Here is a 56,766-nt window from a genome sequence, read left to right on the forward strand (position 1 = left end):
CACAACCCATCCGCTCTTTGCCACGCGCGGGGTGCCGGGCACGCATGACACGGCCATCGCCATGGCGATCTTCGACGATGTACTGGCGCGGCGCGAGGTGTTTCGCCCCCGCTTCGACAAGGCGGCGGATGATCGCGCGCCCGATCTCGTGGGTCCGGAGCGAGGAATCGAGGTGTTACTGTTCGAAGGGTGGTGCGTCGGCGCGGTGCCGCAGGCGGAAGCGGAGCTTGCGCAGCCGATCAACGCACTGGAAGCGCAGGAAGACGCCGACGGAGTCTGGCGGCGGGAGGTCAACCACCGACTCGCCGCTGATTATGCTGCGCTGTTCGCGCGGCTCGACATGCTCGTGATGCTTCAGGTCCCCGGCTTTGAGGTGGTGCGGGCGAACCGCCTGCTGCAGGAACGCAAGCTGGCCGCGCGGGCGCCGGACGGCACGGCTGTGATGGATGCTGCCGCGATCGACCGCTTCATCGCCCATTACGAGCGACTTACCCGCCATATGCTGGAAGAAATGCCCGGCCGGGCGGACATTGTCATCCGCATCGACAACGACCAGCGCCCGCTCGATCCGTCAGCTGGATCGGCAGCCATGCCGACAGGAAATTAGTTCGGTTTGCAATCGTTTTGAAATGAACGAATTGCGGCGCGGATAATCCTCCGCTAGGCAGGGGAATGACAGGCGCGATTCAGCGTCGGAAGAACTGTCGTTTCCACTTGGGGGAGAAGTTTCTGATGCGAACCCTGTTCGCCCTTGCAGCCGGCGCCAGCCTGCTTTCATCCAGCCTCGCGGCCCAGCAAGCCCAAGAGCCCGGACCGGCCGACTGGCCGCGCTGGGCGCGCGATCTGGGGGGCACGCGCTATTCCCCGCTACCCGATATCAATACGGGCAATGTCAACAAGCTGCAGCAGGCGTGGTCCTTCCGCCTGCGCCCCACCGGCGGCGCGAGCCTGCTGGGCGGCACCGTCCCGATCGTGATCGACGGGATCATGTATGTGCCCATCGGCAATGCCGTCGTCTCGCTCGATGCATCCACCGGCAAGGAGATGTGGCGGCACGAGGTGAAGGGCGCGCTCATTCGCCGCGGCGTCAGCTACTGGCCGGGCGAGGGCAAGCTGAAGCCGCGCATCTTCTATTCCACCGGCGGCGGCCTGACCGCGCTGAATGCGCGCACGGGCCAGCTGGACACGCAGTTCGGCAAGGGCGGCTCGATCGAGTTCGAGGGCACCCCCTACCCCTATCCGCCGTCCATCTACCGCAATGTGATGGTCATCGGCGCAGCCACGGCGGAGATGCCCTATGGCGATTCCGGCAATTCCCGTGCCTTCGATGCGCGCACGGGCAAGAAGCTGTGGGAGTTCAACACCATCCCCCGCCCCGGTGAAGTGGGCCACGAGACCTGGCTGGACGAAGGATGGAAGGGCCGATCGGGCACCAACATGTGGGTGTGGTACACCACCGCCGACCCGAAGACCGACACGATCTACATGACCATCGGCAGCCCCAGCCCCAATTACTATGGCGGGGATCGGCCAGGGAACAATCTGTTCGGCAACTCCATCGTCGCCGTGGATGCCCAGACCGGCAAGTACAAATGGCATTTCCAGACCATTCATCACGATCTGTATGATTGGGATCTGCCCGCCCCGCCGGTGCTGTTCGACGTGACGGTGGACGGAAAGACGATTCCGGCGCTGGCGGAAACGGGCAAGCCGGGCCTCATGTACATCCTCAACCGCGAAACCGGGGAGCCGATCCACGGCGTGCGCGAACAGTTGGTTGGCCGCGGGGATGTGCCGGGCGAATGGTATCCCAAGACGCAGCCGATCCCAGTGAAGCCGGAACCGCTGTCGCGCATGTACTGGACGCCGGCGGATGTGGTGACGGAGGCGGACACCACGCCCGAGCATGTCGCCGCCTGCCACAAGCTGCTCGATTCCTACGGCGGCACCTTCTTCAACTCCGGGCCCTTTACGCCGTTTTTCCTGCATCAGGAGGGCGACCTCCCCCGTGCCTCGATCAACCTGCCGCACAATGGCGGCTCCAACTGGGGCGGCAGCGCGGCCGATCCCACCAAGGGCATCGTCTTCGTCAACACCAGTGAGAGCGGCAGCATCGGCTGGATCGAAAAGCGCGACCCCAAGGGCGACTATGGCCGCGGCACCGCGGATTCGACGCAGGTCTATGATCGCGGCAGCCTGCAGGGACCGGGCGCCTATTCCGGCTTCCAGGCTTCCTTCGAAACCGCGGACGGGCAGAAGGTAAGCCTGCCCTGCATCCGCCCGCCCTGGGGCCGCTTGATTGCGGTCGACGGCAACAGCGGCGAAATCCTGTGGGCCAGCAAGCTGGGCATCACCGAGGCCCTGCCCGAAGGCAAGCAGGATACCGGCGCCAACAACACCTTCGGCGGCCCGATCGTAACGGCAGGCGGGCTGGTGTTTATCGGCGCGACGAGCGACCGCTATTTCCGCGCCTTTGACGAGAAGACGGGCAAGCTGCTGTGGAGCAAGCAGCTGGACTATGCCGCGCTAACCGTGCCCGTGTCCTATCGCGGCAAGGATGGCAGGCAATATATCGCGGTGGTGGCGGCGGGGTCGAACTTCGCAGGCCCCGGCGCGCGCGGGCCGGACGGGAAACCGCTGAACCAGGAATCGCTGGTGGCCTTCGCCCTGCCCGAATGACAAACCCGCCAAGGGACAATGGGAGAGAATGCATGAAACGGATTTCCATGATCCTCGCGCTGGGGTTCGGTTCGCTGGCGAGCTGTGCCGCGGCGCAGGATGGGGCAACTGCCGGCCGGACGACCACCACGCCCGAAGGGGCAGTGATGCAGCTGGATGACGATCTGGCCTACAAGCCGGGCGAACTGACCGACGAACAGCTGCACAGCTCCACGCGGAGCCTATTCGCCGCGAAGGGCATGAATGTGTTTCGCCGCTTCCCGCGCGATGAAACATCGGACATGGTCAATTTCTACACGAAGGCGCTGGCCCTGCGCTCGCTCAGTCCGATCCAGCTGACCCAAAGCCAGCAGATGCTGCTGACCGGGGTGGGCAGCATGCAGATCAAGCTTGCCGCGGGCCAGCAAGGCAGCCGCAAGTATGACCTGTCAGGCGGTGTGAAAGGCGGCACCGGCATCCGCTTCTTCGCCCTGTCCTACCCCAGCGAAGAGCTGGTTGTGGGGCGCTTCCGCGAAGCCGGCCTCCCCGCCCCCAGCTTCACCGACCGTCCGGATGGCAGCCGTGGCGCGCTGGTGACCGACCCCGGCGGCTTCCCCATCGAGCTGGTGATCCGCAAGGGCGCCAAGGACGGGTCGAACGACGGCGTGGGCGTGGGCATCGGCGTATCCGATCTGGCGAAAAGCCGCGCCTTCTATCGCGAGTTCGTGGGGCTCGACGAACTCCCGCCGGTGAAGGATCCGGTGCTCGGCCTCACCCTCTATCCCTACCGTCATGGGGAAACGACGCTCTATCTCTACGAGCCGACCGGCAAGGCCGTGGATAACGGCAGCGCCGGCATTCAATATGTCATCACCGATGCTGCCATGGCCGATGCCAAGGGCAAGGCGCGGAGGGTGGCGGTTGAAACGCCGCTCAACCGCCTGCGTGGCTTCGATCTCACGACCGTGTGGCTCAACGATCCTGACGGCGTGACCAATTATTACGCGCAGGTCGGCCCCGGCAGCCGCACCGCGCGGGAGCAGGCGACGGGTTCATCCGGCAAGTGAACATCACGCGCCAGGACATTGATAGCGGAACAAAAAAGGGGGCCTCGCGGCCCCCTTTGCACGTAGATGCAGCCTCTGACTACTTCTTCGCGTGGACGATGTACTGCGCCAGCAGGTGGATTTCCTCATCCGTCAGCTGCCCGCCGAAGCCTGGCATAGCGCCCTGACCATCGGTGATGCGGCCCACCGCAAAATCAACCGTCAGATTGCTGTCGCCGTCGAAGGAGGGGCCGATATGCCCCACCCCGCCGGCATCGGCCAGCGAATGGCAGGCGCCGCATGACCAGTCGGAAAAGAGCTGGCGGCCCTGCTCCATCTGTTCGGTGGAAAGGGCGGCCGTGGGATCTTCCGCGGTGGCGAACGCGCTGGTCGCGGGAATGGCAATCATCGCCAAGGCCAGGGCTGCGATGCCCGCCTTGCCCCGAACAGCATTCTTCACCGTGTTATGATCCATTCTGCCTTCCCTTCAATCTTATCTCGCGGCCCGCAAATGCCGGCTTCTGGTCAAGGATGACCCTATGAGAGTCAAGCTTTACCACAGATTTACCGGATAGAAATTTCAGGACATTGTCAATTTCCGACGTAGCCGTCCCTCGCCGTCCATTGCCCCGCCATTGGAGGGATGACGGCAGCGCCGCGTTGTAATAAGCAAGCTCAAAAGGACGGGGAGGAAAGACAACGATGCGACGCATGATGCTGCTGGTTGCCGGCGCAACAGTGCTGGCCGGATGCAATGCCGAAAAAGAGGAGAAGGCAAGCGCCCCCTACCTCAAGGCACATTCGGTGCAGCAACTCATGGCCTATTCCATCCAGCCAGTGGCGGAAAGCTATTGGGGTACGGTCCAATATATCTCCGATGAAACCGGCACTCACGACATCGTGCCGGAAACCGACGAGGATTGGGCCCGCGCGCGCAACAGCGCCGCGACCTTGACCGAGCTGGGCAACTTGCTGATGACACCGCTCTATTCCGAGGGTCGCGGCGAGGACTGGATGCAGTTTTCGCGTTCTCTGGCAGAGGCCGGCCAGCGCGCCGAAAAGGCTGCCGCAGACAAGGACGTGGACGCCGTTTTCGAAGTCGGCGGCACGGTCTACAGCGTCTGCAGCGCCTGCCATCAAGCCTATCCGCCCGCCAATGGCGAAGCGGTGAGCATGGTTTCGAAACCCGAAGAGTCCCCCGGTGCCGAATAGCCCCGCGGGCCGGCGGACGGCGCTGGCCGCGGCGGCGCTCATGCTCCTGCTGCTGCCCATGGCGCAGGTGCTCGCCCACGATCTGTCGGACGCCAACCGGGCCTATGTGCAGTCGATCCGCGGGGCAGCCCCAGTGCCGTTTCTCTATCTCGGCGCCAAGCACATGGTCACCGGGATCGATCACATCCTCTTCCTCGTGGGCGTGGTCTTCTATCTTCAGCGCATGCGGGACGTGGTGATCTACGTCTCCATGTTCACTCTGGGCCATTCACTGACGCTGCTCGGCGGCGTGCTGCTCGGCGTCGGGCTCAACGCGTCGCTTGTGGATGCGGTGATCGGCCTCTCGGTGGTCTACAAGGCCATAGAGAACCTTGGCGGATTTGCGCGGGCGGGCGTTGCCATCGACACGAGACTGGCGGTGTTCGTGTTCGGCCTGTTCCACGGCATGGGCCTTGCCACCAAGCTGATGGACCTGTCCCTGTCGCAGGACGGCCTGCTCGCCAACCTCCTCTCCTTCAACCTGGGGGTGGAACTGGGCCAGATCATCGTTCTCGCCGCCGTCCTCCTTCTTCTCACCCTATGGCGCGGAACGCGCGGCTTCGCGGCCGGCGCTCGGGTGGCCAACTGGCTTCTGCTGGCCGCCGGTATCGCCCTCACCCTCTATCACCTGTCCGGATACTTCTCAGCATGACGCAGAAACCCGCATCCTCCCGAAGGACGATCTGGATCGCCTCGGCCACCGCAGCCCTATTGGCCGGGGCCGTAGTCGTGGCATTCGTGCTGCCGGCCGAATTCGGCGTGGATCCCACAGGCATCGGCAAGGCCACCGGGCTCATCAAGCTGGCCGAAGAGGGCCAATCGGCCGAATTGCAGCGCGGGATGCAACGGCAGGGCGTGCTCCTTGCGGCGGACATCTCTCCGGCGCCAGCGGGATTGCTTCCCGCCTATGCAGGAATTCTGGCAGAAAAGGGCATTGCTGCACCGCCTGCCGGCAAGGTGAAGGCAGACCGATTCCGGTTCGAACTGCTGCCCTTCGAAGGCATCGAAGTGAAATACGAACTGGCGCAGGGCCAGCCTCTGGTCTTCGCCTGGCAAGCCGGGGCACCGCTGCAATATGACATGCACGCCCACCCTTACGAGGGCGGGGAAGAATTGACCGAGAGCTACGCGATCACTTCAGGGCCGACGCAGAGCGGCGTGTATGTGGCGCCATTCACCGGGATTCATGGCTGGTACTGGCAAAACCGCACGCTGGACAATGTCACGCTCACGCTTGATGCGGCAGGGCCGATTTCCGCCTCCTACACGTTCGATCAAACAGGGCAGCACGAACGGCAACTTGCCGCGCCCTCCGCGGATTCCGGCCAGAACCAGACCGCATCCCCCGCAACCCAATGAAGGGCCGCTGCGCGCCCGCAGGATCTCAGCAAATTGTATCAGAGCCGGATTTTGTCAAACTCGGGCACTTTCCACCCTTGTTGAACCGCCGCCATCTCGGCTAGGCAGGGCGCGCCGGCCAGAACGGGATCGGCCGGCCAAGCAAAGCTGGGAGTTGGGTGTGGGTACATCGCCGCGCGCGTTTTCATTTCGCATGAACAATCTGTTGCGCCTTGCGCGCCCCCTGATCCCGGCGGGTGCGCTGCTGCTCGCCGCGGGCTGCGCCAGCGCGCCGGCCGGCGTCGCCTCCACCGCCGCCGCGCCGCAGGGCAATTTCGATTTCACTGGGTGGGATGGTTACCTCGGCGGCTCCGACTCGTCGCAATATTCCTCGCTCGCGCAGATCGACAAACAGAATGTCGCCAATCTGCAGCTCGCCTGGAGCTACAAGACAGGTGAAGGCCAGCCCCCCCGCCTGAACCCCGTCATCGGCGGCGGGCGGATGTACGTCATCACCGGGGACAACAACATTGCCGCGCTTAACCCGGCCACCGGGCAGGAAATCTGGCGTACCCATATGGAAGGCCGCATCGGGGCACGCGGCATCAACTACTGGCAGAGCGAAGATGGCCGCGAAGCACGGCTGTTCGTGCTCAACAACGGCATGTTGCGCGCGATCGACGCGCATGACGGGCACCTGATCGATAGCTTCGGTACGGGCGGCATGGTGGACCTGCGCGACGGGCTGCCGGAAGGCTCCGAAAAGCCGAGCATGCTGCACACCGACAATCCGGGGCGGATCTACAAGGACACGCTGATCATGGCGCTCCCCGCCGGGGCCTATGACTATGCGTCCTCCCCCGCAGACATTCAGGCGTATGACGTGCGGACCGGCGCGCTGAAGTGGGTGTTCCACACGGTGCCGCAGAAGGGCGAATTCGGTTACGACACCTGGCCCGCCAAGGATCACGAGAAGTTCGGCGGCGTCCACAATTGGTCGGAATTCACCGTCGATCCGGAATTGGGCATCGCCTATGTGCCCACCGGCACCGCCCGCTATGATTTCTACGGCGGCAATCGCGAAGGCAACAATCTGTTCGCCAACTCGCTGATCGCGATCGACGCGAACACGGGCAAGCGCATCTGGCACTATCAGATCGTGCATCACGACCTGTGGGATTTCGACCTGCCCGTCGCCCCCAAGCTGATGACCATCCACAAGGACGGGAAAGATATTCCTGTGGTCATCCAGGCGACGAAGCATGGCTTCGTCTTCGTGTTCAACCGGCTGACCGGGGAGCCGATCTGGCCGATCGAGGAACGCCCCGTGCCGGCCAGCGACGTGCCGGGCGAAAAGGCTTCACCCACCCAGCCCCTCCCCACCTGGCCGCAGCCGTTCGCGCGGCAGAGCTTCACGGAGAAGGATATCAATCCCTATCTGCCGGAAGCCGATCAGGAGAAGCTGCGCGAAGGGCTGAAGACCTGGCGCAACGAAGGCCTCTTCACGCCCCCCAGCCTGCGCGGCACGATCTCCATGCCCGGCCACAACGGCGGCACCAATTGGGGCGGCACCGCGGTGGACCCGGTGAACAAGCGCTTCTTCGTCGTCAGCCGGGAATTGCCGCTGCTCATCAAGCTCAATCTGGACAAGCGCGAGAGTGCGCTGGCGGCGATGCCCAATGGCGGCGGCGACGTGTTGCCGTATAAGTCGCCGGTGAACTTCCTGTTGCAGAGCAATGGGATGGTGGCGATCAAGCCGCCGTTCTCCTTCCTCACCGCCTATGACATGAACACGGGCAAGATGCTCTACCACATCCCCAATGGCGAAGTTCTGCCGCTGGAGGACAAGGGTGTTACCGGCGTGGGCGCACAGGCGCCCCGCGGCGGCCCCGTGGCGACAGCGGGCGGCGTGCTGTTCGTCGGCACCGCAACCGATCGCACCTTCCGCGCGCGCGATGCTGCAACCGGCCAGGTGCTGTGGGAATACAAGCTTCCCGCCGCGACAGAGGGGGTGCCCACCGTGTATGAAGTGGACGGGCGGGAATATGTGACGATCCCCGTCGGCGGCGTCGGCCATTTCGCTGGCGGACTGGGGCTGCCCGAAGCGGGGGAAAGCCAGTACATGACCTTCGCCCTGCCCGCGCGGGGCCAATGACGCGGCGGCAGGGCGGCGGCGGAAAAAACGATGAGACACCGGCCACTACGCGCTAGAAGGCGTGCGGCCACAAAGAGTGCAACAGTCAGGCGCGCGGTGGGCGCGCGGCATTTAGGAGGGGCAAAATGAAACGCCTGAACACTATTCGTACGATGATGGCGGGCACCATGCTCGCGGCGATGAGCCTTGCCGCGCCGGGCGTTGCCCCGGCTGCAGCCCAGACGGCGGCACCCGCCGACCTTACCAAGCTGCCGCCCATCCCCAAGGACTACCAGCCGAAGAAGACGGCCTGGGGCGATCCCGATCTGCGTGGCACCTGGCCGATCGACAACATTGCCAGCCTGCCGATGCAGCGCCCGGCGCAGTTCGGCGATCGCTTCTTCCTCAATGATGAAGAATTCGCCCAGCGGCAGGAACAAGCCAACCGGTCCGACCAGGCTTACGCCGCGGAAGACAAGAACAACACGATCGGTATGGGCCACTGGGTGGAATCGGATGCCTCCGGTCGCCGCACCTCGCTGCTGGTCGATCCTGCCAATGGCCAGCTGCCGGCCTTCACCGAGAAGGCAAAGCAGCTGATGGCGGCAGGCCGTTCGAGCTGGACGCCCAACACCAAGTTCAACTGGGTGACCGATTTCGACAGCTGGGATCGTTGCATCTCGCGCGGGTTCCCGGCCTCGATGTTCCCGTTCCGCTACAATAACGGCATCCGCGTGTTCCAGTCGCCCGGCTATGTGGTGATTGCGCTGGAGATGCTCGGCAGCCGCGTGATCCCGATCGTGGACAAGAATAGCCCGGCGTGGCCGCAGCAGGTGGAGCAGTGGCTCGGCCACAGCGTCGGCCATTGGGAAGGCAATACGCTGGTGATCGAAACCACCAACATCAAATCCGGCGATGGGGCTACCACCGATGCATTCGCCCGCAATGGCTCGCCGCTCAACATGGCGACGCTGGGCGTGCCGCCGTTCAATGTCATCCCCACCAGCAAGCAGGCCAAGGTGACGGAACGGCTGACGATGACCGGTCCCGATTCCATCGTCTACGAAGCGACCTATTCGGATCCGGAAGTGTTCACTGCACCGTGGACCGCACGGCTCGACTGGACGCGGAACGATGAATACCAGTTCTTCGAATATGCCTGCCACGAAGGCAATGTGCAGGTGCGCAATTACATCAACGCATCGCGCGCCGGCACCTTGCAGGAACTCACCGAATCGCAGGTGGAATCCGAAAGCGGCCAGTAACGCATGATCGCCGGGGCCGCGTGCGCGGCCCCGGCATTCGCCACGGCCGCATGCAGACGCGCCGGGCAAACCGGAAGTCGGAGAGATGATGCATAAAGCCCTACCCCTTCGCCGTGCGCTTGCCCTGGCGCTGCTCGCCACCTCCGCCTGCGCCACTGCGCAGTCCGGCAATGGCGCCGCAAATGCCTCGGCCACTCCGCTCGCGGGGCCTGTTGAAACGCAGCAGGGCCTTGTTCAGGGCGCGCCGGGCAAGCTCGCTGGCGTGACCGTGTTCAAGGGCATTCCTTTTGCTGCTCCGCCGGTCGGCGATCTGCGCTGGGCGCAGCCCGCGCCTCCCGCAGCCTGGAACGGTGTGCGCGATGGCACGAAGTGGGGCAATGCCTGCGTGCAGCCCCCGGCCCCTTCGCGCTTCCCGCCCAATTCTGCCACGGATATGCCGGACTCCCCGCCGATGAGCGAGGATTGCCTGTATCTCAACATCTGGACGCCGGCGAAATCGGCGGGCGAGAAGCTGCCGGTGATGGTGTGGCTCTATGGCGGGGCCTATAACGAAGGCGGCGGCAATGCGCCCTTCAGCGAAGGCGACAATCTGGCGAAGAAGGGCGTTGTCCTCGTCACCTTCAACTATCGCGTGGGGCCTTTTGGTTTCTTCTCGCATCCTGAGCTGACGGCGCAGAGCCCGCACAAGGCTTCGGGCAATCAGGCGCTGGGCGATGCCATCGCGGCGTTCAAATGGCTCAAGCAGAATGTGGCCGCGTTCGGCGGCGATCCGGACAATATCACCATCTTCGGGGAGAGCGCCGGGGCAGCGATGGATGCCGGCCTCGTGGGCGCTCCGCCGGCGCGCGGCACGTTCGAGCGGGCGATTTCCGAAAGCGGCGCCTGGATGGGCCTGGGCATCGCGCTGATGCCGACGCGCGAAGCCTCGGAACAGCGGACGCTCGAAGCTGCCGAGAAGATCGGCAAGTCTTCACTTGCCGAGTTGCGCGCCCTGCCGGCCGAGGAGGTGGCGAAGAACTTCCGTGGCCAGGGCATGATCGTGGACGGCTATATCATCCCGCAGGATCTTTCGATCACCTTCGCGGAGGGCAAGCAGAATCCGGTAGACGTGCTGGTCGGTTCCAATGCCGACGAAGGTTCGTTCACCCGCGGCTTCGGCCCGCCCACCACGCTGGAAAGCTGGAACAAGGGCGCGGACATGCGCTGGGGTGGTCTGACCGCGCTGGGCGAAGCCGCCTATCCGGCGAGCACCGACGAGGAAGCATCGGCGCAGGCGAGCAAGCCCTTCTCCGACACCATGGCCTGGCACATGCGGCTGTTCGCCGAAAGCCAGGCGAAGATCGGCCAGAAGGCGTGGCTCTACTGGTTCACGCATGAGCCACCCTATGATGAAGGGCGCGCGGATCTCGGTGCCGGGCACACGGCGGAAATCCCCTACGTGTTCGACAATCTGGCCGCCCCGCGCACCTACCCGGCGGGCAGTTCGGTGGAGAAGATGGCCGGCAATCCGCGTGAGGAGGCCTTTGCCGATCAGGTCTCCCAATATTGGGTGAATTTCGCCCGCACCGGCAATCCCAATGGCGAGGGCCTGCCGCAATGGCCTTCCGTAACGGCGCTGGAGCCGGATCAGGCCATGCTGCTGGACGCCGATGACTCCGGCAAGGGCATGTGGCTGAATCGGGCGAAATCAGCGCTATACGATGCGATGTATGAGGAGCGGGTGGCGAAGCCGCTGGGTATTCAAAGCGGGGAATAAGCCGCGCCAATGGGGGGATGAGGATGCGGAGAGTTCGGAGTCGACAGGTGCCGCTATTTGCGTCCGCCGCCTGCGCGCTGGCGCTGGGCTGTGCCGCACTGGCGACGGCCCGAGGGCAGCAGCCGGTGCAAGCCTCCGGCAAGGCTTTCGCTGCGCAGGTGGAAGCCGGTCGCACAGCCTATGCAACGCATTGTGCAGCCTGCCACGGCGCCGACATGGCCGGCGGCCAGTTCGCCTCCTCGCTCACGGGCGCAGCCTTCCTCGCCAAATGGGGCGGCGCGCCCGCACAGGATCTCTACACCTACATCCGCAACTCCATGCCGCCCGGTGGCGCAGGCACGCTGCCGGATGAGACCTATGCCGCACTGGCAGCGCTGATCCTTTCGCAGAACGGCGGCCATGCCGAGCGTGCGCTCGCCCCCGGCGATGCCGCCAGCCTTGCAGCGGCCACCCTGCCCAAGCCGAGCCTGGCCGCTGATGCGGTGGACGAAGTCGGCATCGGCGGGATTTCCACCCGCTATCCGATGCCGCACCGGCCCGAGCCGGCGGACCGCTTCGCCAGTTTCACTCCCGTCACCGAAGCCATGCTCGACGATCCGGCGCCGGAGAACTGGATGAGCTGGCGCCGCGGCCACAACGGCCAGGGCTATTCGCCGCTGGGCCAGATCAACACGGGGAATGTCGGCCAGTTGCGCCTTGCCTGGGCGCAGCCGCTGCCGACGGGCGAGACGACCAACGAACCGCTGGTGCGCGACGGCGTGCTCTACATCTACGGCTATGGCGATCAGGTGTTCGCCTTCGATGCCGCCACGGGCAGGATGCTGTGGCGCTATCAGCGCACGGTGCCGGAAGGCACGGTGCTGTCCTCCAAGAAGACGCTGGCGCTCTATGGGGACAAGCTGTTCGCTGCCACGTCGGACCTGCATCTGGCGGCGCTGGATGCACGCACCGGGCGACCGGTGTGGGATGTGCCGATCACCGGGCGCCCGGGCTTTCGCAATCCCGGCGGGCCGCTGGCTGCCGACGGCGTAATCATGCAGGGCCTCACCACGCAGGAACCCGGCGGCGGGCTGATCGCGGCCTTCGATGCCGAAACCGGCAAGCATTTGTGGACCTTCGACACGGTGGCCAAGCCCGGCACCCCCGGCGGCGACAGCTGGAACGGGCTGCCGGCAGACCAGCGGCGCGGCGGCTCGGTATGGACCTCCGGCACCTATGACGCGGCCTCTGGCCTTGCCCTTTGGGGCGTCGCGCAGACCTATGACACGGGGCCGGTGCGCGATCGCAAGCCGGGCCTCAACAACGATGGCCTGTTCACAAATTCCACCCTCGCCTTCGAGCCGCGCAGCGGCAAGCTCGTGTGGTATTTCCAGCATGTGAAGAACGACCAGTACGATCTCGACTGGGTGTTCGACCGCGTGATCGGCACGGTCGAGAAGGATGGGCACCAGCGCCGCGTGGTGATCACCGGCGGCAAGGAAGGCCTGTTCGACATGCTGGAGGTGGAGACGGGCAAATATGTCGACACCGTCGACATGGGCTTGCAGAACTTCATCACCGCCATCGATCCCGTAACGGGGGACAAGACGGTGGATCCCGCGCTGGTGCCGGGGCGGGACAAGGGGTCCGTGTTCGTCTGCCCGCATTCCGGCGGCGGGCGCAACTGGAGCCCGACCTCCTTCAACCCGCACACCCACAGCCTGTTCGTGAACGCGCGTGACGTGTGCATGGAAATGGTCCCCTCCGAGAAGGGCTTCCTCACCAGCGGGGTCAACATCCTCTATTCGCCTCCCAAGGACGGGGACGGCAATTACGGCGTGCTGCAGAGCCTGGACATGGACACGGGCGAGAAGCGCTGGGAAGTGCGCCGCCGCGCCCCGTTCGACATGGGCATATTGACCACGGCGGGCGGGCTGCTGTTCACCGGCGGAGTCGATCGCCAGGTGCTGGCTTACGATCAGGCGGACGGGCGCGAGGTGTGGCGCAGCGCCCTGCCCGGCGTGCCCAATGGCTCCCCCATCACCTATTCGGTGGATGGCCGGCAGTATGTGGCCATGGTCACGGGCGAAGGCAACCCGCTGTCCTTCGGCCTGCCGGAAGCGTTCACGCCGGAATTGCCGCAGCCAGCGGTGAACAATGCCGCGCTCTATGTCTTCGCCCTGCCCGAAGGCGAGTGACGCAAGCGCACCGGCCGCCGAGCGCGACCCGAATGAAAAAGGCCGCCCCGAGGGGCGGCCTTCCTGTTTTCGGGCCATGCCGCGAAGGCGTGGTTAGTAGAAGATGCCGAGCGTGAAGCCGATCGCGCGGCCGAAGAACACCACCAGCACCCAGAAGATGAGCGACAGCAGACCGGCCACCTTGACCATGGCAGGCACCGGCCCGGTGCCATGCACATCCCAATCCTTCAGCGTGCGCTGAGTGATGAAGTGGAAATACATCATGTTGAGGCCGGCCAGTGCCAGCATCACCATCTTCCACAGGAAATAGGGATTGATCACATAGCTGCTGGCCTTGCTGACGAAGAGCAGCGAGCCACTGATCGCGGCCAGCACGAAGGCTGCCCAGGTCCACTTCAGCGTGTCCTGTGTCATCTGCGTGATCGAGCTTCTGATCGACGCGAGGCCGAGCAGGCGCAGGTCCATCACGGCGATCGTGCCGACAACGGTGACGAGGGCGATCACATGGATCGTCTCGATCGTGGGGAAAGCCCAGGTGCTTTCCGCGATGAAGGTACCGACCCCCGAATATTCGAGGGACTGCCAGATATTTTCAGGTTCAGGATACATCGAAAGCCCCCAGAAATCAGACCGGTGCGTAGGCGATCCAGCGACCGCACAGCATGATGACGCACCACAGGATCACGACCAGCACCGCGCCGACGCGGGCGGCAGACGAAACGCCGCCAGCGGCCTCCGCATGCTTCACCACGCCGTTGTGGAACCAGAGGCTGACGAGGATTGCCACGACCACCAGGACCATCTTGATCCAGAAGATCGGGTTGATGAGCTCGCGAACGGGCTCGCCGATGATCATGAACACGCCCGAAACGATCAGGAAGGCCAGCGACCACCAGATCCACGGTACGAAGCGCCGTGCTGTATCCAGCATGGTCAGATGCGTGCCCGACGCCTTAAAGATGCGCAGGTTGATCATCAGGATGGAGCCGAACGCCATGGCGATCGACAGGATGTGGATCACCTGGAACACCGGGATGGCCCAGAAATGGGTCACGATCCAAAGGTTCAGCGGTGTGTCGGAAATCCACAAGGCGAGTTCGACCAGCTGCGTCGTACGCAGCCACTCGGTAAAATTATATAGCAGGTCACCCATCGGCGTTACATTCCCCCATCTCTAGCCAGCGTCGCCACCGGCGGGATTCGGCCGGCAGCCCATGCTGCCTCCCACACCCCGCACACCCGGTGACGCGTGATCTCCCGGGCATTATGGCGCCTATAGTCCCTCTTGCCGAGTAATTTACCGTAACCACTGCGTTACAGCCGGTTACAACACCTCACCCGACGCCTTCCCTTCATTGCATGCTCCGCTAGCGCGACAGAGGGCGATCGCCAAGCCCCAAGTTGACTTAGTCCCGCGGCGGACCTTCGCCCGGAACTGCGCCCGCAGCCTGCGGCGCGCGGCCGGACTGTCGCAAAATTGTATCTCGGGCGGCGGATTCTGCGACAATAATTGCCGCCAGGGAGCATTGTCAAAACAAGCTCTGGACCCTAGGACATAATCAACTAGAGAGCGCGGGCGAGGCCGGGGATCGGCCTGCGCGCGGCGTTTGAGAACTGAGCGGAGGGGGTAGCGGATGCGCTTCGGAAGAGGCTTGGGGCTGATGGCCACGGCCGCACTGATGGCTGGTGGCGCCGCCATCGCCCAAGGGGCGGAACCAGATGGCGACTGGCAGACGATCAACCGCGATGCGGCTTCCACGCGTTATTCCCCGCTTACCGATATCAACCGCGCCAATGTCGCCGGGCTGAAGGAAGCCTGGCGCTATCCGATTCGCGGCTTCAACACGGCGACCCCGCTGGTGGCGGACAGCGTGATGTATTTCCCGGCCGGCGGCCGCGTCGTCGCGCTGGATGCAGTGAGCGGCAAGGAAAAGTGGTCCTTCGATGTGCCGAAGGCCGAATCCGGCCCGCCGCGCAACGCGTCCACCCGGGGCGTGAGCTATTGGCCCGGTGATCGTGATACGCCGCCGCGCATCCTGTTCATGGCCGGCAATTTGCTGATCGCGCTGGACGCGGCCAGCGGCACGCCGGTGGCGGGCTTCGGTCAGGGCGGCATGGTGGATGTGGGCGTGCCCTATGGCGGCACCCCCTCTATCGGCGGCGACGTGGCGGTGATCGGTGCAGCCACGCTGGAAAATCCGCAGGGTGTTGCCGGCAACCCGCGCGCCTTCGACATTCGCACCGGCCGCAAGCTGTGGGAATTCCAGACCGTCCCCAAGAAGGGCGAACGCTTCAACGAGACCTGGGGCAATGGCTGGAAGAACCGGTCCGGCGCCAACATGTGGGCTACCTCCGCCCCGATCGACGTCGAACGCGGCATCGTAGTCCTGCCCATCAGCGGCCCCGCAGCCAATTACTGGGGTGGCGATCGGCCGGGCGACAATCTCTTTGCCAATTCGCTGGTGGCCGTCGATCTCAAGACCGGCGAATACAAGTGGCACTTCCAGACGGTGCATCACGATCTGTGGGATACGGATATCCCCAGCGCCGGCCCGCTGATCGACGCGAAGGTGGATGGGCGCCGTCAACCTGTGATCGCCCATGTCGGCAAGGCGGCACGCTTCTTCGTGCTCAACCGCGAGACGGGCAAGCCCGCCCTGCCGGTAGAGGAACGGCCGGTTCTCGCGGGCGACGTGCCGGGTGAATATTACAGCCCCACCCAGCCCTTCCCGGTGAAGACGCCGCCGCTGGCGCGCGTGAAGCTGACCTATGACGATCTCGTCACCGCAGAGGACACCAGCCCCGCCCATGCTGCCGCCTGCGTGGCAATGTGGCGCAAGGCCGGGGGCTACCTCAACTTCGGGCCGTTCACGCCCTTCTACCTGCATCGCGACGGCGCTCCGCCGCGGTCCACCATCCAGCTTCCGGGCGGCACCGGCGGAGTGAACTGGGGCGGCATGGCGGCCGATCCGCACAGCGGCATCGTGTATGCCAATGTGCAGTCCACCTCTCTGGTTGGCTGGGTGGAGATGAAGGACAGCACCGAGAGCTACAGCTTCGATGCGAACGATACGAACCAGCTCTACGACCGCGCGAGCGTGGACGGGAAAGGCCCGTTCTTCACCTTCAGTGCACCGCTTTCCGGCGAGTATGACGAGAAGGGCCGCGCCGTTGGGCCCAGCCTGCCGTGCTACAAGCCGCCGTGGGCGCAACTGACGGCGGTGGATGCCAATACCGGCGAAGTGAAATGGGCCGTTCCGCTGGGCATGTATGAAGAACTGCCCGAGGGGCGCCAGGTGCTGGGCAATGCCGGCAATGCCGGCCCGACGGTGACGGCGGGCGGGCTGGTGTTCGTCGGCGCCACGAACGACAAACGCTTCCGCGCCTTCGATGCCGAGACCGGCCGCGAATTGTGGGAGACGGCGCTGGGCGGGAATGCCAATGCCAATCCCATGACCTATCGGGGGAGCGATGGGAAACAGTATGTCGCCATCAATGCAGGTGGCACGATCATGACCTATTCGTTATCAAGCTAACGAATACCAACGAGAGAGGTTTAGGTGGGGATGAAAAGACTTTCCATTCTGGCGGTTACCGCGGCCGCCTTCGCAATGTCCGGCGTCGCGACGCCGGTGATGGCGCAGGATTCGGCCAAGGCCCCGGCGAAGATCGAAGGCCATCCGAACATCAACGGCATCTGGCAGTCGATGGGCGAGGCCAACTGGAACCTGGAGCCGCATTCCGCTGCGCCCAACCCGGTGGCAGAGCGGCAGCTGGGCACCATCGGCGCGATCCCGCCGGGTCTCGGCGTGGTGGTGGGGGGCAAGATCCCCTACAAGCCCGAAGCGCTGGAGCGGCTGAAGGAAAACCGTGAAAACCTGATCACGCATGATCCGGAAGCGGCCTGCTACCTGCCGGGCATCCCGCGCGCCACATACATGCCCTACCCCTTCCAGATCATCCAGGGCGGGAATGACGACATCCTGATGGTCTATGAATATGCCAACGCCAATCGCGTGGTCCACATGGGGCCGGTCGGCATTCCGCCGATCGACACCTGGATGGGCACTTCCTACGGCCAGTGGGAAGGCGATACGCTGGTCGTCACCACGCTGGCGCTCGGCCCGGGTGACGTGAAGCTGCCGGGCGGCGAGCTCAAGCCGGGCGTGACCTGGCTGGACCGGTCGGGCAACTATCTCACGAACACGGCGTCGGTGGTGGAACGCTTCACCCCGCGCGGCCCGGATCACATGGATTACGAGGCGACGATCGACGATCCGTCGATCTACACCAAGCCCTGGACGATCAAGATGCCGCTGTATCGCCGTGTGGAGCAGGATGCCCAGCTACTGGAATTCCGTTGCGTCCCGTTCAGCGAGCGCCTGCTATATGGTGACTTGCTCGAAGGGGAAGGCAGTCCAGCGGCCGGCGCTAACAAGAAAAATTGAGCAGAATACAAGAAATCGAGGAGTAGTTTAGCCATGCACATCAAGAAGTGGGCGGTCGCCACGATTGGCGCCGTTCTCGCCGTGGGGACAGCGAGCACTGCTGTTGCCCACCACTCTTTCGCTACCGAGTTCGACCGCAACGCGCCGATCCGCCTGGAAGGCACCGTGGTGAAGTTCGAATGGGTGAACCCCCATTCGTGGATCCACATCAAGACCAAGGACGGCAAGGTGTGGCGCGTGGAAGGCGGCGCTCCCAGCGCGCTGCTGCGCCGCGGCTGGAACCGCAACTCGCTGCCCGCGGGCACCGAGATCATCGTGGACGCGTTCCGCGCCCGTGATGGGGACACCCGCGCGTCGGCCGCGGAAATCCGCTTCCCGAACGGCCGCGAGTTGTCGCTCGGCAACCCGACGACGGAAGCCGTCGCCGCCGCCGCGAAGCGCGCCAAGGGCGACTGACACCGCGCAGCGGGCTCCCGTCCGCAGCGCCAGAAGGGCCCGCGATCTCCGGATCGCGGGCCTTTTGCTTTGGGAAAGCGCGCGCCGGTTCTTTGCCTTCAACTGGTCTTGCATCAGGATTATACCTGCGTGTGATCGCAATCTCCCGCGAGCGTGCGATCTTCGGGCGATCGGGCCGCCATGCCGGCGGACGGCGCTGGCGCGGCATGGCCGCGGCACATGCAGAAGGAGACTGCGAATGCCCACTCTCACTCTCAAGGACGGCGTCGAATATTTCTACAAGGACTGGGGGCCGAAGGACGCCCAGCCCATCATGTTCCACCATGGCTGGCCGCTCTCGTCCGACGACTGGGACAATCAGATGATGGTCTTCCTGCAGGAAGGCTTCCGCGTGCTGGCGCCGGACCGGCGCGGCAACGGCCGCTCCACCGAAACGCCGGACGGCAACGACATGGATCACTTCGCCGATGACGTGGCGCAGCTGACGGACCATCTCGATCTCCGGGACGCGATCCATGTCGGCCACTCCACCGGCGGCGGTGAAGTGACGCGCTATGTCGCCCGCGCAAAGCCCGGCCGGGTGGCCAAGGCCGTGCTGATCGGCGCTGTGCCGCCGCTGATGCTGAAGACGCCGGACAATCCCGAAGGCACGCCGCTGGAGGTGTTCGACAGCTTCCGCGCGGCGCAGGTGGCCAACCGCGCGCAGTTCTTCCTCGATGTACCCAGCGGGCCCTTCTACGGCTTCAATCGCCCGGGTGCGAAGGTCGTTGAAGGGAGCATCCGCAACTGGTGGCGGCAGGGCATGATGGGCGGCATGAAGGCCCATTACGACTGCATCAAGGCCTTCTCCGAAACCGACCTGACCGAGGATCTGAAGGCGATCGAGGTGCCTGTCCTCGTGCTGCATGGGGAAGACGATCAGGTCGTTCCCATCGCCGCTTCCGCGCACAAGGCGATCAAGCTGCTGAAGCACGGCACGCTGATCACCTATCCGGGCTTCCCGCACGGGATGCACACGGTCGAGGCGGATACGATCAACCGCGATATTCTGGCCTTCATCCGCGGCTGAGCTGCCGGAGGGCCGCGTCCCTAGGGGCGCGGCCCTCCGCCCGGCACCTCGGGCCGGGCAGAGAGGCGGCGGGCGATGACGGCGCAGGCGATCAACTGGATCTGGTGGAACAGCATCAGCGGCAGCAGGATCGCGCCAACTTCCGCCGGGGCGAACAGCACGCCGGCGATCGGTACGCCTGAGGCGAGGCTCTTCTTGGAGCCGGCGAACAGCAGCACCACCCGGTCCGCATAGGCGAACCCCAGCAGCCGGCCCGCCCCCCAGGTCGCGGCCAGCACGATTGCCAGCAGCACGGTGCAGCACAGCAGCACCAGCGCGAGATCGGCCCAGGAAACCTGGCGCCACAGCCCCTCCACCACGGCCGCGCCGAAGGCAGAATAGACCACCAGCAGGATCGAGCCGCGATCCACCTTCGACAGGAGCCATTTGTGCCGATGGACGAAGCCGCCGATCCACGGCCGCAGCAGATGACCCACAACGAACGGCAGCAGCAGCTGCAGCACGATCTTGGTGACGGCGTCGAAGCTCATGTCCACATGCCGCCCGCCCATCAGCAGGACTGCGAGCAGCGGCGTGAGGACGATCCCCAGAAGGTTCGAGAACGAGGCGCTGCACACCGCCGCTGCCACATTGCCCCGGGCGATCGAGGTGAAGGCGATCGAGCTCTGCACCGTGGAGGGCAGCAGCGTGAGAAACAGCAGCCCCGAAGCAAGCGGCAGCGGCAGGCCGGGCACCGAGCTGAGGCCGAGGCCGAGCAGTGGAAACAGCACGAAGGTCGCGGACAGTACGGCCACATGCAGCCGCCAGTTGGACAGGCCCTGCAGGATCGCCTCGCGCGAGAGCTTGGCGCCGTGGAGGAAGAACAGCAGCACGATGCCCGCATCCGCCGCCGCGCCGACCACCGGCACGAAGCCACCGCGCGCCGGCAGCAGCGAGGCCAGCGCCACCGTCAGCAGCAGGGCCGCGATGAAGGGATCGAACAGGGCGGTCAGGCGGCGGATCATCGGCGGTCCCTTGCGGCAAGCACTCGCGCGGAACGCCGGGAGCCCGTCGATGGTTCGGACAGATATCGAACACGCGCCTTCACGGCGCCCAAAAGGAAGAGGAGTTCACTCATGCAGATAGCCCACAACGCCCTGATCGTCGTCGCAGACGGGCGCAAGATGCTGATGTTGCGAAATCGGGGCAATCCGCAGGAAATCAGCCTGGAAGTGGTGCGCAAGGAAATCCACGAAAGCCCGAAGGATTCCGAACAGAAGACCGATGCCGCCGGGGCATCCTCCTCCACCCAGTCGGGCCGCAGCGCTCCGCCGATCGCTCGTCTCGGCTCGAACCACGCACGGGGCGAAGGCGCGCAGTTCGCCCCCTCGCGCGGGAGCATGGAGGAGACGGACTATCATCAGATGGAGGAAGACCGCTTCGCCGCCGAAGTCGCCGACATGCTCAAGGACCGAGCACTATCCAATGACTTCGACGATCTGGTGATCGTCGCCCCCGCGCGCACGCTGGGCGAACTGCGCAAGCATTATCACAAGGAAGTGGAAGCGCGGCTGACCGGGGAGATCGACAAGGATTTCACCGGCCATCCCGTGCCCGAGATCGAGCAGGCGCTGGCGCGCGCCGAATGATGCGCCGCAAGAACCACGAAAGGCACAGACCATCATGAAGAAGGCAATCACTTTGGCGGCGCTCAGCGCCGCCCTCGCCCTTCCCCTCGCCGCCTGCGGCGGGGAGGCTGAGTCCAACACGGACACGACCATGTCAGGTGAAGGCGATCTCAGTTCGGCCGCCGGCGCCGGCACCACCACGCGGGCCATGGATGGCGCGCGGGCGGGCGCAGACGCCCTGCCTGCTGATGGCGCCCAGCCCGGCGGGCCTGAAGATGCGCTCACCGGCAAGGACAGCGGCACCGCCACACCCACTCCGGAAGCAGGCCAGTAAAGCCGCCGGGCCGGACTGCCCGGATCAGATCTCCGGCAGTTCGGCCAGCACCTTGTCGGGCGTGAAGGGAAAGCTGCGCAACCGCACGCCACAGGCGTGGTAGATCGCATTGCCGATGGCCCCCGCCGCACCACAGATGCCCAGCTCACCCACACCCTTGGCCTGCAGCGGGCTGGCGGCGGGATCGCGTTCCTCCACCAGCAGCACGTCGAGATGCGGCACATCCAGGTTCACCGGCAGGTGATATTCGGCAAGGTCAGGGTTGACCACATGCCCGTCCCGCCGGTCGAACACCTGATCTTCCGTCAGCGCGCTGCCGATGCCCCAGACCATGCCGCCCATGCATTGCGAGGTGGCGGTCTTCTCGTTCAGCACACGACCGAGGCTGAACGCGCCGGAGAAGCGGCGCACCCGGCATTCGCCGGTATAGGCATTCACCCCCACCTCCACGAAGAAGGCGCCATACATGGCGGCGGCGAAATTGTCCGCCACGTCGCCGGGTTTGAAGTGGCCCGTCTGCTCGATCTCCTCCCCTTCCAGCAGGTCCGGCAGAGACGCGCGCCTGTTGCCGGTCATGGCGAAGCCATCCCGCAGCGTCAGATCCTCCTCGCGGCAGCCCATCCGGCGGGCGATTTCCTCGCGCAGCGCTTCGCAAGCGATGAACACGGCGGAACCGGTGGAGGCCGCACCCCAGCTGCCGCCCGATCCGGAGCCCGGCGGCAGCGTGGTATCGCCCAGTCGGACCAGCACGTCCGCCGGATCGAGCCCCAGCATCTCGCCGGCGATCTGGCCCAGCACGGTGTAGGTGCCGGTGCCGATATCGGTCATGTCGCTGGCAACGATGGCCGTGCCATCAGGGGAAATCGTCACCCGCGCCTGCGCTTCGTTGAGGTTATGCACCCGCGCCGCGCCAGCCATGCCGGTGCCGATCCACCATTCGCCTTCGCGCCGCTGGCACGGACGGCGATCCGCGCCGTCCCAGTCGAACCGTTCTGCCCCGAGCTTCAGGCATTCGGCATATTTGCGCGAACTGTAAGGAATGTCTTCGGTCGGGTGGCGGTCCGGGATGTTGCGCAGGCGCAGTTCCACCGGGTCCATCCCGATGTCGTTGGCCAGCTCGTCCATCGCCGCTTCCAGCGCCTGCATGCCCACCGCCTCGCCCGGCGCGCGCACGGAGCCGGCGGTCAACAGATTGAGGCGCGCCACGTCGATCCGCAGATCGCGGTTTTCGCCGGGGTAGAGGAATTCGCTGGCCTGCGTCACCGGCTCGGCAAAGCTCTCGCCCGGCAGGTTGGACACGCGCGCCGCGTGGCCGAAGCCGGTGAGCCGCCCGTCAGTGTGCGCTGCGAGCCGCAAGCGCTGATGCGTTTCGGAGCGGCGCATCACGCATTGGAACACCTGCTGGCGCAGCATCACCACCCGCACCGGCCGGCCCAGTTCCATCGCGGCCACTGCCGCCGCCACACCTTCCGCGCTGATGCCCAGCTTGGAGCCGAAGCCGCCGCCAACGTAACGGGAAACCAGGCGCACCTGATCCGGCTCCAGCCCCACGGCATCGGCCAGTTCCTTCACATTGTAGCGCAGCATCTGCAGGCTGGAGTGCAGCGTCAGCTTCTGCCCATCCCATTGTGCGATGCTGGCATGGGGCTCCATCGCCGCGCTGTTGTGGCTTTCGGTGGTGTAGGTGACATCCACCGCATGGGCGGCCTCGCTCATTGCGCGATCAAGGTTGCCCTGCACGGTGGGCTCGCCCTTGGGCTCGGTGGGAAGGCCCTCGGCGTGCTGATCCACGGCGGCATCGTCATCCACGCGATAGTCCACCCGCAGACGCTTGGCGGCATCGCGCGCCTGCTCGAAGGTTTCCGCCACCACCACCGCGATCGGCTGCCCCCAATACTGCACCTTGCGCACCTGTTGCACGGGCGCCTCGCCCGCCCCACCCTGCGCAGAACGCGCGACCATGCGCTCGTCGGAGATGACGGCAAGGACGCCGGGCATGGAGAGCGCCGAGCTTTCGTCGATCGCGGTGACTTCACCCTTGCTGATCGTGGCGGTGACGAGAACGCCCTCCACGCAGCCCTCCATGCGGTATTCGGCGGCATAGGGGGCCACGCCGCACACCTTGGCGGGGCCATCGGGGCGATTCAGCGGCTTGCCGATCACCGCCTGCGCCATCGCATCCAGCCGGTTGCGCTCGTCGGGCTGATCCATCGTGACGGTGCGGGTCATGCGGCGTCTCCTGTCGCTTCGCGCAGAACCGCCTTCAGCGTCCGGCGGGCCATGGGAATCTTGAAATCATTCTCGCCTTGCCCGCGCGCCTCTTCCAGCAGCAGATCGGCCGCACGGTCGAACAGCGCATCGGAAGGCACTTCGCCCGTAAGCAGTTCGTCGATCCGCGGATCGTGCCACGGCTTGTGCGCCAGCGCGCCGAAGGCGAGCGCGGCAGAGGCTATGCGCCCGGCATCCATACGTACCACGGCACCGATCGAAACCAGCGCAAAGGCGTAGGACGCGCGCTCGCGCACCTTGCGATAGATCTGCATGCCGCCGGTTGGCGCCGGAAGCTGCACGGCAGTGATGATCTCGCCCGGCTCCAGCACATTGTCGCGCTGCGGCTCGTCCCCCGGCAGGCGATGGAACTGGCGCACGGGAAGGCTGCGCGTGCCGCCCGAAGCATCGGCAATCTCCACCGTGGCATCCAGCGCATAGAGCGCCACCGCCATGTCCCCCGGATAGGTGGCAATGCATTGGTCGCTCGCGCCCAGCACGGCATGGATGCGGTTGAAGCCGCCGATGGCGGAGCAGCCGCTGCCCGGCTCGCGCTTGTTGCAGGGCTGATCGATATTGTAGAAATAATAGCACCGCGTCCGCTGGCACAGATTGCCGCCGGTGGTGGCCTTGTTGCGCAGCTGGAAGGTGGCACCGGCCAGGATCGCGCGGGCGAGCAGCGGATAATCGCGCCGCACGCGCGGATCGGCGGCACAGGCGCTGTTGGAAACGAGGGCGCCGATGCGCAGCCCGCCAGCCCGCTCCTCTATCCCGCCCAGCGGCAGGCGATTGATGTCCACCAGCTCTTCGGGCGTCTCCACCTCCAGCTTCATCAGGTCGAGCAGATTGGTGCCGCCGGCGATCGGCCGGGCGCCACCGCCGCACAATTGCGCGGCGCGGTCCAGCCCATCGGCGCGGGTGTATTCGAACGGCCTCATTCGCCCGCCTCCATGACTTCGGTGATGGCATCGACGATGTTGGAATAGGCGCCGCAGCGGCAGAGATTGCCGCTCATCCGCTCGCGGATTTCCTCCGCCGTCAGCTTGACGTCGCCGGCAAGATCATCGGTGACGAAGCTGGCCCAGCCATTGGCCGCCTCGTCCAGCATAGCCTTGGCGGAGCAGATCTGACCCGGCGTGCAATAGCCGCACTGATAGCCGTCGTGCCGGACGAAGGCGGCCTGCAGCGGATGCATGTCGTCCGGCGTGCCGAGCCCCTCGATGGTCGTCACGCTGTCGCCATCGTGCATGGCGGCAAGGGTGAGGCAGGAATTGATCCGCTGCCCGTTTACCAACACGGTGCAGGCCCCGCACTGGCCGTGGTCGCAGCCTTTCTTGGTGCCCGTCAGCCCGCAGTCGCGCCGCAGGAAATCGAGCAGGGTGGTGCGGGGATCTCCCGCGAAGTCATAGTCTTGTCCGTTGATCGTCAGCGGCATGGGCAGCTCCCTCATCGCTGGGCCAACGCCCCGCCGCCCAATTCGGTCCGAGCCAATTGGCGGGGGCCGTTGGCTGCCCCCGCGCCGTCAGAGATGCAGGTAGGAGGGGGCGAACATCGCTTTCTCTCGCAGTCGATCGTGATCCAGCACATGCAGCCGACGGGCTCGCAGCTCCACCAGCCCTTCCCGCCGCAGCGCCTGCAGAGTGCGGTTCACATGCACGGAGGTGAGCCCGGTCGCTTCCCCGATGTCCGCCTGAGTCAGGGGGAATTCGCAGCTGCCGCCCTGCGTCAGACCGAGGCCGGCAAGCCGCGCGTACATTTCGCAGAACAGGTGGGATATCCGCTCCGGCGCGGTGCGCTGGCCAACGCTCATGGTCCATTCGCGCTGGATCGAGGCGGTCACCAGTTCGCTGCGCCACAGCGCCTTGGCCATGTTGAGCGAACTGGCCACTATGGCGTCGAATTCCTCCCGGCCGATCTCTGCATAGCGGACGGTGGTGATCGCGCCGAGCGAATGGTCCATCTCTTCCAGGATGAAGGCATTCGCGTCGCAAATGTCTCCCGGGATCATCAGCGAAAGGATTTGCCGCCGGCCGTCGGGCAATTCCTTGTAGCGAGACACCCAGCCTTCGAGGACGAACTTGATCGTTTGCGGCGCGTCACCCTCGCGCAGGATGTCGCGCCGCGCTTCGACGGAACGCACCACGCGGCCCAGCGCCGCTTCGATCGCCATCAGCTCCTCCGTCTCGAAGCGACTGTGGGCGCCGAGATTGCGGGCGATCAGGGACCGGGACATCTCCATCGGGCGGTTATGCGCCCCCCTCACCCCCGTGGCAACCGAAGTGCCGGGCTTCAGGGCGACCATCGGCGCGCTGCGTCGCGGGCGGCATCGCAGGCGTCGCGCCAGCGCCGCCGCTCCTCCTCCGCATCGGCAAGCGCGCGATGCGCCGGGGGGCCGCCCCTGTCGCGCACATCGGCCAGGGTGATTACGCTCTCAACCACTTTTTCCAGCGATTCCGGAGGGATGACGGGCTGGAGGATCTGCCGCACCGACTGCTCGCGCAATTCGTCCGTGTCGCGGAGGCGCAGCGTGCGGCGGGTAAAGCCGCCGGCGCGGAGCAAAGCGCTCAGCCACTTGCCGTCCCACGACGGCGCGCTGGCGTAGAGATCGTGGCCCGAAAGCACCTCCACCATCCGCCGGGCGACGGCGTCGTGCGGGGTGCCGCGTTCGAGCAATTCGTCACGGGGGATGTGGTGGATGGCTTCGGCGGCGGGATCCCACTCCTCCCACCCCGGAGCGGGGCGGATCAGGTGGTTTTCGCCCCCGCCTTCGGCAAAAGCCCAGCCGACTTCAATGGGATAGCTCCGTTCGGAGAGAGAGGATGCTTCGAAATCCAGGAATACGATCATGCCGACGCAACGCCCCTACCCCGCCCGGAGTGCCGCAGCTGCACCGCCTCTGCAAGGCGAGTGCAAATGTTTATTCATGGATCCGCCCCCTACGCACCCCGCCCGACTGGGACATTTGCGTATACCGGCCCGCGCCCGCCTGCCCGAGAGGGGCAATATTGATCACGGTCAATTCGGCCCCGACGGGCCGCGAGGGAAGCGAGGACTTGGTAATGAATTCCTGTGAGCATTGCACGGTGCGTGACAAGGCCGTCTGCCGATCGCTGAATGCGGAGGACATGGAGCGGCTGGGCCGCATGGGCCGCCACCAGAAGCTGTCGCGTGGGCAGGTGCTGCAATGGGAGGGGGACGAATCCCTCCTCATCGGCAATGTGATCGAAGGCGTGGTGAAGCTGTCCGCCTCGACCCGGCAGGGCAAGGATCAGACGCTGGGCATCGCCTATCCCGGCGATTTCATCGGCCGCCCCTTCGGCGCGCGCAGCGCGCAGACGGTGACGGCGCTGAGCGAGGCGCGGGTGTGCACCTTCCGTCGCGCCGATTTCGACGAATTCGCCCGCACCCACCCAGAGCTGGAGCATGACATGCTGCGGCGCACGCTGGACGAGCTGGACCATTTGCGCAGCTGGATGCTCCTGCTGGGCCACAAGAGCGCACAGTCCAAGGTGGCCAGCTTCCTGCTGGAAATGGCCCACCGGCTGGGCGAGCCCACCAGCGATGGCGCGGGCGTAGCCTTCACCCTGCCCTTCGGCCGGCAGGAAATTGCTGAAGTGCTGGGCATGACGATCGAGACGGTCAGCCGCCAGATCACCCAGCTGCGCAACGACAGGCTGGTGGAAACGCCCGGCCAGCGCGACATCGTGATCCGCGATCGCGCCACGCTGCAAGACCTCGCGGAAATGGAGTGAGGCCGCGAAAGACCTTGAACTCGCCGCCGCCATGCCGGACATCGTGCCCCTCCCCCGGGTCGATAATCAGGCAGGCGGCGATGAGCGACGAGAGATTGGTCCACGTGGTCGATGACGAGGAGGCGATCCGCCGCTCGCTCGATTTCCTGCTCCGCAACGCGGGTTTCCGCGTGGAACGGTGGGAGGATGGCGAGAGCTTCCTGAAAGGCGTGGATCGCACCGCCCCCGCCTGCGCGCTGCTGGACGTGCGGATGCCCGGTATGGACGGGCTGGAAGTGCAGGAGGAAATGGCGCAGCGCGGGCTGAACCTGCCGGTGATCGTGCTGACCGGCCATGGCGACATCGACATGGCGGTGCGGGCGATGCGCGCCGGGGCCGTGGATTTCCTGGAAAAACCCTTCAACCGTGAGCGGTTGCTGCAGGCACTGGATCGCGGCTTCGCCCGGCTGGCGGACCGGCGCGGCCGGCTGGAACAGGAACAATGGGCCAAGACGCAGATCGCCCTGCTGACCCAGCGCGAGCAGGAGGTGCTGGACGGGCTCGCCTGCGGCTACCCCAACAAGACCATCGCCTATGATCTCGGCATCAGTTCGCGCACGGTGGAAGTCTATCGCGCCAATGTGATGACCAAGCTGGACGTGAGCAATTTCGCCGACGCCCTGCGCATCGCCTTCGCCGCCGGCATGGGCCGCGAGGACGAATGGCGCTCAGGCCACGGCGTGGGCCAGGGCGCCGCCGGCGGGAGCAAGCCCGCAGGGGACTGAGCCAGGCTCTCCCCTCCCCTTCAGGAGGCGGGGAATGAGAGCGCCCGGCTGAGCCCTGTTCGTCGCCGTGCTTACCCCTCTCCCAACCCTCTCCCCTGAAGGGGAGAGGGCTTCGGCGCTCAGGCGAAGAGGTCGTGTTCGCCTTCAACGGCGATGGGATCGGGCACTTCGAGCTGGAACGGCGCCTCATGCGGATGCGGGGGGAAGCCCACGGCCAGGAAGTGGTGCGCCAGCCGGTGGCACCAGGCGACATTGCAATCATGCATCGCCTGGGCCAGCTTGAACGGCGCCAGCATGAGATCCGCGATCGGCGGTTCGGCGGTCTGTTCCATCCCGGTTCTCCTTTCGCTCCGCGCCGCAGCCCGGCGGCGAAGCCTCAGTGGCAGGCCAGAATCGGCAAGGGCGGCCGGGCGAACAGTTCCTTCGTCACCCCGCCCCAGATCGTCTCGATCAGGCGCGCGTGGCCATAGGCGCCCATCACGAGGCAGGAGGCGTGCCGCAGCGTGGCGGCATCGGCCAGCACTTGCGCGACGGAGCGCCCTTCGCGCGGGAACTCCGTCATCTCGCACTCTATACCATGGCGGGAGAGATATGCCGCGCCCTCAATCGCGGGGAGGCCCTGATTTCCCGCGCCCTCCTTGCCCAGCACGCTCGCCAGCACCACCGATCCGGCCCGCGCCAGCAACGGCAGTGCTGACTTGAGCGCGCGGGAGGCTTCGGGGGAGCCGTTCCAGGCCACCACCACCGGGCCATCGCAGGCGAAGCCCGTGGTGCCGGGCGGCACCAGCAGCACCGGCGTGCGCGAATGCAGCACCACGTCGGCCGCCAGATCGGAGGCTGCGCCGCCGAACGGCTCCAGCGAGCCGAGCACGACAACGTCGCTGAGCGCGCTGCGGCGGAGCAGGCAGCCAAGCGCGGCCCCTTCATCCACCACCCAGTCCCACGCCACGTCTTCCGCCGCCAGCCGCGGTTCGATCAGCGCCCGCAGTTCGGCCGCCTTGCGCCGCAGGACAGGAACGATTTCCGAAACATAAATGCCGTTGAGATCGCCGGGCATCACTATGTCGAGCGCAATGGTCTGCAGGCAGGTAACATGCCCGCCGAAACCCCGCGCAAGGTCCAGCGCCGCCTGCAGCCGCGCTTCCAGGCATGTATCGTCTTCGATCTTGAGGAGGATGGACCGCATGTTCCGCTTCCTTTCAGCAGTTGCGCGGATGCTGCGCGATCGGCGGTGCGGCGTAACTCCGCAATTGTCCCTAGGCGTGCCCGTCGCCCCCGGGCAGGCGGGCCGCACGGCGGCGTAACTGGGCGGTGATCTCGTTCACCAGCACCCGGTCCCCGATCGGCTTGGGCAAGGCCGCGCCATAACCTGCCTGTTCCGCCCGCTGGCGCCATTCCGCCGTCAGATGGCCGCTGACGAGGATCGCCGCGCCGTCCCATCCGGCGGCGCGCAACCGGCCGAGCAGGTCGATCGCATCGCCCTGCGGCAGCAGCAGGTCGCACACCAGGCAATCGGCAGCCAGCGCTTCGGGGTCGCGTTCCAGATTGTCTCCCGAAAGGTAGGAGCGCACCTCATAGCCCTCGCCCGTCAGCAACAGCTGCAGCGCGCGACGAACGGCGGAATCATCTTCCACCAGCAGGATCCGCATGCGTGCGGGCGTATCCATCCAAGGCCTTCTGACATCGAGAGACATGCCCGGCCCCCACGGCCGGGTCTCCCGCGTCGGCCTAGATTAAACGATCTGGCGCATCCTTCCGTAATTATGCGAGGTTGGCACCCGGTTCCTGATCCAGTCCGGCCATGAAGGCGATGCGCACTGCCTCGTTCAGATTGCCCACATCAAGCGTACGCAGGATTCGCGCGCAGGCCATTTCCACCTGCGCATCGTTGAGGCCCAGATCCTGCGCAATTCCTTCGGACGGGCGGCCCGCGGCCAGCAGCGACAGCACTTGCCGGTCCCCTTCGGCCAGCGCATGGGCCCGCACCCCCTCCGCCGCGCGCCATTGGCGATAGGCTTCCGGATCGCGCTGCTTCAGCACCGCCCCTTCCAGCGCGGCGCTGATGTCCGCAGCCGAAAAGGGCTTTTCCAGAAAGGCGATCGCGCCCTGCCGCAGCGCCGCCTGCGCCACGAAGAGGTCGCCATGCCCGGTCATCATCACCGTGGGCAGATCCACGCCTCGCGCCGCCAGCGCCTGCATCACTTCCAGCCCGTTCAGGTCGGGCATCCGCATGTCCAGCAGCAGGCAACCGGGGCGCAACCCCGCCACCGCATCGAGCAGCGCCGCGCCGGAGGCGAACAGCGTGACGGCAAAGCCGCGCACCGACAACAGCAGCTTCAGCGAGGCACGGATCGGCTCTTCATCATCCACCACATAGATGGCCGTCTGCTCGCTCATGCCGCCGCCTCCACCGCGCGGGGCAGCGTGAACAGGAATTCCGTGCCGCCGCCCTGCGCATCGCGCACCGTGATGCGCCCGCCATGCGCCTCTATGATCGTGCGGCAGATGGAGAGGCCGAGGCCCATGCCGTCCGCCTTGGTGCTGGCGAAGGCTTCGAACAGCCGTTCCTTGATTTCCGGCGCGATGCCGGGGCCGGTGTCCCCCACCGTCACCAGCACCAGCCCCGGCTCCGCCAGCCCGGTGGAGATGGAAAGGCGGCGGACCGGCCGACCTTCCATGGCCTCCATCGCATTGCGCATCAGGTTCACCAGCACCTGCTGGATCTGCACGCGATCCACGAAGACCGGCGTGGCATCGGGCGCATAGAAGAACTGGGCCGATATGCCGCGGTCGCGCGCGCCCACCAGCGCCAGCGCGCTCGCCTCGTTGATGAGCGCGGGGACATCCTGCACCGTCTTCATCACTTCGCCGCGGGCTACGAACTGGCGCAGGCGGCGCACGATTTCCCCCGCGCGCAGGGCCTGGCCGGAAATCTCCCCGAACACCTCGGCCAGCACGCCCTTGTCCACCGCGCCCTCGCCGCCCAGCATCTCGCGCGCGGCCTCCCCATAGACGGAGATCGCGGTCAGCGGCTGGTTGAGCTCGTGCGCGAGGGTGGAGGCCATGGTGCCCATGGCGCTGAGGCGCGAGACATGGATCAGTTCCGACCGGGCCGCCTCCAGCTGCGATTCGAATTCGCGCCGCTCGGTAAGATCCTGCACGAAGCCGGTGAACAGCCGCTGGTCGCGGCTGATCGCCTCCCCCACGGACAGCTTCATCGGGAACGTGCTGCCATCGGACCGCTGGCCGGTGACGATGCGGCCGATGCCCACGATGCGCCGCTCCCCCGTGTGCAGATAGCGTTCGATATAGGAATCGTGCTGCTCACGGTCGGGGCTGGGCATCAGCATGCTGACATTGCGGCCGATCACCTCCGCCTCCGAATAGCCGAACAGCCGCTCCGCCGCGCTGCTGAAGGACGTCATCCGGCCGCGCTCGTCGATCACGATCATCGCATCGGGCACGGTCGCGAGGATGGAATTGAGATGTTCCTCGCGCTTCTGGATCGCCAGCTCCACCGCGCGCCGCTCCGTCGCGTCATAGATCACCCGGGCGAAGCCGCGCAGCGTGCCGTTCTCGCTGCGTAGCGGAGAGATGGAGAGCGAGGCGAGGAATTCGGACCTGTCCTTGCGCACCTGCCAGTCCTCGGTGGTGACCGATTCCTCCGCCAACGCGCGGGTCAGCTCAGCTTCCACCTGCGCCGCGCCGGCGGCTTCATCGGCGGCGTAGAACAGCGCGCAATGGCGGCCGAGCACCTCCTGCGATGTCCAGCCGTACAGCCGCTCGGCCCCGGCGTTCCAGCTGCTGACGCGCCCTTCCCGATCGACCAGGAAGATCGCATATTGCCGCGCGCCTTCCAGCAGCAGGCGCAGTTCTTCCTCGGCCAGCTGCGCGTCTTCCGCGCGCGCTTCCGCCTCCGCCAGCCGGGCCGCCGCCTCGCGCCGGGCGGATCGCCATCCCAGCGCGGCGAGGCCCGCCACCACCAGCAGGACGGCCGCGATTGCAGCCCAGGCCGCGCGGGTATCGGCCGTGCCGCCGATCGCCGCGCCCAAGCTCCAGCCGAACAGCGCCGCCGCCGGCACCGCCGCCACCAGAATGCCATTGCGCATCGGTCCGGCGATTGTGCCCGCCCTGCCCCGGCCCTGCTCCATCCGCCTCGCTCCTTCTCACCGCCACCCTAGCCCATGCGCGAGGCAAGGCTCAAGCGCGACGCCGTTTCGGAACCCACCGCGCCGCCGCCCCGTTGGCGCGGCATATCCCTTCCGCAACAGACAGGATCAGCCATGCAGCGCTTCACCGGAAAAACCGCCATCGTCACCGGATCGAGTTCTGGCATCGGCGAAGGCTGTGCCCGCCGCTTCGCCGCCGAAGGGGCCAATGTCGTGCTGGTGGCTCGCGACCGCGAGAAGCTGGACAAGGTGGCGGCCGATCTCGACCCTGACCGCACTCTGGTGTGCGAGGCGGACGTTTCGCAGCGCGAAGAGGTGGACCGGATGGTGGAGGCCGTGGCGGACCGCTTCGGCGCGATCGACATCCTCCATTCCAACGCCGGCATCGCGGTGATGAAGCCGTTCGAGGACACCACTCCGGAAGAGTGGCGCAACGTGATGGCCACCGACATCGACGGCATGTTCCACTGCGCGCAGGCCGCGCTGCCGCATCTCAAGGCGAGCAAGGGCTGCATCATTCACACCGCCTCGGTCTCGGGCACGGGCGGGGACTGGAACATGACCGCCTATGACGCGGCGAAGGGCGCGGTGGTGAACTTCACCCGCGCGCTGGCACTCGATCTCGGCAAGCACGGCGTGCGGGTGAATGCCGTCGCCCCCTCGCTCACCGAAAGCGAGCTGACCGCCGGAATGCTGGACGACGAGGAGCTGCTGGCGAAGTTCCACGAACGCTTCGCCCTCGGCCGCCATGCCACGCCGGAGGACATCGCCGGGCCGGTGGCCTTCCTCGCTTCCGAGGATGCGCGCTTCGTCACCGGCGCGATCCTGCCGGTGGATGGCGGCATGTCCGCTTCCAACGGCCAGCCGCCGCAATAGCGAGAGGGTTGGACAGCGCGGCCGCGCGGGCCTATCCGGGGGGCAGGCCGGAAAACCGGCAAATCTGCAGGAGGGAAGTGGAAGGTCGATGAGCGAAACCCCCGCCAGCGAGGCGACCCCGCGCCCCGGTATCTATGTGCGTGGCACCGAAACGGTGGACGCGATTCTCAAGGCCGCGCTGCGCGTGCTGATCGACGAAGGCGCCGCCGCCTTCACCGTGCGCCGTATCGCCACCGAGTGCGACATGCGCGTGGGCAATGTCAGCTATCATTTCCCGCGCAAGGAAATGCTCGTCCACGTGATGCTCGACGATCTGATGGAGAGCTACGACAACAAGCTCGAGGTGCAGGTGCGCCAGCCGCATCTTTCGCCGGAGGAGCGGCTGCGCATCGTCATCCAGATGTGCCTCAACGACATCTGCACCAAGCGCACCACGCGCCTGTTCACCGAACTGTGGGCGCTCGCCAATCACAATGATTTCATCGCCGACCGGGTGAAGAGCTTCTACGCCGGGGTCCATCAGGTGATCGGCGAATGCGTGGCGCAGGTCAATCCGCGCCTCAGCCCGGCCGAGGTGAACACGCTGTCCCTGTTCATCAGTGCCAGCATGGAAGGCACCACGCCCTTCACCGGCTACGAGAAGCCCTGGGCGGCCGAAATGCCCGCGCTGACGGCGATTGCGGCGAAATATTTCGTCGACCTTGCAAAGACCGTCAAACCGGGTGAGATTGCCCAGCTGACCGAAGAGAAGAAGAACGCGACCTTGCCAGCGGGAGGATGATCTGAAGGGCGGGCACGCCGTGAGCGTGCGCGGCTCTTTGGGGGGTTCGACTTGGGTCTTGCTGAACAGCGCGGCGCCCTCGCCGCGGCACCGATCATGCTGGCGTCGCTCGGCTGCCTGCAGCCGGGTATCGATCCGGTATTCCTTACGCTGCTGTCCGCCGCCGACGCGGTAAGGCCGGCGGATCACGGCTGGATCGTGGGCGCCACGCAAAGCGGCATGGCGATCGGCTCCGTCGTGGTGTGGCGCTTCGCCCGGCTGGCGCCGCTGGCCTACCCGCTCGCCGCCTTCTGCGCCTTCCTTGCCGCGCTGGCGACGGTGCAGGCGCAGAGCCTGGAGGCGCTGCTGGCGATCCGTGCCACCTATGGCCTGGCGATGGGCATCACCTATGCCCGGGCGATGAGCGTGGCCGCCATCAGCCGGCCGAACGGGGCCTATGGCGCCGTGTTCCTGCTGCAGCTGCTGCTCTCCACCCTGACGGCGCTGGCGCTCACCGAACTGCTGCGGCAGGCCGGGGCGCGACCGGCGCTGGCGGCGCTGTGCTTCGTGCCGCTGCTTTCCATCCTGCTCAGCATGCCGCGTTTCGCCCGCTCGCTGCCGCCGCGCCTGAGCGCAGCGCCGCCGGCCCCGGCCCGCGAGCCGATGCAGGAGGCCGATGCCGCCGGCTGGGCCTTCGCCATTGCCACGCTGCTGTTCATCAGCGCCACCATGATGGTGTGGAGCTTCACCGGCGCGCTGGCGATCGAGGCGGGGATCGGCGAAGGCACAGTGGGCCTGGCGGTCGCGCTCGGCTCGATCGTGGGCGCCGTCACTGCCGCCGCCGTGATGCGCGAGCGGACGCTGATTCCCCCGCTGGCGACCGGCGTGCTGGCCGGACTGTCCCTGCTCACCCCCATCGCGGCGGCGGGCAGCGGCGATGCCACCGCCTTCGTCATCGCGATCGTGCTGCTGAACATCGGGTCGACCGCCATCATCATCCGCTGTTCCGGCCTCGCCTCCGCGCGCAGCCTGACGCCGCGCTTCCGCACCTTCGTGACCTGCACGCACAGCCTGGGCATGATCATCGGCCCGGTGATCGGCTCGCTCGCCAGCATGGCCGGCGGCCGTGGCGGGCTGCTGCTCGCCGCCATTCTGACGATCGCGGCAGGGTGCGGCGCACTGCTCCTTTCCACCCTTTATCGCAGCGGAAAACCGGCATTCCCCGCTTTATTCCGCAACGCACAAAAAGGACGCTTGACCAATGTTTGACGATCGTCCAGCTTTTGTAAGTCGCAGCTAGCCGAATCAATGTTCGCGAGCTGGGCAGAACAGGGGGACCAGCCGAATATGACCGTTCCTGACGACAGGGCCGAGCGTAGCGTTTCCGGAAATAACGCGGACATGGAGCAGGCCGCGCGGCCGCCCTCCCTCCCCCGGCATGGCGCAGCACTGGCGAAGCGACTGCTGCCTCGCCGTACCGCCACACGGCTGCTGCTGCTGAGCATCTGTTCCGCCTCCGTGGCGGCGGCGCAATCGGGCGGCGCGGATCAGGCCGGCTGGGATGTGGCCAACTGGACCGAAAGCGACCCCGGCATCCCGGTAACGGACCGGCTGACCCGGCAGAAGTGCGGCACCTGCCACGCGCCTGACGAAAAGGGCAATCTCAGCCGCATTTCCTGGATCCGCAGCACGCCCGAAGGCTGGTCGCAGGCGATCAAGCGCATGGTGCGGCTGAACGGCCTTTCCATCACCCCGGACGAAGCGCGCTCCGTGGTCAAATATCTGTCGGATTCGCACGGGCTGGCGCCGGAAGAGGCGCTGCCCGTGATGTATATCCCCGAACGGCGGGTGATCGACGAAACCATCATTCCGAACAAGACGCTGCAGCATGGCTGCGCGGCCTGCCACGCCTTCGGCCAGCCGATGTCTTCCCGCCGCAGCCGCACCGAATGGGCGCTGCTGCAGAACCTTCACGTGGCCATGTATCCGCAGGCAGAGGCGCAATATAACCGCCCGGCGGAAGACCAGCCGGCCGGCGTAAGCCCGGATGCCAAGCCGAAGGACAAGGTGACGCGGCGCGAAGTGGCGCTGGACTGGCTGTCGGAAAACGCCGGCCTCATCTCACCCGAATGGGCCGCCTGGCGCCCCCGCGCGGGCACGCCGCAGCTGGCCGGCAAATGGCTGGTTTCCGCGTCGCTGCCCGGCAAGGGTCGCTATGTGGGCGAACTGGTCGTCACGCCGGGCAAGGCCGACGGCGATTTCAAGACCGCCTATACGCTGCATTCGCTCACCGATGGCTCCACGCTCACGCGCAACGGCTCCAGCATCGTCTATACCGGCTATAGCTGGCGGGGCACCAGCACCAGCCCAGGCGCTGCTTCCGGCCAGCCGGACGATCCGGGCAGCGCGCTGCGCGAAACCCTGTGGTTCTCCCCCGACCAGACGAGTGCCAAGGGCCGCTGGTATTGGGGCGAATATCACGAATTCGGCTATGACGTGGCGCTCACCCGCGCATCGGGCGCGCCGGTAATCGCCGCAGTGGGCCGCGCCGAAAGCAAGACCGGCGCCCGCAATGTGGAAGTCCACATCTATGGCGCGGACCTGCCGAGCAAGCTCACGCCGAAGGACATCAGCCTCGGCTCGGGCGTGACGGTGAGCAAGGTGGTCTCCGCCGGCCCCGCCGAAGCGGTGGTGACCATCGACGTGGCCGCAGATGCGCCGATCGGCCTGCATGACGTGGCAATCCGCGGCGCCGTGCTGCAGCAGGCGCTGCCGGTCTATGACAAGGTGGATTACCTCAAGGTGACGCCGGAAACCTCGCTGGCGCATCTTGGCGGGATCAAATTCGCCAAGGGATACCAGCCGTTCGAGGCGATCGGCTTCGCGCAAGGGCCGGACGGCAAGCCGAACACGGCGGATGATTTCGCCATCGGGCCGGTGCCGGTGACCTGGTCCATGGCTGAATTCCCGACCGTAACCTACGACAATGACGTGAATTTCGTCGGCAAGCTGGGGGCGGATGGGCTGTTCACCCCGGCGGTGGAAGGCCCGAACCCCGAACGCCGCTTCTCCCGCAACAATTACGGCGAAGTGTGGGTGGTGGCGACCGCGAAGAACGAGAAGGATCCCACCGGCAAGCCGCTCACCGCGCGCTCCTACCTCGTGGTGACGGTGCCGACCTACAAGCGCTGGGATCAGCCGGAGGTGTCGCAATGAACGAAATGACGGGAACCACGCTTCTTCCGCCCCGGCGCGCCGTGCCGGCCGGGACCCTCTACACCCGCGGGGAATTGCACGAGTTCAAGGCGGCCGATCAGGACTTCGTCTATCTGGTGACGGCAGGGGCGGTGTTTGCCCTGGATGCCGCGGCCAAGGCGGTGCTCGATCGCCTTGCCACGCAGCCCATGGCCTATGGCGATCTGGTGGCGGCGCTGGGCGCGGCCGGCCATGCGCCTGCCGATGCGGAAGAGCTGATCCGCGAGCTGCGGCTGGTGCGCGCGCTGGTGGCCGAAGGCGATGCGCCGGCCCCGGCACCTGCCGCCCCGCCAGCCGATTTCCCGCTGCAGGCGCTGGTGCTGAACATCACCAACCAGTGCAATCTCGCCTGCACCTATTGCTACGAATTCGGGGCCGACAAGATCGCCACCCCCCAGGGCAAGCCCAAGTTCATGACGCTGCAGACGGCGTGCAACTCGGTGGACTTCCTGCTCAAGCAGGCCGGCGCGCGGCAGGCGGTGCATATCACCTTCTTCGGCGGCGAGACGCTGATGAACTTCAAGCTGCTGCGCGAAGTGGTGGCCTATGCCCGCCGCCAGGGTGCGGCGCAGGGCTGCACCGTGGGCTTCAGCCTCACCACCAATGCCACGCTGCTGACGGACGAAATCATCGCCTTCCTGTCGGAAAACGAAATCGGCGTGACGGTGAGCATGGACGGCCCCCCCGACCTGCAGGATCTGCGGCGCGTGGATAAGAAGGGCCGCGGCACCTATGCGGTGATCGAACCGCGCCTGCGCAAGCTGATCGCCAACCATCGCACCCGCGCCATTACCGCTCGCGTCACGCTGACGCAGGGCGTCACGGATGTGGTGCGCATCTATCGCCACCTGAAGGACGATCTGGGCTTTCACGAAGTCGGCTTCGCGCCCGTCACCAACTCCGGGTCGCAGGACTATGCGATCGAGGACACCGAGATGGAAGCGGTGCTGGAGCAGTTCCACGAACTGGCGGACGAATGGCTGGAATGCGCGCTGCGGGGGGAGATGCACGGTTTCTCCAACGTCAGCGAGACGATCGGCGAATTGCTGCAGGGGGCGAACAAATCCCATCCTTGCGGCGCGGGGATTGGCCTGCTGGGCGTGAGCCCTTCGGGCGATTTGTCCCCCTGCCACCGCTTCACCGATGCCGACACCCACAGCCTGGGGCATATCTCCACCGGCATCGACACAGAGAAGCGCGACGATTTCCTGAGCCGGGGCCATGTGGGCGCGAAATATGAATGCCAGAGCTGCTGGGCCCGCCCACTGTGCGCCGGCGGCTGCCACCACGAAGCCTTCGTGCGCTATGGCGATACCGGCCATGCCAACCTGCATTATTGCGACTGGATCCGCCAATGGACGGATACCTGCCTGCGCATCTACGGCGCCGTGAGTGCGCTGAACCCCGGATTTCTCGAACGTTTTGCCGAGCGGAAGGGCATGTCATGAAGCATCTAAAGCCCATCAACAGGAAGGCGGCGCGCATCGACGAGATGGTGTCGCTGGAACAGGAAGACGTCGTGGCGCTGCAGGGCGGCCCCGCCCCGCATGTCCCCATGGGGTGCACCCTCTCCTTCTCGCCCGGTTGGGAAGTGGATGCGGGCGGCGGCACGGCGGGCCTGTGCCAGCCGGTGGAGCGCGACATCTACGATTGCTATGTCACCTGCTTCTGGCCGGTGCAGGTGCCCGATCACCTGAATTACTCGCCCGACTGGGCCAGCAATTGCGCCGTGGCGACCAAGGACTGGCGCAATCTGGACCTCGTGTTCCCCTGAGCCCGATCCCGCCCCAGCCATGGCCCATCCCGCTCTCCGGAGACCTTGCAGCATGAAGACGCGCTTCCTCGGCCTCTGCGCCATTCTCCCGCTTGCCGCGCTCGCGGCCCCGGCAAGCGCCGCCACCATCGTGCTGGGCGGCTATCCCGACGAATTGCAGCTGGTCGACGATGCCACCGGGGCGGTGACGCAGAAGGTGAAGCTGGACACCGGCCTGCCGGTGAATCTGCACATGTCCAACGATCGCAGCCGGATCTATGTGACCACCAACACCAGCAGCGGCATCGAGGTGTTCGACACGGCCAGCCGCAAGATCATCAACAAGTTCAGCCTCAACACGCCCAGCGTCCGCTATCGCTTCAACGGCGGCGTGCCCGATCCCACGGGTCGCTATTTCTACGTGCTGGGCATGCGCATGGACAAGGAGATCGACCGCTGGCGGGTGAGCAAGCCGCAATATATGGTGGTGGACCTCCAGCAGAAGAAAATCGTCCGCGCGGTGGATGTGGCGCCGGAGGACGAACGCGCCAGCCGCTATGCCCAGCTGGTCCTCTCCGAAGACGGCAAGAGCCTCTACATCTTCCGGGATGAAGTGGTGGTCGTGGACACGGCCGAGCTGAAGGCGGTGAAGCGCTTCGACCTCGCCAAGCCGGAGTTTCCCGGCATGCTGGACGTCAGCTTCGGCGGGGCGCTGGAATCGCTGCGCAAGCCGGACGAATATGTCTCGCTGTTCATTTCCGAAGATCCCTACATCCACAACAAGGTGTTCGGCATCGCCCGCTTCGATCTCACCTCGCGCGAATTCACCTTCGCGCCGGTCGGCCCCGCACCGGAGAACATGGCCGGGCTGGAAGTCACGCCCGACGGCAAGGATGGCTACACCGTGGCGGTGATCGGTGACCTCGGCAGCCAGCGCTGCGAATTCTGGCACTTCGATCTCACCACCAACATGGCCGTGGACAAGAGCGAGTTTCCCTGCCGCCGCCGGTTCTATTTCGGCATGTCGCCCGATGGGGCGAAGCTCTACATCTATGGCGCGGGCTTCGACATCGCGGTGTATGACGCGAAGACGCTGCAGCCGGTGCAGGATTGGGAGCTGACCAACGATGCCACCATGGCGGGCATGCTGTTCCTCCCCTGATCGTGGCGGGATTTTCCTCCGGCACCCGCGCATGAGCGGATCGGGCGGATGATGCGGGTCTGCGTAAAGGGCCGCGGGGTGGCCGCGAGCGCCAGCATCCATCTCCTCACCCGCGCAGGGCTTGCGCCGTCCTGCGATCCGGGGCCGGGCGCCGCTGCCCGCCCTGCGTCCCCCGCCGTGTTGCTGAGCGACCCGGCCGTAGCCCTGCTGCGCGACGTGTTCGGGCGGAGCGATCTCTTCGCCGACCGGCCGCGCATCCGCCGCCGGATCGTCTCCTGGGGCGGCAGCGAACCCGCCGCCCTGCCGCATGAGGCGCGCGTCCTCGCCGGCGGCGAACTGGACGCGGCGCTCCGCCCCTTTGCCGATGCCCCGGCGCATGAGGGCGCAGCCGATTTCACCATCCACGCTGCCCCGCCCTTTCCCGAGGACGAGCTGCGCCTGTTCGGCGAACGGACCGCCAATGCCGCCCCCATGCACTTGCTGCATGCGGAGGATGCCGAGGCGTGCTGGATCGAAAGCGTGGCGGAAGGCTGGCTGTTCATGCTGCCGGGCGAGAACGGCCGCGGCTGGCTGCTGGGCGTGGGCGCGCCGCTGGATGCGCTGCTGGCGCAGAGCCGCCACCTCGCCCCGCGTCTCGAGCCGCTCGGCGCCCCCACCGCCAGCTTCGCCATCAGCCCGCGCATGCGCAGCCGGCTGCGGGGGGATGACTGGCTCGCCTGCGGCACCTCGGCCATCGCCTTCGATCCGATCTGCGGGGACGGCACCGCCCAGGCCGCGCGCGAGGCAATCCTCAGCGCCGCCGTGCTTGCCGGCATCGAACGGGGGGAGGACCGCGAGGCCTTGCTGACGCATTACGAATCCATGCTGCTGGCCGCCATGCGCCGGCATTTGCAGCTGTGCCTGCAATTCTACGAAACCGGCGGAACCGGTCGCTGGTGGCGGACGCAGGCGGAGGCGCTGCGCGAAGGCTTCGCCTGGTGCACCGCACGGCTGGGCGCCATGCCCGAACCGCGCTTCCTGTTGCGCGGCTTCACCCTCGCCCCGCGCGAGCCCGCCCTGTGAGAGCCGTGCCGCCCCCGGCCACCCTGCCCCAGCCCGGCGGCCCGCAGCAGGCGCCCGCGCCGCTCCCCATCGCCGACTGGCGCAGCTATGGCCGCCTGCGCCCGTTCCTGCGCCCCTATCTGCCGCAGCTGGCGCTCGTGCTGCTCGTCAGCCTGCTCGCCACCGCCCTCGGCCTCGCCCAGCCCTATCTCTCCAAGCTGCTGATCGACCACGCTTTGCTGCAGCGGGATATGCAGGCGCTGGCCCACATCGCCCTCGTCATGGTGCTCGTCACCGTCGGTGGCTTTGCGCTCAACATGCTGGCGAGCTATCGCTACATCGCCGCCTCCGCCGCCATGCTGTTCGATATCCGCGTGGCCCTGCTGCGCCATCTGCAGACGCTTTCGCCCCGCTTCTACGGCGGGTTCCGGCTGGGCGATTTGATGTCGCGCATCAACAGCGACGTCAGCGACGTGCAGCGGGCAACGGCGGACACGCTGCTTTCGGTGCTCAGCAATGTGCTGCTGTTCACGGGCTCGGTGGCGATGCTGCTGTGGCTGGACTGGACGATGTTCCTGGTCGGCGCCGTGTTGGTGCCCGCCTGCGTGCTGATCTTCCTCCATTACCAGCGCAAGCTGATGGTGATGACGCGCGACATGCGCGAACGCGGGGCGGATCTGGGCAGCCTGCTGGTCGATACGGTGATGGGCATGCGCGTAGTCGCCTCACTCCGCGCCGGGGAGCACGAGGCCGATCGCTTTGCCCAGCGCAACAACGCTTTCGTGCAGGCGATGTTGCGGATGCAGCTGACCTCCTTCCTGGCCGGCGCGCTGCCGGGCACGCTGCTGACCGCATCGAGCTCCGCGGTGATGCTCTATGGCGGGTGGAAGATCATCGAGGGGGAAATGACGATCGGCACGCTGGTGGCTTTCATGAGCTATCACATGCGCCTGTTCGCGCCGCTGCAGGTGCTGATGAACCTTAGCTCCGGCCTCGCCTCCGCCCGAGTGTCGCTGGCGCGGATCTTCGAGCTGTTCGACACGCGCGCCGAAGTGGAGGAGCGCCGGGACGCGCCCGCCCATGCCGCGCTGGCGGGCGATATCCGCTTCGAAGCCGTGTCCATCAGCCATGGCGGGCGCCGCGTGCTGGACGATGTCGATCTGCATGTGCCCGAAGGCTGCTTCTGCGCGGTATTGGGGCCGAGCGGGATCGGCAAATCCACCATGGCCGATTTGATGGTGCGCTATCTCGATCCCGATAGCGGCCGAGTGACGCTGGGCGGGCATAACCTGCGCGACCTGCGGCTGGCCGACCTGCGGCGCGACGTGATCCTGGTCGATCAATCGCCCTATCTGTTCAACGACACGATCGGCGCCAACATCCGCTTCGCCCTCCCCGCGGCCAGCGAGGAGGAGGTGCGTGCCGCCGCCAGCCGCGCGGGGCTGGACCCGCTGATGGCACGCCTTCCCGAAGGGCTGGATACGCGCTGCGGCGAACGCGGCCTCGCCCTGTCGGCGGGGGAACGGCAGCGGATCGCCCTCGCCCGCGCGCTGCTGCGCAAGCCCCGCGTCCTGATCCTCGACGAACCCAGTTCCGCGCTTGACGAGGAGACCGAGCGGCTGGTGGCGGGTGGACTGCGTGAGGCGCTGCCGCTGGCGACGATCATCGTGATCACCCACAAGCCCGCACTGGCGGCCAGGGCAGACCTTGTCGTCACGCTCGATCACGGCGGTGCGCGGACGCAGCCTGCGCGAGTGGCCGCGCTTGCCTGAACTGCTTTCCGCGCCCCTCTGTCTGCCCTTCCCCGGTCGCACGGGCGCGGGTGTGCGGATCGCGGTGATCGACAGCGGCGTGCATCCGGCGCACGACCATATCGCCGCCGCGCAGCTGGTCGAAGGTGCGCTCATCCATCGTGACGGCACCGTGGAACGCGGGGTTGAGACCACGCTGGACCGACTCGGCCACGGCACCGCGGTGATGGCCGCCATTCAGGAGAAGGCGCCGGGGGCGGTCTGCATCCCCGTGCGCGTCTTCCAGGATTCGCTGAAGGCGAGCGCGGCCGCACTGATCGCGGCGATCCGCTGGTCCGCCGAGCAGCGGGCCGACATCATCAACCTGAGCCTCGGCTCGCCCAATCCCGCGCATGAGCAGCCGTTCGCGCGCGTGGCGGAGGAAGCGGCGGCCGTGGGCTGCATCCTGATCGCGGCGCGCGAGGCACACGGCAGCGCCTGCTATCCCGGCGCGCTGCCCGGGGTGATCGGCGTGGAGCCGGATTGGGAGTGCGACCGGGATCGCTATCGCGCGCGGTCGGGACCGGATGGGGAGCTCATCTTCCTTGCCTCAGGCCACCCGCGCCCGATCCCCGGCGTGCCCCAGCGCCGCAATCTCTACGGCATCAGCTTCGCCACGGCGCAAATGGCGGGCTTCGCCGCGCTCGCCTGCGAAGATATGCGGCTAACGGGCGCAAGCGCCCGAGGCTATCCCGGGCTCCGCGGGCGGCTCTCGGATGAGATCGGCCTGCATCTGCCAGCGTAGCGGGTAAAAGCGACTTCGATCGCAGCCGTGGTGTCAGCAGTTCGTTCGCCACGTGCGACTGCTCGAATTGGGAATCAGAGCAAGCGCGACCTGTCGAAACTCGGTTCAGGCCAGGTCGCAGCAACATCGGCAAAACCTGCCCCGCTGACGTTAACACCACCAAACCCCTGCGCTCGCAAACGAGCGCAGGGGCCATGGTCGCCGTTTACTGGATGCGGTGGCTGAACCGGATCCCGAAGAACTGCGGCTTGATCGGGAAGGTGCGTGACGATTCCGAGCAGAAGGTGATCGAACAGAAGGTGTTCATCGTCAGCTTGCCCCGCTTGTCGAAGGCGTTCTGGATGAACAGGTCCACCGACCATTCCTCCTTCTTCACGCCGGCCGAGAAATCGAAGGACACGAAGCCGGGCGTGCTGCAGGCCGCCCCCTCCCTGCCGCCGCAGACCAGCAGATTGTTGTCGAAAACGTTCAAATCCTGCGTCGCCCCCGTCTGATAGAGCGCTGCCCCCTGCAGGTAGGCTTTATAGTCGCCGATGTCGGTATCGTAGCGAACCGAGGTGGTGCCCTTGAACTTAGGCTGGCGCGGCAGGCGTGTGCCGTCTTCCGCCGCCACTTCTGCCACCGGCGGGCTGCCGAAGGTTGCGCCGGCCGTGCAGCTGCTGAGCTGGCTGATCGCCAGCGTATCCGGATTGACGGCGTAGTTGCAGAAGTTCCCGTCCAGCGCGGCGTCGTTATAGGCGCCGGATGTCGAGATGGTCACCTTCCCCAGCTTCAGATCGGCATCATATTCCACGCCATAGACGCGCGCCTTGCCGGCATTGCCCGTCATCCCGGCGCCTTGCGTGCCCGAGATCACGACGCTGTACTGGATATTGTCCCAGGTCTCGTAATAGACGGCCGCATTGAAGCGGAAGATGTTGCCCCAGGTCGTCTTTACGCCCAGCTCGTAGTTGCTCAGCTTCTCGGATTCATACGAAGGCGCGGCGGCGATGCCGACATTGCGGATGCGCAGCGGGCGGTTGAAGCCACCGGGGCGGAAGCCGGTGGAATAGGTGGCATAGACCATCTTGCGCGGCGCAAACTGCCAGTCGAGCGCCACCTTGTGGGTTTCGCCATCCTCCTTGTAGCGGCCGATCTGGTCCGGATCGGTGATATTGGTATTGCGGCATTGCAGCCGTTCCGCCGGCAGCGGAACCGGGCAGCCCAGGGTTCCGGTGGGCAAGTAGAGCGACGTGGAGGTGCTGCGCGCCGAGGCCATGACGCCGCTGAACCCTACCGTTTCGAACTTGGTCCAGAAATAGCGGATGCCGGCGGTGAGCTTGAGGGAGGGAGTGAGGTTGTAATGGCCCTCCGCGAACAAGGCCTTGTCATCCCAGGTGTTGTCACGCTCGCTATAATAGAAGGCCTCGTTCTTCACCGCAGGAGAACCCAGGATCATGGTGCCGCCATTTTCCACCGGCACGCCGAAGCCTTCGGGGTAGTTGTTGTCGCCCCCGCCCGCTTCGGTGTAGCCGGCGATCTCGCCCAGTCCGTGGATGGCGTAGTTGTTGTCGGCCTTCTGCTTGCGCCACTGGTAGAAACCGCCGACGGTCACATCGAATGGCCATGTCATCGGCGTGGTCAGGCGGATTTCCTGCGTGAACTGATCGTCGTCGGTCCAGCCCTCATAATACTGCTGCGGGCTGATCAGCGAATCGCAGCGGAAGGTTTCGTCGGCGCCGGTGCAGCTGTCCTGATCGAAGAACTGCAGGTAGTTTTCGTAACCCGGCCCGAAACCGTCATAGGTGACGGTATAGTAGGTGTAATCGTTCCGCAGGTGCACCTTGCGCTGGTAATAGCCGGTGGCGGAAACCAGATCCCAGTCGCCGATATGCCCGTGGATCGACAGCGAAGCCTGGTACCATTTGTCATCCTGCTTGGTGAGATCGTAATCGTGCACCTGCAGGTCACCCACGCGCGGATCATAGCCGAAATAGCCATAGGCGATTTCCCGCTGGGCATTGATCTGCGGCATGATCGTCCAGTCGGGCGCGGGTTCCCACAGCACCATGATACGGCCGCCATATTGGTCGAGCGGGTTGTAATCGTCTTCCGCGATCGCGGAATTGTCGAGCGTCCAGGAGGTGTCGGGATTCTCGTCGCCCAGGCTCAGGACGGAGGGCCGGCCATCGTTGAACGTGCCATTGTTCGGCGTATTGTCGATGTAGCCGCCGTCACGCCGATAGAAGCCCATCGCGCGGATGGCGAAATTGTCGCTCACCGGAATGTTGACGAAGCCCTCGCCCTGCGCGCCGAAATCGCCATCGCCATATTTGTTGCCTTCCACCGTGTAACCGGCTTCGAACATGCCGATCTTGGGCTTCTGGCTGATGAAGCGGATCGTGCCCGCCAGCGAGCCGGCGCCGTAAAGCGTACCTTGCGGGCCTGAGAGCGCCTCCACCCGCTCGATGTCATAGACATGGATGTCGGGCACGCCGGTGCCGGCGATCGGAATATCGTCGAGGTAATAGCCGACCGAAGCGTAGCTTCCGCCCGCGGGAACGATGCCGCGGAAATAGGCGGTCTGCCGCCCCGGCCCGAGGCCAGCAAAGGAAACGGACGGAAGAAGCGTGGCGAAATCCGAAAGGCCCTTCACCTGGCGGTTTTCCAGCATGCTGGCATCCAGCGCCTGGATGGAGATCGGCACCTTCTGGATACTTTCGGACCGCCGCGTGGCGGTGACCAGAATTTCCTGAAGACCCTCGGGGGCGGCGCCAGCTTCGCCTGCGGCGGCAGGCTCAGCTTCCGCGCTGGCCTCAGCCGTTGCGGCGGCTTCCTCTGCCGCGGCCACGGCCGGGGTGAGCAGCGGCGCAACCAGCGCCGTGGTGGTAAGCAGGCACGCAACTGCTTTTCGCGATGCCGATGAAATATTCATGGTCGAAAGCCCCCATATTGCCCGTGATGTCCCTTCCTCTCCTCTGAGTTGCCCGCCTTCCGCGGGTCTGCTCTTCAATGCACGTCCAGCCCCCGTTCTCGGGTTTGCGGGCACACGCCTCCTGCCCCGAAAGCCATGCCTTCGGGCGTGCCATCGGCGAGCCGATGGCGCGGAATCACATTACGAAGCGACGGGCGGCCTTCGCGGCCGCAGCAATTCGAACATCCGTCCTAATTTGGATACTGCCATCCAAAATAAGCCTGTCAAGCGGCGGATTTCGGGTATTGCGTAATTTTTGTGAAACAGCCGCTCGACGGGATGAAATGATCCGCATAAGACTTGTTCGCATGCGCACAATGCTTTCTGTCGAGCGCTTTCGCGGGCGCACACAAGCCAGGCTGACCCGGCAATGAGAGCAGGGGATTCGGTCCGAACCGGCTCCCCGTCCGGTGCCGCCCCCCTGCTTCAGGAGCACCCGGCGGAGGCGCTCGCCGCAGCCGAAGCGATCCTCCGCGAGCGCCCCGGCCTGCCCCCCGCCGAACTGCTGGCCTGTCAGGCGCTGCGCCGCCTCGGGCGAGCGGAGGCTGCGCTACCGCGTCTGGCGCAGCTCGCACATCGCGAACCCCGCGTACCTGCAGTACTCTGGGAGCTCGCGCAGGCCGCCAGCGAAGCGGGTGAGACCGAACAGGCCATCGCCGCACTGGAGAAGCTGACCCAGCGCCAGCCCGGCGTGGCGAGCGGCTGGTTCCTGCTGGGGGCGGAGCTGCGCAACGCGGGTCGGGCGGAACAGGGCTGGCGCGCCGACCTCTCCGGCGTCCACGCCGCCTCCCGCGATCCGGAACTGCTCAAGGCAGCCATGGCCATGAACGAGGGCCAATTGGACGAAAGCGAGGCGATGCTGGCCGCGCGCTTCGCACGGCAACCGGCCGATCCCCCCGCCCAGCGCCTGCTGGGGGAGATCGCCTGGCGCCGCGGAGACATGGGCGAAGCCATTGCGCAGGTCCGCACCGCGATAGAGCAGGCCCCCGGCTATGACCTGGCGCGCGACTTCCTGATCCGGCTTCTGCTCCAGTCGAACATGCTGGCCGAAGCCCTTGAACAGGCGGACATCCTTGCCGCCTCGCCCCTACAGAGCCCGGGCTACCACCTCCTCCGCGCTTCGGTGCTCGTGCGCCTCGGCGATCAGCAGGCGGCGCGGGAGGTGTATGAGCGGCTGCTCGCGCAGGATCCCGCGCAGCCGCAGGTGTGGCAGAATCTGGGCCATGTGCTGAAGACGCTGGGTCGCCAGACGGAGGCGGTACATGCCTATCGTCAGGCCGTGACGCACCAGCCCACCATGGGCGAAGCCTGGTGGAGCCTCGCCAATCTCAAGACCGTCAAGCTGGGTACCGAAGACCGACCGGCAATGCTGCAGGCGCTCGCCGCGCTGGAAGCGGAATCGGCCGTAGAAGCGGAAGAAGACGTCTTCCACCTCCATTTCTCGCTGGGCAAGGCTTTCGAGGATGCGGGAGACTATGCCGCGTCCTTCCGCCATTACGAACAGGGCAATCGCCTGCGCCGGTCCATGGTGCTGCACGACGCCGCGGCCTTCTCCGCCGAAGTCGCCGCCACCGCGCAGACCTTCACGGCGCCCTTCATCGCGGCGATGGGAGACGGGGGCTGCCCGGCCCGCGATCCCGTCTTCATCCTCGGCCTCCCCCGTTCCGGCTCCACGCTGGTGGAGCAGATCCTCGACAGCCACAGCCAGATCGAGGGGACGATGGAACTGCCGGAGATGATGATCATCGCCAGCCGGCTGCAATCGCGCGTGGACGAAGGCGAATTTCCCGATTTCCGCGCGATGGTCGCGGCGCTCACCCCGGCCGACCGGCTGCGATTGGGAGAGGAATATCTGGACCGCACGCGCATCCACCGCCGGACCGACAAGCCGCGCTTCATCGACAAGATGCCGAACAACTGGCAGCACGTCGGCCTGATCCGCCTGATCCTGCCGAATGCCGCCATCGTGGACACGCGGCGGCACCCCATGTCCTGCTGCTTTTCCGGCTGGAAGCAGCATTTCGCGCGCGGCCAGACCTTCTCCTACGATCTGGCTGACATCGGCCGCTATTACCGCGACTACGTGTCGCTAATGGCGGCCTATGACGCAGCGGCGCCGGGCGCCGTCCATCGCGTGCACTATGAAGCGATGGTGGCCGATACGGAGGCCGAAGTCCGCCGCCTGCTGGCCTATCTGGGGTTGGAGTTCGAGCCTGCCTGCCTGGAGTTCTACAAGAACGATCGGGCCGTGCGCACGGCAAGTTCGGAGCAGGTGCGCCAGCCGATCTTCCGCGACGGCGTGGAGCAGTGGAAGAACTACGAGGCTTGGCTGGGGTCGCTGAAAGACGCGCTCGGCCCGGATCTCACAAACGCAGGCTTGCCCACCTAAGCAAGAGAAGCGGCACGCGCGAAAGCGGCACGCTCACCCGGCCTGAGGGCGGCCGAAGTGCGCGTGCCGCAGCTCGCTATGCGGCGCCTTGCAGCCGCTTGCGGAAGCGCGACCGGACCAACCGATCTTCGAGAATACGTCCGACGAGATAGAGGAAGGCGAAGATCCCCGCAAAGACATAGGCGGAGGTGGGCGAGCGGCCGCGCTCCTTCTCCTTGCCGTCCTTCTTGTCCTTCTTCGGCGCTTCGGGAGCCGGCGCGCCGAGGAACTTGTCGATCGGGTTCAGCGGGATCTTGGCATATTTCTCCGCCGGATCTTCCTCGTCCTTCTTGTTCTTCTGGGACTTCTCGGACGCTTCGGCGGAAGCCGCTTCATACTCGCCCACGATCACGGTGAACCGGGCGACGGCCAGGAACAGCAGCGGCGCAAGAAAGCAATACAGCAGCGCACGGCTGACAAGGTGATAGCGCAGCACCGGCCCCGTGGGGCCCTGCTCCACCTTCAGCAGGCCGTCGTCGAAGATCGACATTTTGTCCTGCGGCGCCTGCGCCTCCTTGTGGAACACCAGCGCGTCGTCCTGCCGCTCCGCCGTGGTCCCCCGTTCCTGAAAGAACGGATCGAGCCGGTCAAACGCCTCATCGGCGGTGAGACCCGGCGCGAGGGGCAGGCTGCCCCTGACATGCCAGATCCAGTCGACCCACCGCATATTCGGAAGGCCCTTGCCGCTTCCGGGAGTGCTGCGCATTTCCTGCGCGGGTGAAGCAGCGCCGGTCATTCGGCCGGCACCGCAGTGGGAAGCGCCGCCGCGGCGTTGCGTGCCCGCAGCTTGCGCAGGCGGCGCTTGGTCGTCTTCCACCCCTCACGGAACGGGTAAACCATGGTTTCCCCTACAGACATGCGGCGGCCGCCTTCCATGCCCAGCAGTTCCGCCTCGCCATCCACGCAGGTGCCGAAGAAGCGGTCGATGATGATCCAGGTGCCGGAATAGTTGCTGCGGCTGGCTTCGAAATCCTGCGAATGGTGGACGCTGTGGTGCTCGGTCGTGTTGAACACGAAGCGCCACCAGCGCGGCGTGTTGAAGCGGACGTTGATGTGCTGGTAGCTACCCACGGCGAGGCCCAGCGTTCCGGCCAGCAGCGCGGCGCGCGGCAGGAAGTCGAAGAAGCCGCCCACGCCCAGCCCGATCAGGAACAGCTCTACGGGATTGCCCACGGCGCCTTTGTTGATGTTCAGCTGAGTGATGTAGTGATGCGGCGCATGGGTCAGCCAGAGCGGATACCAGTTATGCATGCCGCGGTGCATCCAGTACTGGCCGAAGTCGAAGATGAAGGAGATCAGGAACGCCTGCAGCAGCAGCGGCAAGGCAAGGAACCAGCTGAACTTGTCCCATGCGAAGGAGGACTGGATCGCCTCCACCATGACCCCGTCGCCGATATAGCTATCGACCATGCGCAGCAGGGTATACCCCAAGCCGACATAGAACAGGTCGGTGCAGAGTTCCTTCCAGGTGAGCCGCCAGCTGTCATGCCGCGGGTTCACCCATTCCAGCACCAGCAGGAACGCGCGGAAGGCGATCCCGATGCCAATGGCAGTCGAGGCCTTGGCGATGGAATTCGGCGCGTAGTACCAGAAGGCCACCAGCGCGAACAACACGGTGGGCTGGAACCAGGTGAAGATGAACTGCTTCACCGGCCCGCCCTGCACCCGCGGAATGTTCTCCCAGCCCACGGTAACCGGCGCATCCGCCCCGATCACTCTCTTGCCTACTCGAACTCCATTCATCGCTTTTCCCCGCGTACCCGTGTTTGATTCAAAGGTGCCGGAAAGCCTGCGGAAACGGCATACGTCATTGGACGTATGAATTCCGCTGCACCGGCATCACCCCTCCAGCGCGACGGCTTCCTCAGCCGCTTCGAAGCCGATTTTCGTATGCTGGCCGTCGCAGAAGGGCTTGGTCGTGGATGCGCCGCAGCGGCACAGGAAGACGCGCTTCTTGCCTGACACATCATAGGCGTTCCCGGCGCCGTCGCGCAGTTCCAACTGACTCAGGTCACCACTCACGACGTATGGTCCGTTCGGTTTGGCGACGATCTCAACAGCCATTTAACACTCCTGAATTTGGCATACGTATTTGAACTTTATTGGGATTCGCGCGTCGGTAGTTTCCTCCGCGCGCCCTTCATCCGATCTAGATGCGCAGTGGGTCTGCCGGGTAGAGAAGGCATGGCTATGCCACCCATCGGTCTGGTCTATGCCCCCGGCTCTCGTCGTCCTCGCGGCGCTCGCATTCACGCCGCGCGCGTCTGATCACTCGCCTCCACGCGGCCCTTTGCGCGGCGGGAACGATAGGCCCGGATCGCCGGCTCGAAGGGGAAGATGGTCTGCTCCCAAATCGACAGGCGCCGGCGATCCCCCTGCCCCACGATTGCGGCCTCGCCCTCGCGATAGGTGCCGAAGATGCGATCGAGCAGGATCAGCGAATTGCCGTAATTGCAGCGCGTAGAATCATAGTCAGTCGAATGGTGCAGGCTGTGGTGCCGAACCGTGGTGAAGAAGAAGGAGTACCACCGAGGCGGATCCGACCGGACATTGGCATGCGCGAAGACCGAGATGACCGCGAGCGTATTGAACCCGGCGAAAACGGCCGTCGTCTCCAGATCGAACAGCGCCACCACGCTGAGACTGATGAGGAAGAGCTCAATCGGGTTGCCGACGGCGCCCTTGGCCGCGTTCAGCTGCGTGATATGGTGATGCGGCGCATGGGTCAGCCAGAGCGGCGTCCAGTTGTGCATGGCGCGGTGCATCCAGTACTGCCCGAACTCCACCAGGAAGACGACCAGCGCCACCTGAACAAGCCACGGCATCTGACGCGCCCATTCGGTGGTGATACCGAGCGAGGCCTTTGCCGCCATCAGCGGATCATCGGCCAGCACCTCGGTGCACCAGGAGATCAGGGTAGCGCTCAGCACCACGTAAAACAGGTCGGTGAAGAACTCCTGCCGGTTCATGCGCCAACCCGAATGGCGCTCGTGCACCAGTTCAAGCAGCAACACGATGACCACGATCAGCGGCGAGGTGACCGCCAGCGTCCATGGATTATCAACCAGCACAGCAGGGCCCAGGCCCCAGAAGCATAGCACCGCCGTGATCATTGCAGGCGGAGCGAGATTGAAAATCCGGTCCTTCAGCGTCGGCTGCATGCACTACTCCTTTCCTTGACGCGATACTGCGCCGGAACAGGTCATAGATGCAGATGGAAAATCCCGATGAAAGTCATAGGCCGCTTCTATGCCTTGCGCTGATACCGAACGCGGCGCAGCACTTCGTCCCAGAAAAGCTGGGTGGCGGTGTCCCGCGCCGGCTCAGCGCGAGCGAGAAGGAAGATGTCGCAGGCGGGCTCCACATCGGCATGCAGGAGCGGCCAGAGCCGGCCCCGGCGCACCTCCTCCTCGGCCGCGAGCACCGGAAGGAACCCGATGCCCACACCGTTCACGATCAGCCGCCGCGCTTCGTTGATGTCTTCGGCAAGGCCATTCACCTTGGAGCCCAGGCGATATCGCCGCCGCAAATGGGTGATGATCTCGATCTCGTCATCGCCGGTGAGGACAAAGCCCTCGTCGCCCAGTTCCTGCAGGCGGCTGACGCGATAGCCGAAATAGGGATTGCTGCGCGAGCAATAGAGCTGCTGTCGCTCCACGACCAAGGGTTCATACAGCAAGCTGCCGCGCACGCTGCTGTCATAACCCACGCCGATCTCCACCTCGCCCTGCTCGATCGCGTCGAGCACCTGGCGCCAGGGCGAAACACGGATCTCTATGTGGATCGCAGGGTGGCGCCGGTGAAAGCTGGCGATGGCTTCGTCGAACTCGGGCGAAACGAGGCCGGAGATGATCTGGATGCGGACGATCCCCGCCACGCGCTTGGTCGCCTGCGCCACCTGGTGCGGCATCAGGCGCACCGATTCCAGCATGTCCTCGCACAGCGCCAGCATGGCCTTGCCCGCCTCGGTCATCTCCACGCCGCTGGCGGAGCGGTGCAGCAAGGTGGTGCCGACATGATCCTCCAGCCGCTTTAGGGCGGCACTGATGCTCGGCTGCTGGCGATTGAGCTGGCGCGCGGCAGCACCAATCCCCCCGGCCCGCACGATCTCCACGAAGGTGCGCATCAGGTTCCAGTCCACGCGGCTCGCGAACTTCCGATCCGTCATGCGCGTGTCGTCAGCCATTCTCCCCTTCTCCCGTTCGCAAGATTGCTCCCTCTCTAGCAGAGGCCATAGATGAAATCGATGACGAGCCTAGATTTATCACCCCTACCCCTATGGCCTGCGCTGAGTCACACGTTCCGGTGGAACTGCGAGGGCTCATTATGATCAAGCATGGCATCCACCACGCCCTGAATGCACGGCGCCGGTTCGCGCCGGGCCTGGCGCTGGCGGGCGCGGCAGCTCTCCTCGGCCTCGCTTCGCCCGCGGCGGCCGAGCCGCAGCCCAGCACAAGGCTGGTGCGCTGCGGGGAAGCAAGCTGCCTGCGGGTGACCGGCTATCGCGACGATGCGGCAGCGACCGTGCGAATCAACGGCTACGCCGTATCCGCCGCAGGGGAGCGCCGGTGGGAAGTCGACCTGCCACTCGAAACAGTGCGCAACTGGTCGGCACCCCACGCCCGCTCCATCGAAGTTTCGCTGGGCGAAGCGGAAGCGGCGTCGCAAGTTGCTCTGCCGATTGGACTTCTTGGCGGCGTCACCGATCTCGCCGCTCTCGTGGTGAGCGCCAGCTAGGCGCCGCCCGCCGCCGGGCCGGCCAAAGCCCGTGACATCGTTGTGAACTCCTGCGCGTTGCGCTATGGAGTGGTTCAAACCGCCGAAGAGCGGACGAACCGCTTTGCAGGAGATGATGATGATCAAGAATGGTCTTATTGCGATTGCTGGCTGCGCACTGGTTGCTTCCGTGCCCGCGGCCGCTGAAAACCCCTACGCCAAGGAAGAAGCCGTGCTGCACCTCAGCGGGCTCGACCTCACCACGGTAGAAGGTCAGCAGCGCCTGGCGATCCGCATGGACGAGGCAGCGCGCGCCGTGTGCGGCGATCGCCTGTCCAGCGTGCATCTGGAACTCGGCGCGAAGTCGCGCGAATGCCGCGCAGCCGTGCTGGCGGACATCCGCTCGCAGATCGAAAGCCGTGTCGCCCTGGCCGACAAGGCGCCGGCCACGCAGCTCGCCTACAACCGCTGAGCTTCCGCCTCTGATTTGAAGGCCGCCTGCCCCCCGGGGTGGGCGGCTTTCGACTGTCTGGCGCAACTGCCGATTGCCCGCCGGGCGCGTGCCGCTTAAGCTGGCCCCATGATTAGTCTTCCCATCCGGGCTGTCACTTGACGTTGGAAGAACAGGCACGGGCAGCCCTGAAACGCGGCGATCTTCCCGCAGCTTCGGCCGCTGCAGAGGCGCTGATCGCGGCCCAGCCGGGCGAACCGGCTGGATATTTCCTGCTGGGGGTAGCGACGGCCGAAAGCGGCCAGGTGGCGCGCGCCGTGCCCCTTCTGGAAACAGCGGTGGAGCGGCAGCCTACCGCCGAAGCCCTCGCCCAGCTCGCCAAGCTGCTGATCTTGCTGCGGCGGGATGGCGATGCCGCCCGCGCTGCCCAGCACGCGCTCGACCTTGCGCCGGACGATTCGCTGACGCTCGACACCATCGGTTGCGTCCTTGCACGTCTCGGCCGGCACGAACAGTCGATCGCCCCCTTCGCCGCCGCCGTCAGCGCCAGCCCCGAGAGGCTGGATTACCGGTACAATCTGGCGGCAGCGCATGGCTTTACGGGACAGGTGGAGCAGGCACGAGCGCACTACGAAGCCATTCTCGCGCGGGATCCCGGCGACGCCCGGGTGCATTACGCGCTCTCGATCCTCTCCCGGCAAACGGCAGACAGCCATCACGTGCCGCGCCTGCAGGCGGCACTCACCAGGGCTGAAAGGCCGGAAGACGCGCTGCGCATCCGCTACGCATTAGCGAAGGAGCTGGAAGACATCGGGCAGCCGGCGGAAGCCTTTGCCCATCTCTCCGCAGCCAACGCCGAGCAAAAACGCAGGCTTGCTTACGACTTCGCGCAGGACGCCCTCATCTTCGACGAGATCGAGGCGGTGTTCGGCGGCGGGGCGGCGGTGCACGGCCCCGGCCATGCCGATGAAACGGCCATCTTCATCGTCGGCATGCCGCGCACGGGCACGACGCTGGTGGACCGCATCCTCTCCTCCCACCCGGACGTGCAGTCGGCGGGAGAGCTGCAGGCGATGCCCCTGGCGGTGAAACGGCTTGCCCGCACCCCTTCCCGAAAGATTATCGATCCGGAGACCGTGAGGGCGAGCAGTGCCCTGCCCGCCGCCGCCATCGGTGAAGCCTACCTTTCGCAAGCCGCCCATCATAGCAGCGGCGCAGCACCGAGGTTCATCGACAAGCTGCCGGCGAATTTCCTCTACATCGGCCATATCGCGCGGTCGCTGCCCGGTGCCCCCATCGTCTGCCTGCGCCGCAACCCGATGGATACGGTGTGGAGCAACTACAAGAATCTCTTCGCCAGCCAGTCTGCCTATTACGCCTATTCCTATGACCTCATGGACACGGCGCGCTATTACGCCCGCTTCGACCGGCTGATGCGCTTCTGGGAGCAGCTGTTCCCCGGGCGCGTGCTGCAATTGTCCTATGAGAATCTGGTGGCCGATCAGGAGGGGCAAACGCGACGCCTGCTGAATCATTGCGGCCTGGAATGGGATGCGGCCTGCCTGTCGTTTCACGAGAACCGGGCGGCCGTAGCGACGCCGAGTGCAGCACAGGTGCGGCGCCCGCTCAATGCCGATGCAGTGGGCCGCTGGCGCCGGTATGAAGAGCAACTGCAGCCGGCAGCCGAATGGCTCGCCGCGCAGCGCATCGCGGTGGATTAGCCGCCGCGTCGGCAACGAAAAAGGGGCGCCGCCGCATCCGGCAGCGCCCCTTCCCATGCTACACGATCAGAACTTGTAGCGGCCTTCGATGCCCACCGTCCGCGGCGTGACCACGGTCTGGCGGTAGTAGCGCAGCAGCACCCCGTCGTTCAGACCGGTGCGGGACCGGTCGTTCGCCACGGATGCCACGGCATATTTGTCGAAGATGTTGTTCGCAAACAGGCTCAAGGAATAGCTGTCCGTTTCGTAGGTCAGCGATGCGCGGTTCAGCACATAGCTGGGGATCTTGTCACCATAGGCCCTATCCCAGCCCAGCCGCGACACCACACTTCCGCGATAGGTTGCCGTCCAGTTGGCGATCAGATCGCCATTGGTAAGCGGCATGGTGTAGGTAGCGCCGAGGCTTCCCGAGTTCTTGGTCGAGCCAGGCAGCCGGTCGCCATCCAGTGCATCCAGCTTGACCGGCGCGGAGGGATAGCTGCCCGCCGGATCATTTACGGAAATGATACCGGGCGCATCGTCCGTCAGCTTCGCATCGGTGTACGAATAGGTGCCCTGGATCGAAAGTTCCGGCACCGGCCGCAGCTGAAACGAGGTTTCAAAGCCCTGCGACCGTGCGCCGC

The 56,766-nt window shown here is 65.8% G+C and carries 53 protein-coding genes (2 of these 53 cut by a window edge); 32 read left to right on the forward strand and 21 right to left on the reverse strand.

Features of this window, described 5'->3' with window-relative positions; genetic code table 11:
- From AEB_RS15185 to AEB_RS15195, 3 genes are all read left to right on the forward strand, one after another.
- A protein-coding gene (locus AEB_RS15185; protein WP_119083886.1) for a kinase crosses the window boundary here: on the forward strand, positions 1-607 show its 3' portion. 281 nt of this gene lie to the left of the window's left edge; 607 of the gene's 888 nt are visible here — the last part of the coding sequence; its start codon lies off the left edge, out of view; it ends in the stop codon at positions 605-607.
- A 125-nt stretch (positions 608-732) separates the two neighbouring features.
- Positions 733-2,679 (forward strand): outer membrane protein assembly factor BamB family protein, encoded by a 1,947-nt coding sequence (locus AEB_RS15190; protein WP_172593125.1) that lies wholly within the window; start codon positions 733-735, stop codon positions 2,677-2,679.
- Between the two features lie 32 nt (positions 2,680-2,711).
- The gene (locus AEB_RS15195; protein WP_119083888.1) at positions 2,712-3,725 is read left to right on the forward strand and encodes a VOC family protein; all 1,014 of its coding nucleotides are present in this window, start codon (positions 2,712-2,714) and stop codon (positions 3,723-3,725) included.
- Between the two features lie 79 nt (positions 3,726-3,804).
- Here AEB_RS15195 and AEB_RS15200 read toward each other — a convergent pair whose 3' ends face one another.
- Positions 3,805-4,179: a c-type cytochrome gene (locus tag AEB_RS15200; protein ID WP_119083889.1), complete on the reverse strand. Its 375-nt coding sequence runs from the start codon at positions 4,177-4,179 to the stop codon at positions 3,805-3,807.
- 227 nt (positions 4,180-4,406) lie between these two features.
- Between AEB_RS15200 and AEB_RS15205 the strand changes: the two genes are divergently transcribed.
- The 7 genes from AEB_RS15205 to AEB_RS15235 all read left to right on the forward strand — a co-directional run bounded on the left by AEB_RS15205 (position 4,407) and on the right by AEB_RS15235 (position 13,625).
- Positions 4,407-4,916: a cytochrome c gene (locus tag AEB_RS15205; RefSeq protein WP_145985317.1), complete on the forward strand. Its 510-nt coding sequence runs from the start codon at positions 4,407-4,409 to the stop codon at positions 4,914-4,916.
- Positions 4,906-5,607 carry a HupE/UreJ family protein gene (locus AEB_RS15210; RefSeq protein WP_231958766.1) on the forward strand — a complete coding sequence of 234 codons (702 nt, stop codon included), beginning with the start codon at positions 4,906-4,908 and terminating at the stop codon, positions 5,605-5,607. The genes AEB_RS15205 and AEB_RS15210 overlap by 11 nt, the downstream gene beginning before the upstream one ends.
- Positions 5,604-6,314: a hypothetical protein gene (locus AEB_RS15215; protein ID WP_197714443.1), complete on the forward strand. Its 711-nt coding sequence runs from the start codon at positions 5,604-5,606 to the stop codon at positions 6,312-6,314. The genes AEB_RS15210 and AEB_RS15215 overlap by 4 nt, the downstream gene beginning before the upstream one ends.
- A 193-nt stretch (positions 6,315-6,507) precedes the next feature.
- Positions 6,508-8,448 carry a pyrroloquinoline quinone-dependent dehydrogenase gene (locus AEB_RS15220; RefSeq protein ID WP_172593126.1) on the forward strand — a complete coding sequence of 647 codons (1,941 nt, stop codon included), beginning with the start codon at positions 6,508-6,510 and terminating at the stop codon, positions 8,446-8,448.
- 125 nt (positions 8,449-8,573) lie between these two features.
- Complete coding sequence (locus AEB_RS15225) at positions 8,574-9,692, forward strand: hypothetical protein (RefSeq protein ID WP_145985318.1); 1,119 nt, start codon at positions 8,574-8,576, stop codon at positions 9,690-9,692.
- Positions 9,693-9,777: 85 nt separating this feature from the next.
- On the forward strand, positions 9,778-11,448 hold the full coding sequence (locus AEB_RS15230) for a carboxylesterase/lipase family protein (RefSeq protein ID WP_119083894.1): 1,671 nt from the start codon (positions 9,778-9,780) through the stop codon (positions 11,446-11,448).
- A gap of 47 nt (positions 11,449-11,495) precedes the next feature.
- The gene (locus AEB_RS15235) at positions 11,496-13,625 is read left to right on the forward strand and encodes an outer membrane protein assembly factor BamB family protein (RefSeq protein ID WP_172593127.1); all 2,130 of its coding nucleotides are present in this window, start codon (positions 11,496-11,498) and stop codon (positions 13,623-13,625) included.
- 93 nt (positions 13,626-13,718) lie between these two features.
- Here AEB_RS15235 and AEB_RS15240 read toward each other — a convergent pair whose 3' ends face one another.
- Both AEB_RS15240 and AEB_RS15245 read right to left on the reverse strand, forming a co-directional pair.
- Positions 13,719-14,234, reverse strand: coding sequence for a DUF6644 family protein (locus AEB_RS15240; protein ID WP_119083896.1), 516 nt, complete (start codon positions 14,232-14,234; stop codon positions 13,719-13,721).
- A gap of 16 nt (positions 14,235-14,250) precedes the next feature.
- A complete protein-coding gene (locus AEB_RS15245; protein WP_119083897.1) occupies positions 14,251-14,778 on the reverse strand; it encodes a DUF6644 family protein in 528 nt (175 codons plus the stop codon).
- A gap of 508 nt (positions 14,779-15,286) precedes the next feature.
- On the opposite strand from AEB_RS15245, the gene AEB_RS15250 reads away from it, so the two are divergent.
- From AEB_RS15250 to AEB_RS15265, 4 genes are all read left to right on the forward strand, one after another.
- Positions 15,287-17,161, forward strand: a complete 1,875-nt coding sequence (locus tag AEB_RS15250) for an outer membrane protein assembly factor BamB family protein (RefSeq protein WP_172593128.1) — start codon at positions 15,287-15,289, stop codon at positions 17,159-17,161.
- 30 nt (positions 17,162-17,191) lie between these two features.
- Complete coding sequence (locus AEB_RS15255; RefSeq protein ID WP_188115284.1) at positions 17,192-18,073, forward strand: hypothetical protein; 882 nt, start codon at positions 17,192-17,194, stop codon at positions 18,071-18,073.
- 33 nt (positions 18,074-18,106) lie between these two features.
- Entirely contained in the window at positions 18,107-18,529 is a 423-nt protein-coding gene (locus AEB_RS15260) for a DUF6152 family protein (RefSeq protein ID WP_119083899.1), read from the forward strand.
- 238 nt (positions 18,530-18,767) lie between these two features.
- Complete coding sequence (locus tag AEB_RS15265) at positions 18,768-19,598, forward strand: alpha/beta fold hydrolase (protein WP_119083900.1); 831 nt, start codon at positions 18,768-18,770, stop codon at positions 19,596-19,598.
- Positions 19,599-19,618: 20 nt separating this feature from the next.
- On the opposite strand, the gene AEB_RS15270 is transcribed toward AEB_RS15265, so the two are convergent.
- The gene (locus tag AEB_RS15270) at positions 19,619-20,602 is read right to left on the reverse strand and encodes a bile acid:sodium symporter family protein (protein ID WP_119083901.1); all 984 of its coding nucleotides are present in this window, start codon (positions 20,600-20,602) and stop codon (positions 19,619-19,621) included.
- 111 nt (positions 20,603-20,713) lie between these two features.
- On the opposite strand from AEB_RS15270, the gene AEB_RS15275 reads away from it, so the two are divergent.
- Positions 20,714-21,226, forward strand: coding sequence for a host attachment family protein (locus AEB_RS15275; RefSeq protein WP_119083902.1), 513 nt, complete (start codon positions 20,714-20,716; stop codon positions 21,224-21,226).
- A 34-nt stretch (positions 21,227-21,260) separates the two neighbouring features.
- Positions 21,261-21,539 (forward strand): hypothetical protein, encoded by a 279-nt coding sequence (locus tag AEB_RS15280; protein ID WP_119083903.1) that lies wholly within the window; start codon positions 21,261-21,263, stop codon positions 21,537-21,539.
- A 24-nt stretch (positions 21,540-21,563) separates the two neighbouring features.
- On the opposite strand, the gene AEB_RS15285 is transcribed toward AEB_RS15280, so the two are convergent.
- From AEB_RS15285 to AEB_RS15305, 5 genes are all read right to left on the reverse strand, one after another.
- Positions 21,564-23,768: a xanthine dehydrogenase family protein molybdopterin-binding subunit gene (locus AEB_RS15285; protein WP_119083904.1), complete on the reverse strand. Its 2,205-nt coding sequence runs from the start codon at positions 23,766-23,768 to the stop codon at positions 21,564-21,566.
- Positions 23,765-24,745 (reverse strand): FAD binding domain-containing protein, encoded by a 981-nt coding sequence (locus tag AEB_RS15290; protein ID WP_119083905.1) that lies wholly within the window; start codon positions 24,743-24,745, stop codon positions 23,765-23,767. The genes AEB_RS15285 and AEB_RS15290 overlap by 4 nt, the downstream gene beginning before the upstream one ends.
- On the reverse strand, positions 24,742-25,242 hold the full coding sequence (locus AEB_RS15295) for a 2Fe-2S iron-sulfur cluster-binding protein (protein WP_119083906.1): 501 nt from the start codon (positions 25,240-25,242) through the stop codon (positions 24,742-24,744). Before AEB_RS15295 ends, AEB_RS15290 begins: the two co-directional genes overlap by 4 nt.
- Before the next feature lie 87 nt (positions 25,243-25,329).
- Entirely contained in the window at positions 25,330-26,109 is a 780-nt protein-coding gene (locus AEB_RS15300) for a Crp/Fnr family transcriptional regulator (RefSeq protein ID WP_231958767.1), read from the reverse strand.
- Positions 26,097-26,654 carry a transcriptional regulator gene (locus AEB_RS15305; protein WP_119083907.1) on the reverse strand — a complete coding sequence of 186 codons (558 nt, stop codon included), beginning with the start codon at positions 26,652-26,654 and terminating at the stop codon, positions 26,097-26,099. Before AEB_RS15305 ends, AEB_RS15300 begins: the two co-directional genes overlap by 13 nt.
- A 212-nt stretch (positions 26,655-26,866) precedes the next feature.
- Here AEB_RS15305 and AEB_RS15310 point away from each other — a divergent pair, with 212 nt between their 5' ends.
- Together AEB_RS15310 and AEB_RS15315 are read left to right on the forward strand one after the other, a co-directional pair.
- Positions 26,867-27,559: a Crp/Fnr family transcriptional regulator gene (locus tag AEB_RS15310; RefSeq protein WP_119084686.1), complete on the forward strand. Its 693-nt coding sequence runs from the start codon at positions 26,867-26,869 to the stop codon at positions 27,557-27,559.
- 80 nt (positions 27,560-27,639) lie between these two features.
- Positions 27,640-28,323 (forward strand): response regulator transcription factor, encoded by a 684-nt coding sequence (locus tag AEB_RS15315; protein ID WP_119083908.1) that lies wholly within the window; start codon positions 27,640-27,642, stop codon positions 28,321-28,323.
- 119 nt (positions 28,324-28,442) lie between these two features.
- Here AEB_RS15315 and AEB_RS15320 read toward each other — a convergent pair whose 3' ends face one another.
- The 5 genes from AEB_RS15320 to AEB_RS15340 all read right to left on the reverse strand — a co-directional run bounded on the left by AEB_RS15320 (position 28,443) and on the right by AEB_RS15340 (position 32,474).
- The gene (locus AEB_RS15320) at positions 28,443-28,655 is read right to left on the reverse strand and encodes a hypothetical protein (protein WP_119083909.1); all 213 of its coding nucleotides are present in this window, start codon (positions 28,653-28,655) and stop codon (positions 28,443-28,445) included.
- A gap of 44 nt (positions 28,656-28,699) precedes the next feature.
- A complete protein-coding gene (locus AEB_RS15325) occupies positions 28,700-29,509 on the reverse strand; it encodes a universal stress protein (protein ID WP_119083910.1) in 810 nt (269 codons plus the stop codon).
- Between the two features lie 70 nt (positions 29,510-29,579).
- Positions 29,580-29,990: a response regulator gene (locus AEB_RS15330; protein WP_172593129.1), complete on the reverse strand. Its 411-nt coding sequence runs from the start codon at positions 29,988-29,990 to the stop codon at positions 29,580-29,582.
- Between the two features lie 94 nt (positions 29,991-30,084).
- A complete protein-coding gene (locus AEB_RS15335; protein WP_119083912.1) occupies positions 30,085-30,720 on the reverse strand; it encodes a response regulator transcription factor in 636 nt (211 codons plus the stop codon).
- Complete coding sequence (locus tag AEB_RS15340) at positions 30,717-32,474, reverse strand: PAS domain-containing sensor histidine kinase (RefSeq protein ID WP_231958768.1); 1,758 nt, start codon at positions 32,472-32,474, stop codon at positions 30,717-30,719. Before AEB_RS15340 ends, AEB_RS15335 begins: the two co-directional genes overlap by 4 nt.
- A gap of 132 nt (positions 32,475-32,606) precedes the next feature.
- On the opposite strand from AEB_RS15340, the gene AEB_RS15345 reads away from it, so the two are divergent.
- From AEB_RS15345 to qhpE, 10 genes are all read left to right on the forward strand, one after another.
- A complete protein-coding gene (locus tag AEB_RS15345; RefSeq protein ID WP_119083913.1) occupies positions 32,607-33,368 on the forward strand; it encodes an SDR family NAD(P)-dependent oxidoreductase in 762 nt (253 codons plus the stop codon).
- A gap of 88 nt (positions 33,369-33,456) precedes the next feature.
- Positions 33,457-34,149, forward strand: a complete 693-nt coding sequence (locus AEB_RS15350; RefSeq protein ID WP_119083914.1) for a TetR/AcrR family transcriptional regulator — start codon at positions 33,457-33,459, stop codon at positions 34,147-34,149.
- 51 nt (positions 34,150-34,200) lie between these two features.
- A complete protein-coding gene (locus AEB_RS15355; protein ID WP_231958769.1) occupies positions 34,201-35,397 on the forward strand; it encodes an MFS transporter in 1,197 nt (398 codons plus the stop codon).
- A 78-nt stretch (positions 35,398-35,475) separates the two neighbouring features.
- Positions 35,476-37,344 carry a quinohemoprotein amine dehydrogenase subunit alpha gene (peaA, locus tag AEB_RS15360; protein ID WP_231958770.1) on the forward strand — a complete coding sequence of 623 codons (1,869 nt, stop codon included), beginning with the start codon at positions 35,476-35,478 and terminating at the stop codon, positions 37,342-37,344.
- Positions 37,341-38,831, forward strand: coding sequence for a quinohemoprotein amine dehydrogenase maturation protein (gene peaB, locus AEB_RS15365; RefSeq protein WP_231958771.1), 1,491 nt, complete (start codon positions 37,341-37,343; stop codon positions 38,829-38,831). Before peaA ends, peaB begins: the two co-directional genes overlap by 4 nt.
- The gene (qhpC, locus tag AEB_RS15370; protein WP_119083916.1) at positions 38,828-39,157 is read left to right on the forward strand and encodes a quinohemoprotein amine dehydrogenase subunit gamma; all 330 of its coding nucleotides are present in this window, start codon (positions 38,828-38,830) and stop codon (positions 39,155-39,157) included. The genes peaB and qhpC overlap by 4 nt, the downstream gene beginning before the upstream one ends.
- A gap of 52 nt (positions 39,158-39,209) precedes the next feature.
- Positions 39,210-40,298 (forward strand): hypothetical protein, encoded by a 1,089-nt coding sequence (locus tag AEB_RS15375; RefSeq protein WP_119083917.1) that lies wholly within the window; start codon positions 39,210-39,212, stop codon positions 40,296-40,298.
- A gap of 48 nt (positions 40,299-40,346) precedes the next feature.
- Positions 40,347-41,360: a hypothetical protein gene (locus tag AEB_RS15380; protein ID WP_231958772.1), complete on the forward strand. Its 1,014-nt coding sequence runs from the start codon at positions 40,347-40,349 to the stop codon at positions 41,358-41,360.
- A gap of 5 nt (positions 41,361-41,365) precedes the next feature.
- Positions 41,366-43,111, forward strand: a complete 1,746-nt coding sequence (locus AEB_RS15385) for an ABC transporter ATP-binding protein (RefSeq protein ID WP_231958997.1) — start codon at positions 41,366-41,368, stop codon at positions 43,109-43,111.
- Entirely contained in the window at positions 43,104-43,874 is a 771-nt protein-coding gene (gene qhpE, locus AEB_RS15390) for a subtilisin-like serine protease QhpE (RefSeq protein ID WP_231958773.1), read from the forward strand. Before AEB_RS15385 ends, qhpE begins: the two co-directional genes overlap by 8 nt.
- A gap of 205 nt (positions 43,875-44,079) precedes the next feature.
- Here the strand turns inward: qhpE and AEB_RS15395 are convergent, their stop codons facing one another.
- Entirely contained in the window at positions 44,080-46,788 is a 2,709-nt protein-coding gene (locus AEB_RS15395; RefSeq protein WP_119083918.1) for a TonB-dependent receptor, read from the reverse strand.
- A gap of 409 nt (positions 46,789-47,197) precedes the next feature.
- On the opposite strand from AEB_RS15395, the gene AEB_RS15400 reads away from it, so the two are divergent.
- Complete coding sequence (locus AEB_RS15400) at positions 47,198-49,216, forward strand: tetratricopeptide repeat-containing sulfotransferase family protein (RefSeq protein ID WP_119083919.1); 2,019 nt, start codon at positions 47,198-47,200, stop codon at positions 49,214-49,216.
- Positions 49,217-49,292: 76 nt separating this feature from the next.
- Here the strand turns inward: AEB_RS15400 and AEB_RS15405 are convergent, their stop codons facing one another.
- The 5 genes from AEB_RS15405 to AEB_RS15425 all read right to left on the reverse strand — a co-directional run bounded on the left by AEB_RS15405 (position 49,293) and on the right by AEB_RS15425 (position 53,441).
- Positions 49,293-49,991 (reverse strand): hypothetical protein, encoded by a 699-nt coding sequence (locus AEB_RS15405; RefSeq protein WP_231958774.1) that lies wholly within the window; start codon positions 49,989-49,991, stop codon positions 49,293-49,295.
- Positions 49,988-50,998 carry a sterol desaturase family protein gene (locus AEB_RS15410; protein ID WP_119083920.1) on the reverse strand — a complete coding sequence of 337 codons (1,011 nt, stop codon included), beginning with the start codon at positions 50,996-50,998 and terminating at the stop codon, positions 49,988-49,990. The genes AEB_RS15405 and AEB_RS15410 overlap by 4 nt, the downstream gene beginning before the upstream one ends.
- Positions 50,999-51,094: 96 nt before the next feature.
- Positions 51,095-51,319 (reverse strand): CDGSH iron-sulfur domain-containing protein, encoded by a 225-nt coding sequence (locus AEB_RS15415; protein WP_119083921.1) that lies wholly within the window; start codon positions 51,317-51,319, stop codon positions 51,095-51,097.
- A 185-nt stretch (positions 51,320-51,504) separates the two neighbouring features.
- Entirely contained in the window at positions 51,505-52,416 is a 912-nt protein-coding gene (locus tag AEB_RS15420; protein WP_119083922.1) for a sterol desaturase family protein, read from the reverse strand.
- An 86-nt stretch (positions 52,417-52,502) separates the two neighbouring features.
- Positions 52,503-53,441: a LysR family transcriptional regulator gene (locus AEB_RS15425; protein WP_119083923.1), complete on the reverse strand. Its 939-nt coding sequence runs from the start codon at positions 53,439-53,441 to the stop codon at positions 52,503-52,505.
- Positions 53,442-53,581: 140 nt separating this feature from the next.
- Here AEB_RS15425 and AEB_RS15430 point away from each other — a divergent pair, with 140 nt between their 5' ends.
- The 3 genes from AEB_RS15430 to AEB_RS15440 all read left to right on the forward strand — a co-directional run bounded on the left by AEB_RS15430 (position 53,582) and on the right by AEB_RS15440 (position 56,143).
- Positions 53,582-53,992: a hypothetical protein gene (locus AEB_RS15430; protein ID WP_231958775.1), complete on the forward strand. Its 411-nt coding sequence runs from the start codon at positions 53,582-53,584 to the stop codon at positions 53,990-53,992.
- 118 nt (positions 53,993-54,110) lie between these two features.
- Positions 54,111-54,443: a UrcA family protein gene (locus tag AEB_RS15435; RefSeq protein WP_331851745.1), complete on the forward strand. Its 333-nt coding sequence runs from the start codon at positions 54,111-54,113 to the stop codon at positions 54,441-54,443.
- A gap of 137 nt (positions 54,444-54,580) precedes the next feature.
- On the forward strand, positions 54,581-56,143 hold the full coding sequence (locus AEB_RS15440) for a tetratricopeptide repeat-containing sulfotransferase family protein (RefSeq protein WP_231958776.1): 1,563 nt from the start codon (positions 54,581-54,583) through the stop codon (positions 56,141-56,143).
- Positions 56,144-56,209: 66 nt separating this feature from the next.
- On the opposite strand, the gene AEB_RS15445 is transcribed toward AEB_RS15440, so the two are convergent.
- Positions 56,210-56,766, reverse strand: partial view of a TonB-dependent receptor gene (locus AEB_RS15445; RefSeq protein WP_231958777.1) — the 3' end only. Its footprint extends 1,825 nt past the window's final position; only the last 557 of its 2,382 coding nucleotides appear in the window; its start codon lies beyond the right edge, outside the window — the gene reads right to left on this strand; the stop codon is at positions 56,210-56,212.

The organism is Altererythrobacter sp. B11 (assembly GCF_003569745.1).
GTDB lineage: Bacteria > Pseudomonadota > Alphaproteobacteria > Sphingomonadales > Sphingomonadaceae > Croceibacterium_C.

Bases quoted from the DNA above. Each gene is read 5' to 3' on its own strand.
- AEB_RS15190 (WP_172593125.1), top strand. From the start codon at position 733: ATGCGAACCCTGTTCGCCCTTGCAGCCGGCGCCAGCCTGCTTTCATCC.
- AEB_RS15195 (WP_119083888.1), top strand. From the start codon at position 2,712: ATGAAACGGATTTCCATGATCCTCGCGCTGGGGTTCGGTTCGCTGGCG.
- AEB_RS15200 (WP_119083889.1), bottom strand. From the start codon at position 4,179: ATGGATCATAACACGGTGAAGAATGCTGTTCGGGGCAAGGCGGGCATC.
- AEB_RS15205 (WP_145985317.1), top strand. From the start codon at position 4,407: ATGCGACGCATGATGCTGCTGGTTGCCGGCGCAACAGTGCTGGCCGGA.
- AEB_RS15215 (WP_197714443.1), top strand. From the start codon at position 5,604: ATGACGCAGAAACCCGCATCCTCCCGAAGGACGATCTGGATCGCCTCG.
- AEB_RS15220 (WP_172593126.1), top strand. From the start codon at position 6,508: ATGAACAATCTGTTGCGCCTTGCGCGCCCCCTGATCCCGGCGGGTGCG.
- AEB_RS15225 (WP_145985318.1), top strand. From the start codon at position 8,574: ATGAAACGCCTGAACACTATTCGTACGATGATGGCGGGCACCATGCTC.
- AEB_RS15230 (WP_119083894.1), top strand. From the start codon at position 9,778: ATGATGCATAAAGCCCTACCCCTTCGCCGTGCGCTTGCCCTGGCGCTG.
- AEB_RS15240 (WP_119083896.1), bottom strand. From the start codon at position 14,234: ATGTATCCTGAACCTGAAAATATCTGGCAGTCCCTCGAATATTCGGGG.
- AEB_RS15245 (WP_119083897.1), bottom strand. From the start codon at position 14,778: ATGGGTGACCTGCTATATAATTTTACCGAGTGGCTGCGTACGACGCAG.
- AEB_RS15250 (WP_172593128.1), top strand. From the start codon at position 15,287: ATGGCCACGGCCGCACTGATGGCTGGTGGCGCCGCCATCGCCCAAGGG.
- AEB_RS15255 (WP_188115284.1), top strand. From the start codon at position 17,192: ATGAAAAGACTTTCCATTCTGGCGGTTACCGCGGCCGCCTTCGCAATG.
- AEB_RS15260 (WP_119083899.1), top strand. From the start codon at position 18,107: ATGCACATCAAGAAGTGGGCGGTCGCCACGATTGGCGCCGTTCTCGCC.
- AEB_RS15265 (WP_119083900.1), top strand. From the start codon at position 18,768: ATGCCCACTCTCACTCTCAAGGACGGCGTCGAATATTTCTACAAGGAC.
- AEB_RS15270 (WP_119083901.1), bottom strand. From the start codon at position 20,602: ATGATCCGCCGCCTGACCGCCCTGTTCGATCCCTTCATCGCGGCCCTG.
- AEB_RS15275 (WP_119083902.1), top strand. From the start codon at position 20,714: ATGCAGATAGCCCACAACGCCCTGATCGTCGTCGCAGACGGGCGCAAG.
- AEB_RS15280 (WP_119083903.1), top strand. From the start codon at position 21,261: ATGAAGAAGGCAATCACTTTGGCGGCGCTCAGCGCCGCCCTCGCCCTT.
- AEB_RS15285 (WP_119083904.1), bottom strand. From the start codon at position 23,768: ATGACCCGCACCGTCACGATGGATCAGCCCGACGAGCGCAACCGGCTG.
- AEB_RS15290 (WP_119083905.1), bottom strand. From the start codon at position 24,745: ATGAGGCCGTTCGAATACACCCGCGCCGATGGGCTGGACCGCGCCGCG.
- AEB_RS15295 (WP_119083906.1), bottom strand. From the start codon at position 25,242: ATGCCGCTGACGATCAACGGACAAGACTATGACTTCGCGGGAGATCCC.
- AEB_RS15300 (WP_231958767.1), bottom strand. From the start codon at position 26,109: ATGGTCGCCCTGAAGCCCGGCACTTCGGTTGCCACGGGGGTGAGGGGG.
- AEB_RS15305 (WP_119083907.1), bottom strand. From the start codon at position 26,654: ATGATCGTATTCCTGGATTTCGAAGCATCCTCTCTCTCCGAACGGAGC.
- AEB_RS15310 (WP_119084686.1), top strand. From the start codon at position 26,867: ATGAATTCCTGTGAGCATTGCACGGTGCGTGACAAGGCCGTCTGCCGA.
- AEB_RS15315 (WP_119083908.1), top strand. From the start codon at position 27,640: ATGAGCGACGAGAGATTGGTCCACGTGGTCGATGACGAGGAGGCGATC.
- AEB_RS15320 (WP_119083909.1), bottom strand. From the start codon at position 28,655: ATGGAACAGACCGCCGAACCGCCGATCGCGGATCTCATGCTGGCGCCG.
- AEB_RS15325 (WP_119083910.1), bottom strand. From the start codon at position 29,509: ATGCGGTCCATCCTCCTCAAGATCGAAGACGATACATGCCTGGAAGCG.
- AEB_RS15330 (WP_172593129.1), bottom strand. From the start codon at position 29,990: ATGGATACGCCCGCACGCATGCGGATCCTGCTGGTGGAAGATGATTCC.
- AEB_RS15335 (WP_119083912.1), bottom strand. From the start codon at position 30,720: ATGAGCGAGCAGACGGCCATCTATGTGGTGGATGATGAAGAGCCGATC.
- AEB_RS15340 (WP_231958768.1), bottom strand. From the start codon at position 32,474: ATGGAGCAGGGCCGGGGCAGGGCGGGCACAATCGCCGGACCGATGCGC.
- AEB_RS15345 (WP_119083913.1), top strand. From the start codon at position 32,607: ATGCAGCGCTTCACCGGAAAAACCGCCATCGTCACCGGATCGAGTTCT.
- AEB_RS15350 (WP_119083914.1), top strand. From the start codon at position 33,457: ATGAGCGAAACCCCCGCCAGCGAGGCGACCCCGCGCCCCGGTATCTAT.
- peaA (WP_231958770.1), top strand. From the start codon at position 35,476: ATGACCGTTCCTGACGACAGGGCCGAGCGTAGCGTTTCCGGAAATAAC.
- peaB (WP_231958771.1), top strand. From the start codon at position 37,341: ATGAACGAAATGACGGGAACCACGCTTCTTCCGCCCCGGCGCGCCGTG.
- qhpC (WP_119083916.1), top strand. From the start codon at position 38,828: ATGAAGCATCTAAAGCCCATCAACAGGAAGGCGGCGCGCATCGACGAG.
- AEB_RS15375 (WP_119083917.1), top strand. From the start codon at position 39,210: ATGAAGACGCGCTTCCTCGGCCTCTGCGCCATTCTCCCGCTTGCCGCG.
- AEB_RS15380 (WP_231958772.1), top strand. From the start codon at position 40,347: ATGATGCGGGTCTGCGTAAAGGGCCGCGGGGTGGCCGCGAGCGCCAGC.
- AEB_RS15395 (WP_119083918.1), bottom strand. From the start codon at position 46,788: ATGAATATTTCATCGGCATCGCGAAAAGCAGTTGCGTGCCTGCTTACC.
- AEB_RS15400 (WP_119083919.1), top strand. From the start codon at position 47,198: ATGAGAGCAGGGGATTCGGTCCGAACCGGCTCCCCGTCCGGTGCCGCC.
- AEB_RS15405 (WP_231958774.1), bottom strand. From the start codon at position 49,991: ATGACCGGCGCTGCTTCACCCGCGCAGGAAATGCGCAGCACTCCCGGA.
- AEB_RS15410 (WP_119083920.1), bottom strand. From the start codon at position 50,998: ATGAATGGAGTTCGAGTAGGCAAGAGAGTGATCGGGGCGGATGCGCCG.
- AEB_RS15415 (WP_119083921.1), bottom strand. From the start codon at position 51,319: ATGGCTGTTGAGATCGTCGCCAAACCGAACGGACCATACGTCGTGAGT.
- AEB_RS15420 (WP_119083922.1), bottom strand. From the start codon at position 52,416: ATGCAGCCGACGCTGAAGGACCGGATTTTCAATCTCGCTCCGCCTGCA.
- AEB_RS15425 (WP_119083923.1), bottom strand. From the start codon at position 53,441: ATGGCTGACGACACGCGCATGACGGATCGGAAGTTCGCGAGCCGCGTG.
- AEB_RS15430 (WP_231958775.1), top strand. From the start codon at position 53,582: ATGATCAAGCATGGCATCCACCACGCCCTGAATGCACGGCGCCGGTTC.
- AEB_RS15435 (WP_331851745.1), top strand. From the start codon at position 54,111: ATGATCAAGAATGGTCTTATTGCGATTGCTGGCTGCGCACTGGTTGCT.